Below are 42,845 nucleotides of genomic sequence, written 5' to 3'. Positions count from 1 at the left end.
GCCACGCCGCCTTCAGCCACCGTGTAATTTGGTTGGGCGAACTGGAAGATACTTGGAGCTGTCGGCGTCGGCGTCGGCGTCGGCGTCACATCAAGGCCTTGATATTGAATACTCCGCACTAGGTAGTCGGAACTATCGCTTTTGATGGAGGTGCTAGTGGCGTAGGCAGAGGTGGGGCTATCGTAGGGTTTGGCGGAGAACCGTAATTCGTCAAAAGCAACGCTAGTGGAATTTGCTTGTATCTGGAATGTGAAATTGCCATCGGGACTATCGCCAATGAAAGTCACTCCATCTGAAGAGACACCGATCGGTTTTGCATTGGCAGGAGCGTTGAGGCGAGCGATCGTAAAATTGCTGGCCGATACCGGCGCCCCATTATTAAAGAGTTTCAGCAAACCAACTTCATTGCCTTGATCGTTCACTGTAGTAGAACTTGATTTGGGAAGTAATCCACTGAGGCCGATCGTGGCGCTAGTAATGTCTTTGTTATCTGCCCATTTCACCTTCAGCACCTGAGATTTATCGGTGTTGGGGTCATAGTTGATTTCCGCCCGAAGTTTATTGACATCGGTAAACCAACCAGGATAATCAGATGGGACACCAATACCACCGGGACCGCCGTAGCTCAACCAGCTTTTAGGGTTTTCGTTCGTTGCTAAGGTGAGGTTGCTGATGGGAGTAGGGTTAGTGTAGTTCGTTTCCGCGCCATCAAAAGCTATCCCAGACAGTTGGATGCCTTGATTCTGGGCGGCAGTAGGCCATTGTGTAATTAGGTCACTGACATTGCTGTAATTAGTGGTTGTACCCAAAGAACCAGTGATTGAAGTAGCCATAGCTTCTGTGTTAATGATGAGTAATTAAGGATTAAAAGTGACTGAAAACCAGAGGTTGGGCTTTCTTGTAGCGATCTGTCACTGCAAGAAAAATTTGCTCATACGTGTCGGTAAATCCAGTAAAAATGCTTGCCCAATAAGCATCTGAAGGCATTATTGCCCCCGATCGAATGTAGAGTGTAAATAATTACACCTACTTACACATATTTACATAGATAGGTCTAACTTTCATCATCAATAGGTTTTATCCGGAAAAATTGCGATCTTTTTTTCAGACCTATAAAAAGCGGGTTTTCCACATCTCTAGAGGAGAGCTTAAATCCCAGATTTCGGCCCCCCAAGAGGCAGCTTTCAGTGATTCAGCGGGCAAAAGTGAATCAGGAGAGACAATTATGAGTAAAAATACTTAGGATTTTATATGTCTAAGCATCACCCAGTTGGGAATTTCTGAAAATTGAGGTTCGGGCGTAAGTTAAATCTGATTCCATTAAAAATGCGATGGTAAAAAAACAAATTTATTGCTGATCCGTAATGTGATTGACGATCGCTAAAAGATGTCAAATGGGTTCTATACTACTGCCAGAGTGACAAAACAGGCTTAATCTGACTAAAGCAGGAATTATGCACTTATCCTCCTCTGATTTGTCAGCGGCAACTCTACAATAAACTCAGTTCCTTCGCCAACCTGACTGACGCAACTGATCTTGCCACCGTGAGCTTGAACAATTACCTGATAGCACACTGAAAGTCCCAAACCCGTGCCTTTCCCGACAGGTTTAGTAGTAAAAAACGGGTCAAAAATCTTGTCTTGAATTTCCGCAGGAATGCCCGTTCCCGTGTCGCGGACAGAGATTGTTACCCAGTCCGGCTCGCTTTGCCAAGTGCGGATGGTTAATTCCCCCGGTTTGTTCGTTGACTGAAGCGCATCTAAAGCATTGTCAATCAAATTATAAAATACTTGGTTGATTTGACTGGCATGACATTGGACGGGCGGCAAACTGCCGTATTGCTTGTCTATTTTGATATGGGTTTTTAGCTTATTTTGCAGCATCAAGAAACTGCTTTCTAAACCTTCATTCAAATCTACTGGTTTTAATTCAGCGTGGTCTAAACGAGAAAAATTTCGCAGCGTCATCACGATCGAGCGAATCCTCCCGCTTCCTTCCCGCATTGAATTGACCAGTTTACCAAAGTCTTCTCGAATGTAATCGAGTTCTAGTTCTTCATTGATTCTGACAATTGCCTCCGCTGCTTCCGGGCAGGCATTCCCGGCCAGTTCTAGAGCTTCGTTCAAGGCTTTAAAATATTCTTGAGCATGAAACAAGTTAGCGTGGATGAAATTGTTGGCGTTGTTAATTTCGTGAGCAATTCCCGCTACCATTTGCCCCAAACCTGACATTTTTTCGCTTTGAATCAATTGCTGTTGCGCCGATCGCAATTCTTCTAACGCAGCCTGCAATTGCTGGGTTTGAGCTTGAGATTTTACCGCAGCATCTTGGACTTGGCTGTAAAGTTCTGCTTGCTGAATGGCGATCGCCATTTGGTTGGCTATCTGGGATAGCAACTCCATTTCTTGTCGCTCCCAATTGCGGGTATCCCGGCACTCGTGAGCAATAAGCAAACCCCACAGCCTACCGGGAAATTTAGGATTATAGTTTCCGGCTGTTTCGGGGTAACTTTCTTCAGTTCTCGATGTAACAATCGGCACGATCAGATTAGCTTTTACCTGCAAACGGTCTAAGAAATCAACGTGACAAGGCTCTAAACCAGCATTGAAAATATCATTAATTGCTTTGACTCGTCCTTGCTGGTAAAGATCGGCGTAATCTCCCCGGAAACACTTATCCGCCCCCATGTCTCCTAAAATTGAAGGCCAAGGGATGACCATATCTTCAACAACAACTTTTCCTTGCCAGTTGTCTTGAAACTGATAGATGATTACTCGATCGCACTGCAACATTTGGCGGACTTCCCTCACCGCTGTTTGTAGGATAGTTTCCAGATCTAGGGTACTGCGAATTTGGTTGCCGATCAGCCGCAGCAGCGATTCTCGTTCGGCTTGGCGCCTGGTTTTGCTATAGAGTTTGGCTTGATTGATCGCGATCGCCAATTGCGATGCTACCCCTTCTAAAAGCTGCCGTTCCCAATCAGTCCATTCCCGTTCGCGATCGCACTGATGCAAGCCAATTATGCCATTCACTTGACCTTGATAGCGAGTAGCTACTGCCACCATTGACTTAATCTCCAAAGCTTCGGCAATTTTTCGGGTTTGTGGGTTTAATCCCGGAAAATCGAGAAACTTCGTCACTGCTAGCGACTCTTGCTGAGACACGACGGCAGCCAAATGCGGGTTGTCAGTCATCAGTACTTTCATACCAAGTTGAATCGGATAGTCGCCCGCGTTGTACTCTCCGCGCGTGACTAAAGTTTTTTCTGTATTTGATTCTTTGACTAAAATGCTCACGCGACTGCACTCTAACGCTTGCCCCAGCAATCGGCAGGCCGATGTCAAAATTTCTTCTATGTCAAGTGTACTGCGAATTTCGTTATTAATTTGGTTCAGCAAGTTTGATAACTGAACTTGCTGCTGCATCTGCACGATTAGGGCTTTTTGTTGGTCTACTTCCGGCAGCGAAAGACTTTCTTCCTGCCTCCAGTTTTCAGATTCAGGCAACCGCGAAGTTACTCTCTGCCAGGGGTTTTCGTGTTCTTGTATTTTTAAAGACATATTTACTCAGGAGTTGTACAGTATTTTGATTGAGTCGGGTTTGTTAAACCTCTGCTTACCCCGCCAACAGCCCCATCGCAGCTACCAGGACTTTTGGAATATCTTAAGACATTATAAAGGATGCAGCCTGAGCAAAGCAATTTTTTGCTTTACAAATATTTATATTTAGCAAGTATGCCCTCTGTGGCCCACAATACTAATTGGCGCGTGGCATGGAACTTGGTCAGATGTCAAATAGAGTTAACCGCCCGCTTAACCTAATAAAATTAATCTAAAATCTATCTTTAGTTCAATGTTTGCGCGCGCTCGATCAACATGGAAAACTCAATTCCCGACAATTTTCGTTCGCCACCAAGAACCGACAACCTTATATCTGGATTAATAGGTAAAGACCAGATTAAAATAGCTTTGGCGATCGGCAATTCCCGGCTGCACTGGGGATTATTTGTGGGCAAAACCCTGGAGAAAACATGGGATACAGAGCATCTCAATGCTGATACTGTTTCCCGGCTCTCCGAGCAGGAAAAGGCCGAATATTTGGTGCAAACAGTAATGAGGTCGATCGAGGAAGTATCTTCTCAAAATCTCCTTTCTCTTCCTGCTACTCCCGCTTTTTCTAGTCCTCACACACTTTCTTTAGTGCCGCTGCCTCTAATTGTGGCCTCAGTAGTTACCCAACAAACAGCAATTTGGCAGAGTTATCCTACTGTCCGAATTATTACTTTAGACCAGTTGCCGATCGGGGGACTCTATCCTACCCTGGGAATTGACAGAGCTTTGGCTGTACTGGGGGCTGGCAACCAATTCGGTTGGCCAGTTTTACTTATAGATGCTGGTACAGCTCTAACATTTACTGGGGCTGATGTCAATAGGTATTTAGTTGGGGGCGCAATCTTACCAGGTTTGGGTTTGCAGTTATCGTCGCTAAGTAAAAAAACCGCTGCATTACCTTTAATTAGTTTACCAAAAAATCTGCCGCACCGCTGGGCGAAAGATACTGCTGAGGCAATTCAAAGCGGAGTTGTGTATGCGACGGTGGCAGGAGTTAGGGATTTTATTGAAGATTGGCGGTGTTTGTTTCCTGATAGCAAAATTGCACTCACCGGGGGCGATCGCACTATGCTTTTAAAATACCTTACCGCAGCCTTTCCTGATACAGCTTCCGCAGTAATTGACGCACCCGAAGCTATTTTTTGGGGAATTACTCATGAGTTATGAGTCATAAGTTATGAGTCATTGTTAAGCGGGATGGGTAATGGCGAATTCTTCTTCCCTCTTGCCTCTTTCTTCCTTACCAATTCCCAATTCACTTAGCAAATTCCCGAATATACTTAGCAACAACATCGGGGACTTCCTGCGGCAAATTGCTTTCCCCCGGACTGACCAATTGCAGTTCAGCATTAGGAGCCAGAGCAGCATAGGATTGACACAGAGACGAAGCGGTGGCGGTATCTTCAGAACCGTGCAACAGCAAAACAGGCGCTTTCAGCAAAGGCAAATTCTCATCAACTAACTCCGCTGTAATTTCAGCCCGCCGCCGCCGGAACAGCAACTGCACGGCAACTCGCGACTGAATCAACTGCTGTCTGAACTTTAGCAGTCTGTCAATCTTGTTTTGAGTACCCAGCAACTTAGCAATTGGATAGATCGATCGCAGCCACCAAAAACCGAGGGGTGGTTGGCCGATCAGCCAGCTAGCCGTCTGCCACCGCCCCCGCCGGTTACCAACCTTGAGGCCTTCTGGGGCCAACAAAACCAAGCCCTGAACTCGATCGGGATATTTGATAGCGTAGCTGGTGGCCACCCAACCACCCAGAGAGTGAGCGATTAAATAAACCTCTCGCAGCTTCAAAGTATCGAGGTATTGAGCCAGACATTCTACTTCCAGGTCGATCGAATAATGAATTTTCGGACGTTCCGAGTCGCCAAACCCCAGCAAATCCGGTGCGAAGCAGTGGTAGTAGGGGCTCAAATGTTCGATCGTCCTCAGCCATTGACTGCTGTCGTGCCAAGAACCGTGCAAAAATACTAAATTCGGGCCTTGACCGACTTCGTGCCAAAAGATTTGCCCTACAGAGAGTTTGACCCGAGAATTGCGTAGCAGTGAGTACATCCGGTTAAATATTTAGTAATAAAAAGATGATTAATTTAATGTTCAGAGATTGTGAATAAAAGTAGGAAAACATTAAAAATTAATTCCACAGTCATCACAGACAATTTTTGACGGCGAGGTAATTTCCGACTTTTCTCAAATTTGGATGCCCCGCCGATTTACGCCAAAGTTGTCAGGCCTTGAAAATAGTCCTGTAAGTGCTGGTCGTTATCGTGGCTGAGCGCGCCCTCCGGCAGCGATGCGGGCAAAAAAGCCTCAACCTCGCTGACTTCAAGCGTATCCTGAACTTGCATATTGCCCTGCACCTCTGCAGCCACCACGATACAAATCGAGTGCAGGCGAGGGTCTCTATCGGCAGCCGAATAAACACCCACCAAGCGGCGGATTTTGACTAAATCGAGTCCTGTTTCCTCTGCTAATTCCCGCCGCACAGTTGTCGGAATATCCTCTCCCCAATCCACCATACCTCCCGGCAGTGCCCAGCGACCGTTGTCGCGGCGGCGAATTAACACAATTCGCCCGTCAGGCAATACGGGAATCACCGCAGTACCAGTGACAGGATGTCGAAAAATCAGTCCCAGCACAGTTTGTACAATTTGCCACAATCGACGCATAAACTCAAAAGCTTGTTTAGGAGATAATAACTTCAGGCCTCCTAGCTTGGAGCTCCGGAGTCTTAATTTTTAATTTTTCATTCACGCCAGAGCTCTGGCAAGTCTGCTAGGATCTCCGCCGCGTGAGTTTCTGGTTTGACTTTCCGATAAACCTTTTCAATCCTACCATCTGGGTCGATCGCGAAAGTCGATCGAGTAATTCCCATAAATTCTTTTCCCATAAACTTTTTGAGTCCGTAACAGCCGTAGGCGGTAGCGACTTCGGCGTTTGAGTCGCACAGCAAGGGAAAAGGCAGTTGATATTTAGCTGCAAACTTGGCGTGGGTCCCTGCCCCGTCTGTACTGACGCCGAGGACTGAAATATTGCGCGACTCGTACTCTAAGTAAATATCGCGAAAGCCACAAGCTTCTTTAGTACAGCCTGGGGTATTGTCCCGAGGATAAAAGTAAAGTACAACTCGCCGCCCTCGAAAATCTCCAAGGCTGACGACATTACCTTGCGCGTCGGGCAGGCTGAAGACAGGAGCTATGTCACCGGGATAAATGGTCATTTGTGGTATTTTGTCAAGAGTTTATAAAAATACTCGGCAAGAGCGAAAACCTTGCCTCCCATCGGGTTCGCATTCCCAGCGACTTGAATCCCGGTGTTCTTTTTTCTGGGTCTTGTACCGTGTGTGCTATGATCGTCATCGGTCTAAAATTGAGTATAACTAGCCAACGTAAAAACTTAACTGGATTAGTTGAGTGCGTAGTCACACCTAACGGTGTTGCGGTTTAGGAAAGCTAAATTTGAAGAAAACCTAACTACATAAAGAGAACTGATCGAGTACGGTAGGGCATACCGGAATTTACGCTTGGGGAGAAGACACCTATATTTTGGCGGGAGCAATCCTGTCGCCAGTAAGTGACTTCGCTGAACCAAGAATCTCAGTCACCAAGAGTGCACGGAGTGTCAACCTTAAGAATCCCTGGGCGTGAAAGCCCGGGGACTGTCAATGTTTATTAGTGAGGTCAGAATGGCTAAGCGCCGCAATCTCAAGAAAGAGAAGGCACAACGAAATCAAGCATACGCTCGCAAGTTTCGCAAGCGGAGAAATCAAGATATGTTCTCCAACAAGAGAAGACGATTTGACGGCGGCAACGGCGGTGGCATGGGCGCCATGAGCGGCGGCAGAGACAAAGACATGGCTGCTGCTGAAGATTAATTGCTGAGGCTATCTGCCGAACTTAGAACCAGAGTGGAAAACACGATCGTTCTTTCGTAGAGATAGCCAGCCGGAATTTGTCCAATAATTCAATGATGTTTAGGCGAGTCGATCGCGCGCAGCGATAAGTGATTTTCTCACTTGTTCAAACCCGGTACCCCCGTAACTATTGCGAGCCGCCACCACTTGCTGAGGTGCGATCGCGCTGTAAATGTCTGTCTCAAAGGCTGGGTGCAAGTCTTTCCACTCCTCAAGTGTCAAATCTTTGAGGAGTTTGCCCCCCGAAAGGCAAGTTTTGACGACTTTGCCGACAAGGTTGTAAGCTTCCCGGAAGGGAACGCCTTTGGCGGCCAAGTAGTCGGCTACGTCTGTAGCGTTAGAAAAGTCTTCCGTAACAGCAGCAGCGAGGCGATCGCCGTTAAACGCGATTCCTTCCCGCAGCAAAATCGTCATTGCTTCCAAGCAACCCTGTACCGTTGTTACGGTATCAAACAAAGCCTCTTTATCTTCTTGTAAATCTTTGTTGTAGGCCAAAGGAAGTCCCTTCACTACTACCAACAAGGCTTGCAAGTTACCGAACACCCGCCCCGCTTTGCCCCGCACCAACTCCGGCACGTCGGGATTTTTTTTCTGGGGCATGATACTAGAACCAGTAGCGCAGCTATCTTTGAGCGTAATAAATCCAAATTCGTGAGAAGACCACAAAATCATTTCTTCTGACAAGCGGCTCAGGTGTACCATAATCAAGCTGGCTGCTGCGAGAAATTCGATCGCAAAATCTCGATCGCTCACTCCATCTAAGCTATTAGCATAAACCTTGTCAAACAGCAATAGTTCTGCCGTATAATGTCGGTCGATCGGGAAAGTCGTCCCCGCCAGCGCGCCGCAACCCAAAGGCGAAACATTCACCCGCTTGCAGATATCGCCGAGACGTTCCCAATCGCGATCGGTCATTTCAAAATAAGCTAACAGGTAATGAGCCAAACTGATCGGCTGAGCGCGCTGCAAATGAGTGTAACCGGGAATTAAAGTTTCCACGTTACGATCGGCAAGATCGAGCAAAACCCCTTGAAATTCGCGCAATTGCTCGCGAATTTCTGCGATGCGATCGCGCAAATACAAGCGAGTATCAGTGCCGGCTTGATCGTTGCGCGATCGGGCCGTGTGCAACTTTTTCCCCGCATCCCCCACGATCTCCGTCAGTCGCTTCTCTACAGCGAAGTGAACGTCTTCTGCATCAACTCCCGGAACAAAAAGTCCTTGGCGGTATTCGCGGCGGATCTGTTCCAAACCATTGACTAACTGTTCCCCTTCTGCTGCGGAAATAATCCCCGTTTTTGCCAGCATTTTAGCGTGAGCGACAGAACCCGTCAAGTCGTACTCAATCAATTCAATATCGAAGCCAATACTAGCATTGAATCGGGCGATCGCCGGGTGCAGCGCCGATTCAAATCTTTGACTCCAAGTTTTTTGTTGTGTTGTCATTGCTCAAGCTAAAACTAGATTGTATCTCTCTTGCAGAAGTCTATAAAAACCGGTTTGTAGCAAAGACTTTAGTCTTTCATCCGGTTTGTAGTCAGCACTTTAGTCCTCCATTCCCAATTCGGCAATAAAAAACTCAATTTCTGACTACAAACTTTTTATACATCTTTTGACCCAAAAAAACTGAATTCTGGACTACAAAATTGGGAAACTTTTGCTGCATCCGAAAGAAGTGAATTTGTGGCTACAAAATTTTTAAATCTTACATCCCTTCCCGATAGCTTCTTCGACAATAACTCTAACGAAAAATCCCTTTAAAGAACCAGCCAACAAAAATACCTATAAAAAAAGCTCCTATTTGACCAGTGTCAACAAAATTCTTCCAAGCTTTTTGGAAATTAGTAAAAATGTCGTAACTTTGACCCAAAATTACCGTCGAATTCAAATGAGATTTCAAAACTAACACGTGAACGACATCGTTCCAATTAATCGAGCTGGTTAATCCAGCAGTAATTTCCGCGATTAAATTAACTATCATGGTGATTTTCTCCTCCTAAAGGTGTTACCCTAAGTACAACCAGTGTCATGTCATCTTCGTTGCGATTGCCGATGCCGATAAACTGATGTACGCGATCGAACAAATAATCCAAAATCTCTTCAGACTGCTGGTAATTTTGACAGGCCCACTGAAAAGCCGAGGTCAAGTTATCCTCGTCAAAGCGATCGCCCCTTTGATTAGCAGCATCGGTAAATCCGTCTGTGTAATAAATAATAGTATCTCCTGGCTGCAATTGCACTTGAGCTTCTTGATAATGCGAATCAGCATCCAGGCCAATTAACATTCCCTCCAAAGTATCGAGCTGAAGAATCGTATTAGTTGCAGCTTGCCACAGCAAAGGCGGGTGGTGAGCTGCATTGCTGTAAGACAAAACGCGAGTTTTCGGGTCATACTCCGAATAAAACAGAGTCACAAAACGGTGGGAATTTTCCAAATCCGCGTGCATAACCCGGTTTAAATGTTGCAAAATTCTCGACGGCGAGTGGCGGTTCAAAACCTCCGCCCGCAGCATACCCCGTGTCATCGTCATCAACAGGCCAGCCGGTACTCCTTTACCCATCACATCGCCGATCACAATGCTCCAGCGGCCCTTGTCGATTTTGGACTTGAGATTTTTAATTAGGGATGGGGGGTTTTCCCCCTCATTCTCCTTGCCGATCGGGTCATAGTCAGCGGGAATAAAATCATAATAATCTCCGCCGACTCTGCTAGCAGTTTGGCAGCGGGCGGCCACGTCAACACCGGGAATTTTCGGACAACTGCGGGGTTGCAGCCGCAATTGAATTTCCGCCCCGATTTCTAACTCTCTGTCTAAGCGGTCTTTTTCCGCCAACTTAACAGTAAGTTCGTCTTTGCAAATAGCCACGGCGGTTTGATCCGCCACCAACCGAACTAATTTCTGTCTGCTGGGAGTCCAGAGATATTGCGGATCGCTGCTAAAAACATAAAGGCGTCCGCGTTCCAAATTGTTGACTAAAATTGGCGCCCCAAACAAATGAACATCCGGGCCCAAATAACGACCGACTTGCAGGTCTAGACTAGAAGTTTGCCCAGAGGTTTCCGAAAACGATGCAGCATTCGCGCCCGCACCTGCTGTAGCTTGCCTGGTGGCTATTTCCAGCGCTTTTCGCATATCTTGGCACTGCCGTCCTTCCTGACAGTGCAACTGCTGGAACCTGACTTGACCGTTGGGTTTGAACAGCACTAAAGCTCCCCCGTCGGCGTCCGTAACGCGAGTCGCCACCAAAGGCACCAACTCTAAAAATTGGTTGAGATTGTTAAAACTTCGCAGGGCAAATCCCAGCGAACCCAACATATCTTGAACGTTGTGCTGATATCGGTGCAAACGCGCCACCAGTTCTTTGAGGGCAAATACTGGCGTCGCGTCGGTGGAATTGCGACCCGAAGGGCGGTCAGCAGGTTGAGGTGAGGGGCGAGGCAAAGGCACAGCAGTCATTTTAAATTTGTGATTTTCGATCTTAGAGGGAGGAGGAATGATTGAGGACTTAGGGGTCACTTGAACAGAAACCCGTTTTTTTTAGAACAAGTAGTTTGGTTTGAGCAAGTAGGTTAGGTACTGGGACATTCGTATCAACTTAACTCTGAAATTCTTAAGCAATCTCGTTTATAGCTGAGTCTAGAGTCCCCTAAATCCACGCCGCTTGCTTTACTGGGGGGGCCCCAAGACCGCAGCGGCTTCCCTTAAGAAGGGGGACTTTAACGATTTGCTGTCGCCCTTCTTAAGGGGAGGGCCAGGGGGATCGAGAAGACTGTGCAATCAGACAGCAGACTGATACTAAATTTGAGCTTAATTTGACACACTACTGGCGCTTTGAACCCAAACCAGCAAGAACAGGGGAAGGTATTGTTTCTAAGTATTTAGTTTTCACTCGCCACCCGTGGCGATCGGCGCAAGTCCTGCGATGGTAGTTTGAGGTTAATGATTTGAGATTTTGAACCTCTGTATCCGCCTCCAAAAATCGGGACGACCACAGATACCCGATCAATCTAAAATCTAAAATCTAAAATCTAAAATCGAGTAGGGCTTCCACAAATTCGTAACTAGAAAACGGGCGCAAGTCTTCGATGCTTTCCCCAACTCCAATAAAGCGGATTGGCAGACCAAGCTGCTGCACTACAGCTAGGGCAACACCACCTTTAGCAGAACCGTCGAGTTTTGTCAATACTACTCCGCTTAATTTTGCTGATTCTGCGAACACTTCTGCCTGTCGCAAACCATTTTGACCCAGTGTGGCATCCAAAACCAGTAGAGATTCTACGGTAGCGCCTGGGGCTTTCTTATCTACAATGCGACGGATTTTACTTAATTCGTCCATCAGATTTTTTTTGTTTTGCAGGCGGCCTGCGGTGTCTACGATCAGGAGTTCTGTGCCTCGGGCGCCCGCAGCGGCGATCGCATCAAACACGACAGCAGCCGGATCGGTATTTTTCCCCGGGTTGGCAATAATTTCGACCCCGCTGCGGGAACCCCAAACTTTCACCTGTTCGACGGCGGCGGCGCGGAAAGTGTCGGCGGCGGCAATTAGGGTTTTGTAGCCGGATTTTTGGGCAATATGGGCAAGTTTGCCGATCGTCGTTGTTTTGCCCGCACCGTTGACTCCTACGATTAACCAGATGTTAAAAGTGTCTTTTTCCGGGGCAAATGTCAGGCTGTAGGCGGGATTGCCGGCGGCGGTTTCGGCACAGGGAGCGTCGAGAATGTCGCGCAGGATGGTTTTCAGGTAGGCTAGAGCCTGTTCTGGCGGCAGCACTTCTTGTTTGAGCCTTTCTTGGAGGCGAGTGATAATGATGTCGGTGGCTGCGACTCCGACATCGGCTTGCAGTAGCAGAGTCTCAATTTCGGCTACCGCGTCTTGATTGAGCGGGCCTTGACCAACGATCGCCTTTAGTCGATTAATTAAGCTGCGACGAGTTCTTTCTAAGCCTTTCCGCAGTTTTTGCAGCCAAGTGATTTCTTCGACGGATACTTGTTCTGGCCGGCGGCCTTGACTGGCTAAGATTTCTGATGACCACAGGAACCCTTCGTCAAAGGCGAAACCGGGAATTTCTTCGATAATTGCCGCTCTCTCGGCGGCGGCTGCAATTACTTCTGGTTCTTCAAGGGCGGTTTCTTTGAGGCGTTCGATGCGCTCCATGCGATCGGCCTGAGCTCTGGCCCAAAACGGCAGGGCTTCGGCTGCTTCGCCCTCGGATGCGAGTGATTCGGTTTCTACAACCTCCCTTGCAGGTTCGGCAATTTCTATATTTTCTGCTGTAACTTCTAATTGTTGAGCAATAGGTGCAATGTCGATCGCCCCGGCTGTGGGTTGCAGAGTTTCTGCAATTTCTGCTGGCTTGGCTGCATCGAGTTCGATCGCCTCGGTTGCTTCAAGTGCCGCGGGTTCTGCAACTTCTGCAACAGTTGGTGCTGTGGGTGCTGGTTCAAGTTCGATCGGTTCCGTTGCTTCAATCGTCGCCGGTTCTGCAACTTCTGCAACTGTCGCGATTTCTGCTTCGGCTGCTGGAACATCGGGCGCTGCTGTCTCGGAAACTTCTGTTTCGGGTTTTTGCTGTTTTTGAATATTTTTGTAAGCAGCTTTTGCCCAATTGAGATAATCTTCGGCTACAGCAGGAGAGCCTTGCTCTGTTGCATCTGTTTGAGGCTCAACCGGTGCGGATTTTACCGACTCATCTTGCGGCTGTTCCGGGGTTGCCTCTGTTTCAGAAGATTTGCTTTCGCTGTACTGGCGACGAAACCAATTAAATACCATAGGAAATTGGGAATATAGTTATTAGTCCTTAGTTTAGAGCGGATTGCGAATTGCGGATTGCTCATGACTCTTGGTAAGGTGCACCGAAGAGCACCCTACAGACTCTTGACTGAGGACTAAGGACTACTGACTAACAACTTCTGCCTTGATTTTATCGACTACTCGGCGGAGGACTCCGTTGATGAAGCGATGTCCTTCGTCGCCGCTGTAGCGTTTTGCGAGTTGGACGGCTTCGTTGACGCTGACTTGTTCGGGTAAGGCGAGATATAGCATTTCGGCGATCGCGATTCTCATGATATCTCGATCGATCCGGGGCAACCGTTCTATTTGCCAGTCTACAAGGGCTTCCGAGAGCAATTCATCAATTTGAACACGGTTGGCGCTGACTTTCGTCAGGATTTGCAAAGCATAGGTGCGGACATCTTGCTGGTTGGCTAGCTGGATCAGTTCTGGAAACTCCATTGCTGAACCGAGACGGTTGATTGCGGTTTGGGTGAGTTCGACTGCTTCCCGCACCATTGCTCTAGCACTTTGTATATCGGCAGCGCGGATTTCGCTAGCAAGCAGTTTGTCGCTACTCCGCTGCACTTCGGATGCTGCTGCTTCTAGGGCTTCTTGAACTTCTGTTGTCAGGGTACGGATGGCGGCGAGAAGAACATCTTGCAGTTTTTTGGCTTCTAAGAGTTCTGGATTCGCCGGCAGTTGGCTGATCCCGAGGAGTGCGAGTTCGCGTGCTGTTTCGCGGGCTTTTTTCATATTTTTTAGATAGGAATTGGGACTTTAGGAATTTCGGAATTTTTGAGATTGCTAGGTGCTGGTTCAGAGCATAGACTTGGACTTTAGCAGAAAAACTCGCAAAAAACCCGCCCTGAGTCACGATTGTTTCTGGGTAGGTTTTGGACAGATATTATCTGTTATTGGGAAAGTAAAGTTTAGAATTTGAAGCCCGCTAAACTTTGCGAGCATCTGAGTTTTGCTTTTACAGGAGTGCGAGCGGGACGCCCGCTACATATATATATCGCGGGCGTCCCGATCGCACTCCTAAAAAACGCTTTTTACTCTCATTGAGATGCTCTCTAAACCTGACCTACAGATTGATGTCTTCGTTTACTCTTCTTCGACTGGGACAGCCTGGTATCTTGATTCGGATACCAAGGGTTCGAGTGTTTTGCCCTTGATTTTTTCGGGGGTTACTGGAACTGAGTTGCTGGGGTTGACGATGCCGCCAGAGATGATGACTTTAAAGGCATCTTCGATCGACATTGACAAATTGACTAAATCTGCCTCCGGGACTATAGCGTACCATCCGGTAGTGGGGTTCGGAGTGGTGGGGATGAAAATGCCGATCGGGGTTTCACCCGAAAGGTGAGGTGGGATATCGTTACTCTCGATCGTACCGGTCACAAATGCTAACGTCCAGATTCCCCGCCGGGGATATTCCACTAACACCACGCGGCGAAATTTGTCGTTTGAGTTGAGGATGGTTCCCAGCAGTTGTTTGAGGGTTTTGTACACCGAACCGGCTAGGGGAATTGCCTGCAACAGCCGTTCGCCAAAGTCTAGCAGCCACTTGCCGAAAATGTTGCGGGCCATTAAACCGATGACTAATATGCTCAGCAGGGGTACAGCCAGACCTACTAAAAGATTTAGCAGATTCACCAAAATCGGGTTGAGTCCGTCAAAAGGGTTGATCTGCTTGGGAATTTTGGTGAGAAAATTGATGACCCAATTGGCGACGGTAATTGTCAGCCAGATGGTGGTAGCTAAGGGTATCACTACCAATAGTCCTGCGATCAGGTCGTTTTTTAAGTCTTGTTTGATGCGTTGGAGCACGGCGGGTCAAATCTCCTCGTAACTGGTTGCCAATAACCTGAATAAAGCTGAGACTAAAGCAACTGCACGGGCTTTACTGGAAGTCACCATAGACGATCGTGTTCAATTCTGCTAAACCCTACCCTTTCTGAGGGGGAAGAGTTAGGGATCGCCGGTGCTGTACCTCTATTTTAAAGAATTATTGCAAGTTGGCGCTTGGTTTTAATATATGCAGGCTGTGCAGCAGCTCACCGTATTGTATATTTTAAGACACTTTGGGTCGGTTCAATCAATAAGCCGATCGCTCAGAGGCAGCCTGGGAGTGCAAGTTTAGCGAGTCCAGAGAAAATTTTCTGTTATTTGTATAGGAAATTAATTGGTCGATCGAGCTTTCTCAGATTTTCGGCTGGGTGGCACTTCGTTGTACCGAATTCAGGGGAATCTATGCAGGTTGAGTGCAGTGTCTATCCAAAAATATATCTTTGGATAGATGCACTATGACATTTATGGGTATAAGCTACTTTCTTCTTGAAGACCTACAGCGATCGACAAGGCAACAGTTGCCTACCCTGCAAGTGTTGCATCTTAGGCAAACCCGACAAAAAGTAAAGCAGACAGACCAGCAACTTTGACTTTTTTTGACACGATCGATCTATATTCAGGAAATAAGGGCAGAATTCAAGCGAATTCGAGTTTGAGAGCAGCGGCAAAGCAATATAGCATTAACTCGGGCATCACTACAAAAAAAAGAATCTGCCAAACGAGGTAGCAGTAGTTAGTAGCAAGCGAGATAAATTACTACATAGCTAGTTGTTTCTAGCCAGAAGCGCGGAACAATTGGTTCAACAGGGTATAGCTAAACTGCTGCATAGAAGCAAAACTCCAGCGGTGCCGATTCCTTGGAAGCAGACGAAACTTAAGGAAAAACAAGCGTACTAGCCAATTAAGTCAGAGCCGGGATTCACCTCGCGGCAAGCAGCAAGAGACTTGATTAGAAGTTAGGATTGAGATATGAATGCTCAACTAATGAAACCAATTGATTTTTACATTTTTTTATGCGATTCAAAATGCAATAATTTTTTGGGGTTCACTTAAAGCCGCAGCCTGATAAAATTTTCTATCCGATAATTAATATTTAAGTAAAAGGAATTTTTGTGAAAACGCTTAGTATCCTCTTAGTAGAAGACAGTCCCCTAGATGCCGAACTGATCGAGGCATATCTAAAGGATGGCGGGCTCGAATTTTCTCTGGTGTGTGTGGAAAATCGAGAAGACTTTGCCGCGGCGCTGGAAAAACAACGTTTTGACATTATTTTGGCAGATTATATGCTGCCTGGTTTTAACGGGATAGCTGCACTGGAAATCGCCCACACTAATTGTCCGGGAGTGCCGTTTATTTTTGTTTCGGCTACTTTGGGCGAGGAAGTGGCGATCGAAACTTTGAAAAGCGGCGCTACTGATTATGTTCTCAAACGCCGTTTGATACGCCTAGTGCCGTCGATTCAGCGGGCCCTGCGGGAAGTTCAAGAACGGAACGAGCGCAAGCAAGCCGAAGCACAGCAGCAGGAGAGCGAAGCTCGATTTCGGATTATGGCAGATACGGCGCCGGTGATGATTTGGATGTCGGACACTGACCAACTTGGCGATTACTTTAACAAAGTTTGGTTGGAGTTTACCGGTAGAACTTTGGCGCAAGAAATGGGCACGGGTTGGATGGAAAACTTGCACCCAGATGACTTGCCAGAATCTCTGGATATTTACCAAAAAGCCTTCAAAGCTGGCAGCGAGTACCGGCTCGAATGCCGCCTGAGACGCTATGACGGCGAATACCGCTGGGTTTTGGGTACAGGCGTACCCCGGTACAGGCCCGATCGCACTTTTGCAGGTTACATCGGTTCTTACATCGATATTAGCGAGCGAAAACAGGCAGAACAAGAACGCGCTGCTGCTTTGTCCCGCGAAAAAGCAGCGAGGTTGCAAGCAGAAGAAACTGCTAAAGCGCTGCAATTGGCAAACGATCAAATTACTAACATTCTCGAAAGCATTACGGATGCTTTTATCGCTGTTGACTTAAATTGGAACTATACCTATGTCAACCACCAAGCTATTGAGCTGTTAGGCAGACCAAAAGCCGAACTGATTGGTAAAAATTTTTGGGATATATTTCCCTGGGCGGTCGATTTACCGTTTTACAAAATGGCTACCAAAGCATTAGCAGAAAAAGTAACAAACGAGTATGAGGGATTCGTACCGTTATGGAATAAGTGGTTGAAGATGCGTTTTTATCCTTCCGATTCTGGTTTGTCGGCTTACATCCAAGACGTTACCGATCGCAAGCAAACAGAAGCTGCACTCCAAGCTAGCGAAGAAAAGCTGAGAATGTTAGCAGAAGCTAACTTAATAGGAATTATCTTCGGGGATGTAAACGGCGGTATCCTCGATGCCAACGATGAATTTTTGCGGATAGTTGGTTACACGCGGGAACACTTGCAGCGCGGGGAATTAAACTCGATAGACATCACGCCGCCGGAGTACCAGTCTCTCGACAAGAAAGGGATGGCAGAGGCACAAGCAACGGGGGCTTGCACTCCCTACGAAAAGGAATTCTGGAGGAGAGACGGCAGCCGGATTCCGGTGTTGATCGGATATGTTTTGCTGGCACAAAAGCGGCAAGAATCTGTGGCTTTTATTCTCGACTTGACGGTTGGCAAGCAGTTGGAAAGAGAACTGGAGGATCGAGCTCAGGAATTGGCGCGGGCGAACCGGATTAAAGACGAGTTTCTAGGAACTTTGTCCCACGAATTGCGGACGCCGCTGAATGCGATGCTGGGATGGGCGCAACTGCTGCGAAACCGCAAGTTTGACGAAAAAACGACTGTTCGGGCTCTGGAAACGATCGACCGCAATACACGCTCGCTGGCAACTCTGATCGAGGATTTGCTAGACGTGTCCCAGATTATTAGCGGGAAACTGTCGCTGAATTTGCGGTGGGTGGATGTGATTTCGACTGTTGAGGCTGCGATCGATACTCTCGCGCCCGCGATTGCCGCCAAAAATATTGAAATTGTGACGGATTTCGACCCAACTACCGGGCGGATTTTTGCCGATTCGGGCCGGTTGCAGCAGGTAGCCTGGAATTTGCTGTCGAATGCGATTAAGTTTACTCCCGATGGCGGACAGGTGAAGGTGGGGGTGCGAAAGATGCAGGGGACTTTGGCCCCTGAGGAATCCGCTTGCTGTAAAAAATTGTCGCCCGCTACTGTGGAAATAGAGGTTAGCGACACGGGAAAAGGGATTTCAGAAGAGTTTTTGCCGCACGTTTTCGAGCGGTTCAGCCAAGCTGACAGCTCTACAAGGCGATCGTACAACGGATTGGGTTTGGGTTTGGCTCTAGTGCGGCATTTTGTGGAAATGCACGGGGGGACGGTGCAAGCCGAATCCGCCGGGAAGGGAAAAGGCTCGAGGTTTTTAGTGAGATTGCCAATTCAACAGCTTCCTGGCGACAGCGGATTTTCTGTGGCGGGAATCGGGGAGTTGGCGATTCCTCCAAGCAAGGCGCGAGCCCCTGTAAAGGAGTCTTTTGTCAACAGCAATCTTTCTGGAGTGCGGGTATTGGTGGTCGATATCGACGCGGATTCCCTGGATTTTGCCTCTACCGTGCTCGAAGATTGCGGGGCCCAGGTGGAGACGGCTAGCTCTGGAAAGGGTGCGTTGGAGGCGATTGAAAGGCTGAATCCGGATGTGTTGGCGATCGATATCGGGATACAGGCGCTTGACGGAGAGGCTCTGCTGCAACAAGTGCGATCGCGGATGGTGGACAGGGAAATTCCGGCGTTGGCGTTCACGGTGGTTGGTAAGGTAGAGGAACGCATACGGGCACTGCAGCAAGGTTTTCAAATTTACGTGCCCAAGCCGATCGAGCCTGCTGAGTTGGTGGCGGTGGTGGCAAGTTTGGTGGGGCGATCGAACGATTTTAGATTTTAGATTTTAGATTGACTCCGCGAGGACGGAAATCCTAACTACAAACCAATTTTCTTGCATTCGAGCGATCGGATAATAGTTCTTAGGACTAAGCCCAACTGGTAGATTAAACAAAAATATCTAGTTGCGGTTGTGCGCTCTTAGCTGAGGAAAGAGCGTACAGGCGCAACTACATACTTAAAATTTAAGCTTTATTTGTGACAGTTGCCCTTAGTCCTAATCCTGCCGAAAAACTTTTTTTATTATGAATTAGACTTAGAAATAATTTGTCAAGTCCCAAAAGTTATATATTTAATTGGGATCACAGTGTGTAGTTTTTGATACTGACAACAGTTTCTAAAAAGAATGCAACTGTAGAAAAGTTCCAAACCCTGATAATTATCAGTAGTCCGACTTTTAAAATCTAAAATCTAGAATCTAAAATCTAAAATCTAAAATTGTATGAGATTCAGGGACGATGGCCCTTAACAGTCTCTCCTCAAATATCAAGTTCAGCAATTAGCTGCTTAATTAAGCATGAATTTTAGTTACAGTTAACCTAATTTGTCATACCCCAAAAGTTATAAATTTAATTTAAGTCAAAGTTTTTAGCTTTCGATCGGAGGCGCAGGGACGATCGCCCCTAACACTATTTCCTTAAATATCAAGTTCAGCAACGAGATGCTTCATTAGAGAAATATTCAGCCGGCATAAATGCTTCTAACACTCCTCTATTGCCCGCCGTGCAAGGATTTTTGGGTTCTTGGATGTGGACTGGTCGCCCGCTTCCCACTAGCGACGGCTAGATACCAATTGCACCCGGCCGGCATCCATTTCATCCATTAATAACTCTAAAGCCTCATAATCAATATCCGAGATGTATCCCAAACGGGTGAGCTCGTAGTTGATTTCGTTTTCAATGTCAGGCGTCAACTGCTTAATGTAGAGGGCTTTTTCTACAAGTTGACGGATAGCATGAGTTGCTTGCATAGTAAGTCGGAGAACTCCGTACAGTTTAATTTTCCTCTGAAGTGTCGAGCAAACAGGTGATCTAGATCAGAACTAACCAGTGATTTTAATTACATTGTTCAGTTTTATTGAACAGCTAGGGCAAAGTCGATCGCAATTTTTACAGTTACCAAGACTTGCGCCTGCTGGCATAAATAAAAAATAGTATAGTAGCTTACGTTTCCTAGCCAAATCTTACGCAAAAATTCATAAAAAAGAGTCAATAAATAAAGATTACGTAAAATTACTGAAAACAACTGGTCGGTTTGCCTCAGATTAAGTTAGGCTCAGAGTAATCAAGTAGGTTTAGGCTTACATCCGTCCAGCACAGTAGTTGAAAATACGTAGCAATCATAGGTTTGACATATGCAGACACTTCTTGCCCATAAACAACCAATTACGGTGATTCGACCCCTAGACTACCTGAATGCAGCCACCTGCGGAGAATTCGGACGGCAACTAACGACAGCAATTTCAGCCCCCGGAGTGGTAGCGGTACTCGTAGATTTGGGCGCAGTAACATTTATTGACAGTGCCGGTTTGATGGCATTGGTTTCAGGCCTCAAGCAGGCGAAAAAAATGGGCCGCAGCTTTAGTCTGTGCTCGGTATCCCCCGGGATTAGGATGGTTCTGGAACTCAGCCAACTCGATCGAGTTTTTGAAATATTTGAAAATGTCGATAGCTTTGATGCCGAAAACTCCTGCGTAAAACAACACTGATAGAGCCTCCTAGGCCAGGAGAACAGGCAACAAAACACAGCACATTCGGTTAAATGCCCGAAAAGACAGACGACTGTCGTTGGCGTGTTGGCAGATTTTAAGGTAGGCTGCTTAAGAGTCGCAAATATTTAGCGAGTCGAGCCGTGGCAGTAAAAGTCGAAGAATTACTTACAGCAGACATTAATCAGCCTGCTCGTTATCTGGGAAACGAATTGGGAGCTACGCACAAGCCTTGGGACGAGGCGTTGGTGCGCTGGGTTCTCACTTACCCAGAAGTTTATGAAGTTGGTGCTTCCAATCTGGGGCACATCATCCTTTACAACATTTTGAACGCAGGGCCAAGACAGTTGTGCGATCGGGCTTATTTGCCCGCCCCTGACTTGGCAGCAAAACTGCGATCGACCAAAACTCCGCTGTTTGCCGTAGAATCGAGGCGATCGCTCACAGAATTTGATATTCTGGGCTTCAGCCTCAGCTACGAACTCGGAGCCACAAACATTCTGGAAATGCTGGATTTAGCCGGCATTCCCCTAACTTGGCAAGAAAGAGCGACAAATTGCCAAAACGGTCAAATGCCGCTGATTTTTGCTGGCGGGCAAACGGCAACTTCCAATCCTGAACCCTACGCTGACTTTTTTGACTTCATCGCTTTGGGAGATGGAGAAGAATTGCTGCCAGAAATTGGCTTGATTTTGGCAGAAGGCAAAACAAATAATTTGAGCCGAGAAGCATTGCTGCTGGATTTAGCGCAAATTCCCGGCGTCTACGTCCCGCAATTCTACGATATGGCGGCCGACGGTTCTGTTCATCCCAACCGCCCCCAAGTTCCAGAACGAATTCTGCGCCGCGTGGCAACTCCCATACCAGCTTATTCGATCGGCCTGGTTCCCTACGTCCAGACAGTACACGACAGACTGACAGTAGAAATCCGCCGGGGATGCACCCGCGGGTGTCGCTTCTGTCAGCCGGGAATGCTGACTCGCCCCGCGCGCGATGTCGAACCGCAACAAGTCGTAGAGGCGATCGAACAGGGGATGCAAGCCACCGGGCACAGCGAGTTTTCCCTGCTTTCCCTCAGTTGTTCCGACTATCTGGCACTCCCAGCAGTCGGGATGGAAATCAAAAATCGCCTGAAAGATAAAAATATTTCTCTGTCTCTACCCAGCCAGCGGGTTGACCGATTTGACGATAATATTGCCGACATTCTCGGCGGTACGCGACAAGGCGGTTTGACTTTTGCGCCGGAAGCTGGTACTCAGCGGATGCGCGACATCGTTAACAAAGGTTTGACCAACGAAGAATTGCTTCGGGGTGTCAAAACTGCGGTCGATCGCGGCTGGGATAAAATCAAGCTGTATTTTATGATCGGTTTGCCCGGAGAAACCGATGAAGATGTTGTGGGCATCGCCGAAACAGTCCGCTGGCTGCACAGGGAATGCAGGCTCGATGGCCGCCGGGGACTGAATTTTAACTTGACAATTTCTAATTTTACGCCTAAGCCTCACACTCCTTTTCAGTGGCACTCGGTTTCTACTGCTGAGTTTTCCCGCAAGCAAAAACTCCTGAAGGGAGAATTTCGGGGGATGCGGGGCGTCAAGGTGAATTACACTGATGTGCGGATTTCGGCAATGGAGGATTTTGTCGGACGGGGCGATCGACGTTTGGCTGCTGTAGTCCGCCGCGCTTGGGAACTTGGCGCGGGTATGGATGCGTGGTGGGAAAGCTTGGATCAGGCTTACAAAGCTTGGACTCAGGCGATCGATGAGTCGGGCCTTACCTGGAAATACCGCCAAGTCGAAAGCGGCGAGTGGAATCTTTTTGAGAAGGAAGAGGAGAAGGAAGAAGGAAGTTCGGCAACGGATTCTGTAACGGATGTAACGGATGTAACGGATGTAACGGATGTCAGTCCGATGGAAGTCGGAAGAAGGGAGAAGGAAGAAGGAAGAGGGAAGAAGGAAGAAGGAAGAGAAATTAAGGAAGATTTTTTCACTTCTGGCCCTCTCCCACTCTCCCCCTCTCCCAGTCTCCCCCTTTCTCTCGATCAACCTTTACCTTGGGATCACTTAGATACGGGGATCGACAAAAACTGGCTGAAAATTGACTTGCAAAAGGCTTTAGAAGCAGCGACGGTTCCTGACTGTTCCTTTGAAGGGTGTTCGCGCTGCGGGGTTTGCGGCACCGATTTCGGACACAATGTGGTTGTGGATGCACTGCCAATTCCTGAGTTTGCTGGGGAGTTTGTGCCGAATACGGAGCGGAAACAGCGTTTGCGGGTTTGGTTCGGGAAGGTGGGCGATATGGCTTTGGTTGGTCATTTGGATTTGATCCGCTTGTTCGATCGAGTAGTCCGCAGAGCCGATTTGCCGATTTCGTTTACCGGCGGGTTTCACCCAAACCCTCGGATTTCTCTGGCAAATGCTCTGCCTCTGGGTGTTACCAGCACTGGGGAAATTGCCGACTTTGAGCTCACTGAGCCGATCGATATTGAGAGTTTTCGGGAAAAGTTGGCCGCTAAGCTGCCGGAAAATATTCCGATTTACAAGGTTGAGTCGATCGATCTCAAGGCTCCTTCTGCTAACCAGTTGTTAGAAGCAGCGGAGTACGTAATTACTGTGGCCTCCGCAGGCTCGTTGACAGAAAATGGTGAATTAGACCGGGAAAATGCTGCTCCTGTCTCCGTGGCTCCTGATGCCAACTGGGAAGCTTGGGTCAAGGCGATCGTCGAAACCGAGGCTTTTTGGCGGGTGCATACTACTAAGTCGGGAAAGACGCAGAATGTCAATTTGCGCGAAAGGCTGCACAAACTAGAACTTGTAGAGCAGAAACCAGACAGCAGCACAAGAGCCTCTGGTGCTACATCCGAAGGTAGAGCCGTCTTGCGCTTTATCGGGAGTTGTCGCAGCGACGGCAACTTGCTAAAGCCCGAACATATTGTTTTCATGCTCGAACAAGTCAGCCAGCAGGAAATTCAGCTTCTGCAGGTTGAGCGTAGTCAGCTAATCCTGGGTTATGGTTAAGATAGGGAAGCCGTGGTGGAATATTTCACCTTCGGCTCTCGATCGGGATGTGTCGTTTCACGCTATAATCGCTTGTTATGGAAGCCGCGGCGGCTCGAGCGCTTTAGTCGCTCGCCGCCCTCGTCAACCAGCAACGCGGGCTGGGTGCAAATTGCTTCTGTTCAAGACTTCAAGCCTTTTTGTTGTACATTCACGGGCTAAATCTAGCGCCAAACCCGCAGGAGCGGGGTCTGAACCAAATTTAGCGATTAATTTCGATCGATCGACTGGTTGTCGGTGGTCGGCTTATTCAAAAATCTCACGGTTCAAACCGCAGAGCGGGTATTCAACAATAGATGTTTTTGACGGGTCAAAAAACGGAGATAAGTCCCCGACTTAAGTCGTGGAGAACCAAAAGTTTGAGATTTTAGATTAAAGTTCCAGCTCCCAGATTCATCTGTGGAGTAAATCTAAAATCTCAAACCTAAAATCTAAAATCGACTGACCCGTCAAAAAACGGAGATAAGCCCCCGACTTAAGTCGTGCAGAACCAAAAATTTTAGATTTTATACTTTAGTTCAATCTCCCAGATTCATCTGTGGAGTAAATCTAAAATCTAAAATCTAAAATTTAACATCTAAAATCGACTAACCCGTCAAAAAACGGAAATAAGCCCCCGACTTAATTCGTGCAGAACCAAAAATTTTAGATTTTAGACTCTAGTTCAATCTCCGAGATTCCTCTGTAGAGTAAATCTAAAATCTAAAATTTAAAATCTAAAATCGACTGACCCGTCAAAAAACGGAGATAAGCCCCCGACTTAATTCGTGGAGAACCAAAATTTTAGATTTTAGACTAAATTTCAATCTCCGAGATTCATCTGTGGAGTAAATCTAAAATCTAAAATCTAAAATCTAAAATCGACTGACGAGGTTTTAGGCTTGGCAGGGGCGGAGGTTGCAGTCGAATGCCAAGCTGGGGTATGTTGAGTGCGATGGCACAAGAATTCAACAAAAGTCTAGGCGCTTTCACTCCTACCTACTTTCGCTCAAAACCAGCCCTCTACCACCACGCAAGCGGAGTTATCAGTTCGTAGTGTTAAGTTGTGTGTTAAGAAATTGGTACGGTGTCAATGAATTTATTCGCTGAGTTCAAAGGAAGAGTTGTAAGTGTTGAATTTTGAGTATTGATTTCGCAATTCTCAACTCAAATCTCAATATTGCTAACTCGATAAAAGCCTCCTTATTTCAATCTCTCAGATTTATCTGCTGAGCATAACTCATAACTCTGTAAGGGCGGGTTTAACTACTTTATCTGTAACAGTTAACAGTGAACAGTCAACAGTTAACAGTGAACGGTCAACAGTTAAATTTTCTTCCACCCTGCACCAACTCACAGCTAATAACTCTTCAAGCCACTACTAATTACAGTGAAAGTCAGAGGCACTATGAGTGCGTAAGTGTCTCTAACTTGCTGCCAGTTTTGTGAGGAAATTGAATGACAAAGCAGATAGTTATAGCAGAGCAGCATCGCATTGCTGCCGTCTTTTCAGAAGATCAAATCCAAGAACTTGTGGTAGCCACAGGCAGCCACCAAGTCAGTGACATTTACTTGGGAATTGTTGAAAATGTACTCCCTGGGATAGATGCGGCATTCGTCAATATTGGCGATCCAGAACGTAACGGGTTTATGCACGTCACAGACCTCGGCCCGCTGCGCCTTAAACGCTCGGCAGGAGCAATTACAGAACTCCTGACCCCCCAGCAGAAAGTGGTGGTACAGGTAATGAAAGAACCGACGGGCAGCAAAGGCCCCCGGCTGACAGGCAACATTACCCTGCCTGGCCGCTATTTGGTACTGATGCCCTACGGCAGGGGAGTCAATCTCTCGCGGCGGATCAAGTCGGAAGCGGAGCGCAACCGCCTCAGAGCCCTGGCTATTTTGGTGAAACCGGCCGGGATGGGGCTGCTGGTACGCACTGAAGCTGAAGGGATGACGGAAGAAGCGATCATGGAAGATTTGGAAGTCCTCCAAAAACAGTGGGAAGCCGTTCAACTCGAAGGCGGTACTTCGCGGGCGCCGGCACTGCTCAACCGGGATGACGATTTTATCCAGCGGGTGCTGCGAGATATGTTCAGCGGTGACGTGAATCGGATTGTGGTGGACTCGCAAAATGGAATTAAGCGGGTGAAGCAGCAGTTGATGAGCTGGAACGGCGGTAAACTTCCTGCGGGAGTTTTGATCGACCACCACCGAGAGCGCGCCTCGATTTTAGAATTTTTCCGGGTTAACGCTGCGATTCGAGAAGCCCTCAGACCAAGGGTGGATTTGCCTTCGGGCGGTTATGTGATTATCGAACCGACTGAGGCGCTGACGGTGATCGATGTCAACTCTGGCTCGTTTACTCGATCGGCGACGGCTCGGGAAACGGTACTCTGGACAAATTGCGAAGCAGCAACGGAAATTGCTAGACAACTGCGGTTACGCAATATTGCCGGGGTGATTATTGTTGACTTTATTGACATGGAATCCCGCCGCGATCAGTTGCAGGTGCTGGAACATTTCAATAAAGCTCTCAAAGCTGACAAAGCTCGGCCGCAAATCGCTCAACTGTCGGAATTGGGGCTGGTAGAACTGACCCGCAAGCGCCAAGGTCAAAATATTTACGAGTTGTTCGGCCACAGTTGTCCGACTTGCAGCGGATTGGGTCATCTGGTGCAACTCCCCGGAGAAGAAGACTTCGCCGCAGCGGTGCGGGAATCGGCCGATCGCACTGTTGCTACCTCGAACCGCGTTTTGTTGAATTTGCCAGAAGGATTGGAACGCCGCAGCTTGACGCCTGTGGCGGCTGCAACTCCTGCCCCGGTACGGGAAGAACGCCCCCCCGAACCTGCTCGGGCTGCTTGGGAACCTCAAAGCGAAAGTGTGGATTTTGAGACCGGCAGCAACGCCTCGCCTTTGGACTTGCTCAACCATCCCAGCTATCAGGATTTGGGGAACGGAACCAGACGCCGCCGCCGCCGCCGGATTGGCGAAGAGCCTTTTGCTCTCCCGGCTGAGGAGGAACCGGTACGCAGCAAGTTGCGGCTGCCGAATACTTCGAGCGCACCTGTGGCGGATACGCGCTCTGAGTATCTGGCACCCCCCGGCATCCGGGCCGCGTCGGAGGGCTTCGGGCTGGTGAATATGGCAACTGTTGGCAGGCGCGAGGACTTCGATCGCGTGCGTCCGGCTAAGTCGGAGTTGATGAAGCCGATGGTGGAGCCTCCAGAGGTGATTTCGGTGGAAATGACGCCAGAGGAGCAGGATGTTTATGCTCTGATGGGGGTTTCTCCTTTGGTGCTTACCGATCGCAGCGTGAAAAATCCTAAGAATGCGATCGTTTCGGTAACTCTCCCCGGAGTGGCCCCGAACAAGCCGCCTTTCGAGCAGCTCGAATTTGAATTTGAAGCGGCGGCGCCTGCAGAGAATGTTGAGGAACGGGATTATTATCCAGAAAGATCGGTAGTTGAGCCTGTTTTTTCTGAGGATGATGATGATGATGAGGCCCAAATTTATGGCGAGAGTTTGATCGACGAAACTGATGATTTTGATCGGATTGAGGAACCCAGCGATGTGATGGGCGAACTCAATGAGCCGATCGAATCCCATGAGCCGATCGAATCCCATGAGCCGATCGAATTCAATGAGCCGATCGAATCTTATGAGCCGATCGAATCCCATGAGCCGATCGAATCCCATGAGCCGATCGAACCCAGCCAACCCAGCGAACCCAGCGAACCGGAGGAGCCTGCTATCAACCGCCGCCGCCGCCGCCGCTCGTCAGCCGTTGTGGATGAGTGATATGAAGTCCGAGGGAAGAGGGAAGAAGTCAGAGGGAAGAGGGAAAAAGGAAGAAGTAGAAATTTTTACTCTCTTCCCATCTTTCCATCTTCCCCTTTCCCCCTCTCCCTCGAACACTCTAGTAATTGCAGGTGTGGATGAAGTCGGACGAGGCGCTTTGTTCGGGCCGGTGGTGGCTGCAGCCTGCATTTTGCCCGACGAAGTTCTCGATGAATTAGCAAGTTGCGGGGTGCGCGACAGCAAGCAGTTGAGTGCCGCAGCCCGGAGTCGGTTAGCCGTAAAAATCCGGGCTGTGGCGGTTGACTGTCAAATTGGTGTGGCTTCGGTGCGAGAGATCGATCGCCTCAATATTTTGCAGGCTTCGTTGTTGGCGATGAAACGGGCGATTTTGAAGTTGAAGGTGACGCCGGATTTGTGTTTGGTTGATGGGAATCAAAGGATTCCCAATTTGGCGATCGAGCAAGAGACGATGATTAAGGGTGATGCGCGATCGATTCAGATTGCTGCTGCTAGTATTGTGGCGAAAGTTTGGCGCGATGAATTAATCCTGCGTTTAGCTGTTAAGTATCCTGAATATGACTTGACAAACAACAAAGGATATGGTACTGCTAAACATAAATTGGGGTTGGAACGTTACGGGCGATCGGCTTTTCACCGACAATCTTTTAGTCCCTGTCGAAGATAGCTAGTTGTAGTCAATAATACAAGTCAGGTTAAATAGACATAATTCCGCTGGAAAAAAGCGACTGTTCAAGAGGGTGCAGGTTACCATACCTTACATAAAAATTAACATTCTCAAAATCACCCAAAATGTTAAAAATTGAAGGCTACGAGATTCTAGATCGAATTTACGAAAGCCAAAATTCAACGGTTTATCGAGGCATTCGCGAACAGGACAATCAACTTGTTATCTTCAAAATGCTCGAGCAAGATTATCCAGATCCTGCTGAACTTACCCGCTACAAGCAGGAATACGAAATTACTTGCAATCTCCAAAATCTAGAAGGATTCCTCAAAGTTTATAGCCTACATGAGTATAAAAGAACCCTAGTCATTATCTTTGAAGATTATGGAGGCACTTCTTTAGAAATGTTGAAGGATAACCCTGTAGAAACGCCAAATATTTCATCTTTACAGCACTTCCTCCCCATCGCTATTCAAACAGCAGAGATTTTGGCTCAAATTCATGGTGCCAAAATTATCCACAAAGACATTAACCCCGCCAATATCCTGCTCAATCCAGAAACCGGGCAAGTCAAAATTATCGATTTTGGCATTGCTACCGTCTTCACCCGCGAAAATCCTACCCTAAAAAATCCCAATATTTTAGAAGGTACATTAGCCTATATTTCTCCAGAACAAACTGGAAGGATGAACCGTTCTCTCGATTATCGAACCGACTTTTACTCTTTGGGCGTTACCTTCTACGAACTCCTCACCGGACAAGTTCCATTTGCCGCTGACGATGCTTTGGAGTTGGTACATTGCCACATCGCAAAACAACCAGTACCGCCGCATCAGATTAATCCAGAAATTCCCCCAATTATTTCTGATATCGCACTCAAACTGATGGCAAAAACAGCCGAGGATCGATATCAAAGTGCCTGCGGAATCAAAGCAGATTTAGAAAAATGTTTGAACCAGTTACAGACAAAGGGCAAAATAGAATCGTTCCCCCTTGGCAGTCAAGATATTTGCGACAAGTTCCAAATTCCCCAGAAACTTTACGGACGTGAGGCAGAAGTTGCAGATTTACTAGCAGCCTTCGATCGAGTTAGCAAAACCGAAAATAATCAGCAATCCCGTAAAGAATTAATGCTGGTTGCTGGTTATTCTGGCATCGGCAAGTCAGCACTGGTATCCGAAGTTTATAAACCGATAACCAAGGCTAGAGGCTATTTTATCGCTGGAAAGTTCGACCAATTTCAGCGCAATATTCCTTACTCTGCTCTTGTCAGTGCTTTCTCGGGATTAGTGCGACAATTATTGACCGAAAGCGAAGAACAGCTTAATCAATGGCGAGAAAAATTATTAGATGCTTTTGGTGCTAACGGTCAAATCATTATTGATGTAATTCCCGAAGTTGCATTGATTGTGGGCCAACAGCCGGCATTGCCGGAATTAGGCGCAATTGAATCGCAAAATCGCTTTAATCTTATCTGTGGCAATTTCATTCGGGTATTTTGCTCAAAAAAGCATCCTTTAGTCATTTTTCTGGACGATTTGCAGTGGGCAGATACTGCCACCCTCAAATTAATCCAACTGATGATGGCGGATGCAGATACCCAATATCTATTTTTGATTGGAGCTTATCGAGACAACGAAGTCAATTCCACCCATCCCTTGATGGTGACTCTGGAAGCAATCCGCTCCGCTCAAGTATCTGTCGTCAACCAGATTACCCTTGTACCTTTAGCGCAAAAACATATCAATGAATTGATTGCTGATACGTTACAATGCGATGGTTCTTCGGTTCGCTCTTTAGCAGAATTAATCCTAAAAAAAACCCGGGGTAATCCTTTTTTTGTGAGTGAGTTGTTAAAAACGTTATATGCTGAAAACCTGCTAAGCTTCGATTTTATCGCTCGCACTTGGCACTGGGATATGGTTCAGATTGAGGCGAGGGCAATTACTGACAATGTGGTAGAATTAATGATTGCCAAACTCAATAAACTGCCGTCAACCGCTCAGGAGGTATTGCGTTTTGCAGCTTGTATAGGTGCAGAGTTTGACTTAAGCACTCTATCAATTATTTGCGAGCGATCGCCCGCTGAAATTTTCTCCGCTCTGAAAGAGGCGATTCAGTCTGAGTTGATTTTTACTTTCTCAGAATTAGATACTCAACTGTTAATTCAACACTATAAATTTGGACACGATCGCATCCAACAAGCAACTTATTCTTTGATTGACGAGTCAGAAAAACAAGCCATCCATTTACAAATTGGTCGCCTGTTGCTCAAGAATAGTTCGCCCGAAACACGATCGAAAAAAATATTTGAAATTGTCGATCATCTCAATCTTGGGATAGGGGCAAGCACGGCAGTACAGCCCCTACTAACCCATCAACAAGAGCGAAACGAAATTGCCCAACTAAATTTGATAGCCGGCCAGAAAGCCAAAGCAGCGACGGCTTACACTGCGGCGGTTCAATATTTGAACACAGGGTTAAGCCTCTTAACCGAAGAAAGTTGGCAAACGCAGTATGACTTAACCCTCAATCTCTATCAAGAAACTGTAGAGGCTCAATATTTAAACACCAAATTTCACCCGGCAGAAACATTAGCTGAAGTTATATTGGAACGAGCAATAAATCAGCTAGACAGGGTAAAAGCTTACGAACTTAAAGTGCAAATTTATACCGCTCAAAATCAGCCACTTAAAGCAATAGAAACGGGTTTAGAAGCATTGAAATTACTGGAAATTTCTCTGTCGAGAGCGGAAGATAGTAACGTAGAGCTGCCAACACTGATGGACTTAGAAAGCTTCCCGCAAATGACTGACCCTGCTCAACTAGCAGCCATGCGGATTTTAATGTCTATTTCTCCCTCAGCTTTATTTGCGAAACCCGGAGTTTTAGTGTTAATTATGTTGACAATGGTTAACCTGACTATTCAAAAAGGTTATTCAGCCTTGGCTGCTTATGCTTATGTTGGGTATGCTGTTATCTGTTCGGGAAAAGGCAACATAGAAACTGGATATCACGCCGGGAAATTGGCACTGAAGCTAGTAAATATATATCATGCTACAGAACTAAAAGCGAAAGTTTATAACTTATTTTGTTCTTTCGTTAAACACTGGAAAGACCCCGAAAAAAGCAGTCTTTCTCTGCTCCTAGAGGGAAGTAAAAGCGGACTGGACACAGGAGACAATGAGTACGGCTGTTATTGTATTAAAGCTTATTGTATCACCCTATTTTTGACGGGGGAAGGACTAGAATCTGTCGCCTCAAAAATGCAGCAATCCTGCGAACAATTATGGAAGCTTAAACAGGAATATGCTCTCTACCAGACTAATATCTGGCGGCAAGTTACCTTAAATCTTTTGGAAACAACTGCCACCCCATCTCGTTTGCTCGGCGAAAGCTTTAACGAGGAGGAAATAATTCCCCGTTTGCTAGCCACGAATAACCGCACTTTGCTTTGTCTGGTTTACCTCGCCAAACTAAATCTTTCTTACTTATTCAAAGACTGTGCCGGGGCCGTAAAAAATGCGATCGCAGCCGCAGAATACATAGATTCTCTCATGGGATTTATGTATGTTGCTGTGCATAACTTCTACTATTCTCTTGCCCTGCTCGCTCAGTATTCTCCCCAATTCATGGAAAACTTGGAGCGAGTCGAATTAAACCAGGAGCAAATGAAGCAATGGGCAGAGCTTGCCCCGTTCAATTTCCAGCATAAATACGACCTAGTAGAAGCAGAAACAGCGCGAGTATTGGGAGATAATTGGCAAGCAGCAAAACTTTACGACCGAGCGATTAAAGGAGCAAGAGACAGCGGATATATTCAATATGAAGCTTTAGCCTATGAGCTAGCAGCAGAATTTTATCTGGCAAGCGGTATGGAGGAGATTGCCCAAACCTATCTCAAAGGAGCACACTACGGCTATACTCGCTGGCAAGCTAGGGCAAAAGTTGAGGATTTAGAAGCAAGATATCCACAATTACAGGCTAAATCTGCGGGAACTATTGGTAAAAACACAGGCACGAGCATCGCCACTTCTCAGACTACTACAGGAGCGGGTACAGCTTTAGATTTAGCGACAGTTATCAAAGCCTCTCAAGCCATTGCTGGTGAAATTGTGCTAGAGAAATTACTCCGAAACTTGATGAAAATTATGATTGAGAATGCTGGCGCACAGGTGGGCTACTTGTTGTTGGAATCTCATGGTAAACTACTGATTGAAGCATCCGGTGCAGTTGATTGCGACAGCATCAATTTATTGCAGTCAATCCCATTAGAAAGCAGTAACTTACTGTCACTATCAGTGATAAATTATGTAAGTCGGACTCACAAAGATGTTGTTTTAAATGATGCTAATCGTGAAGGTAAATTTACTAAGGACACTTATATAAAGGCACATAAAACTAAATCAATCCTCTGCGTTCCTCTGCTCAAACAAAATCAGCTTATTTCAATAATATACTTAGAAAATAACCTGGTAACAGGTGCATTTACTCCCGACAGAGTAGCCCTGTTAAAAGTCTTGTCGTCACAAGCTGCCATCTCGATCGAAAATGCCCAACTCTATACCAACTTAGAAGCAAAAGTAGAAGAACGCACTCAAGAATTATCACAAGTTTTAAGCAATCTCGAAGCCACCCAAGAAGGATTGATTCAATCAGAAAAAATGGCAGCTTTAGGACAACTGGTAGCCGGAGTGGCCCACGAAGTTAACACTCCCCTGGGTGCAATTCGCTCCTCGGCAGGAAATGTTTCTAAGTTCTTGAATCAAACTTTAGAACAGTTGCCCGCACTTTTTCAATCTCTCTCCCCAGAAGAAGCACAGAATTTCTTGAGTTTACTTCAGCGTTCCCTCCAACAAGAAGCAAGCTTATCAACAAAAGAAGAACGCAAATTAAAGAGAGCTTTGAGAACCCAACTGCAAGAATTAGAGATTGATAGTGCCGATACCGTAGCCGATCGCCTAGTGATCATGGGGGTTTATAATGAAATAGATGCCTTTGTCCCGTTGTTGCAAAGATGCGATAGTTTACATCTCTTAGAAATCGCCTACAAACTTTCCGAATTAAAAAGAGGCATCGCTACTATCAACACAGCCACAGACAGAGCATCAAAAGTAGTTTTTGCCTTAAAAACTTATGCCCGCTACGAACAGTCGGGCGAAAAAACAGCAGCCAGTATTACAGGAGGTATTGAAACAATCTTAACCCTGTATCAAAATCTCCTAAAACAGGGAGTGGAGGTCATCAAAAACTATGCCGAAATCCCGCCGATACTGTGCTATCCAGACGAACTTAATCAAGTTTGGACGAATTTAATTCACAATGCTTTGCAAGCAATGGATTATCGAGGCACGCTAACAATTGAGTTAACGACTGAAGATGACCAGGCTAAGATTAGCATTAGCGACAGCGGTCACGGGATACCAGAAGAGATAAAAGCGAAAATATTTGACCCGTTTTTTACTACTAAATTGGCAGGAGAAGGCAGCGGATTGGGACTCGATATTGTCAAGAAGATTGTTGAGAAACATCAGGGAAAAATTGAAGTAGAATCAATTCCAGGCAAAACTACATTTAATGTTTTTCTGCCAATGAGCGCTGTATAAGCAGGTCAAGGAACTCGCAAACTATATAAGGTAGTAAGCCGATCGGATTTTGCTTGGTTGCGCCTAAGCTGCAATCTACCCCATTGATAGGATTTCAAAAATTAAAGCGTTTTGAGGCCCATAACTCCGATCGAACCGGAAACGGATGTAAAACAGCAGTACGATGGGCTATGCTCAGCTAAGCTACTACCCATATAAGTTTCTTCGTTTCGGCGACTGGGGGGAGGGGGAGAGGATGGGGCGAGCAGTTGACTTGTGACCCCGCCCAAAAACGGATACAAGCCCCGACAGGATTCGTGGAGAGGCAAAAATTTTAGACCCTTGTTCAAGCTCCCAGATTCATCTGTGGAGTCAATCTAAAATCCTTCGACTGAGCGCTCACGCCGAAGTCTCAAATCTCAAATTTAAAATAGACTGACATCTTCAGATAAGATGGGGTCTACTAATATACTTTACTACTTTGACTACTTTGACTACTTTTGCTACTAATAACAATTAAAAAGGAGAAAAAATAGATGTCGAAACCAGTTATTTTGTGCGTTGACGATGAGAGAATGGTATTAGACAGTCTCAGGACGCAGCTAGCAGCAGAATTTGGGAATGCCTACACCTACGAAGGAGCAGAAGATGCTGAGGAGGCTTTAGAGGTAATCAGCGAACTCTATGACGAAAAAATCACCCTTATTCTGATTATCTGTGATTGGTTAATGCCCGGTATTAAGGGAGATGAGTTGCTGATTCGCATTCACCAAAACTACCCCCATGTTATAAAAATTATGCTGACAGGTCAAGCCGATGAAGTAGCAATTGACCGAGCGAAAAAACAGGCTAACCTCCATTCTTGCTTATCTAAACCTTGGTTAGAATCCGAGTTGCTGGAAACTATTAAATCTGGTTTATCTAAACTATGAGTCAACAGGTAATTATCTGTGTCGATGATGAGAAAACTGTACTCAGGAGCCTCAAAGCAGAACTGCAAGAGGCTGTTGGCAATGATTATATAATCGAAATTGCTGAAGGTGGGCAAGAGGCATTAGAGCTAATTGAAGAATTGCTAGAGGATGGGGATGAAATTCCTTTAATTATTTCCGACCACATTATGCCTGACATGAAGGGAGACGAGCTGTTGAAACAGGCTCATATAATTTCGCCTAAAACTATAAAAATTATGCTGACGGGGCAAGCAGATATTGAGGCGATAACCAATGCTATCAACTCTGCAAACCTATATCGTTATATTACCAAACCTTGGCAAGCTGAAGATTTGAAATTGACGGTTAGAGAAGCGCTAAATAGTTATCTTCAAGATAAACAACTGGCACAACAAAACGCCCGACTTCAGCAAATGAATCAGGAGTTAGCCGAGTTAAACAGCCAGCAAACGGCACTGATTGCCAAACTCCATGAAAGCGAAAATCGCTTGACACAGTTTTTGGAAGCAATGCCGATTGGTGTAGGTGTGCTGGATGCGGACGGCCAACCTTACTACGTCAATCGGAAAGCAAAAGAGATATTTGGTAAAGGAGTTGTGCCGGAGACGAGTTCCGAGCAATTGTCAGAGGTTTATCAACTCTATCAAGCAGGCACAAATCAAAATTATCCTACGGAAAATTTGCCCAGCGTGCGCGCGTTGAAGGGAGAAAGTGCTACGGCTGACGATGCAGAAGTTCATCAAGGCGACAAGATTATTCCCCTAGAAATCTTCGCTACTCCAATCTACGATCAACAAGGAAATATTGTTTATGCTATCACCACTCTTCAAGATATCACGGAACGCCAAGAAGCTGAGGCAGAACGCCAAAAGTTCATCGAGGATCTCTTTGAGGTCAATTGCAATTTGGAACTTTCACTGGATGCAGAATTAGAAATTGCGGAGGCGACAAGTCGCTTTGTACCCAAAGAGTTGTTAGCTTTTTTGGGATGTGACAGTATTGTTGATATTAAATTGGGAGAAGCGGTGGAGTTGGAAATGTCGGTTTTGTTTTCTGACATCCGCGATTTCACTACTCTCTCGGAACAAATGACACCGACAGAAAATTTCAAATTTATAAATTCTTATCTGAGTCGAATGGAACCGCTGATTTTGGAAAATCAGGGGTTTATTGATAAATATATTGGCGATGCAATTATGGCTTTGTTTAGCGAGGGGGCGGATGATGCTGTGAAAGCGGGAATTGCGATGCTGCATACTCTTGTTGAATACAATCGAGATCGCGCTTCTGTGGGTTATGTGCCCGTTGAGATTGGGGTGGGAATCAATACTGGTTCTTTGATTCTGGGTATAGTGGGCGGAAAAAGCCGGATGGACGGTACTGTGATTAGCGATGCGGTTAATTTGGCTTCTCGGATTGAAAGTTTGACGAAAAATTATGGGGTATCGCTGTTAATTACTCAGCAGACTTTCGATCGCTTGAGAAATCCGGGTGATTATGCAATTCGGGTAATTGATAAAGTTCAGGTTAAGGGTAAGTCTGAATGGGTGACTGTTTATGAAGTTTTTGATGCGGATTTGCCGGAAGTTAAAGCGGGGAAGTTAGCGACTTTGCAAGTGTTTATTGAGGCTTTGTCTTTGTACAATATGAACAGTTTTAGGGAAGCTTCGGCACTTTTTGCGGATTGTTTGCGCCAAAATCCGGGGGATAATGTGGCTCGAATTTATTTGGAAAGGTGTAATTAAGGAAGAAGGAAGTTTGGCAACGGATTCGCAAGGGCGGATGTAACTGATGGAAGGAAGTTTGGCAACGGATTCGCAAGGGCGGATGTAACTGATGGCAGCAAGAAGCAATAAAAGCTAGGGTTTCAGCAATACAGAACTTATGCAAAATTTCTATATGTAGGGCTCCATGCACACCGCACCTTACCGCTTTAGTCCGATCGAGTTTTATGAGAACTTTAGTCCTCACTACAAACCGCGACTCGTTATCGGAAATGCGATCGCCCCGATCGCACTTTAGGATTGTTCGATCGGTTGTTCGATCGGTTGTTCGATCGGCAATTCTATGATAAACTCTGCTCCGTGGCCGAGTGCAGACACGCAGCTAAGTGTGCCACCGTGTTCTTGGATAACTTTGTAGGAAATTGACAGGCCTAAACCGGTGCCTTTGTCGGCGGGTTTGGTGGTAAAAAAAGCCTCGAATAACTGCTGGGAAACTTCTTCTGGCATACCGGGGCCGTTGTCAGAAATCCTAATTACAGCATTGGAGTTTTGGACTTCTGTCCTAATTTTAATCTTGCTGCGGTTAGGTTTGACTTCGCCAACTGAATGCCCTTCGTTGTATTCCTCGATCGCGTCGATCGCATTTCCGATCAAATTCATAAATACCTGATTGATTTTCCCAGCATAACACTCAACCAAAGGCAAATTTCCATAGTCCTTAATTACCGCAATTTCGGGATAGTTGCCTCTGGCTTTCAGGCGGCTTTGCAGAATCAGCAACGTTCCTTCAATCCCTTCGTGCAGGTTAACTTTGCTCATTTGAGAATCGTCTTTGCGGGAGAAATTTCTGAGCGATCGCACAATTTCCCGAATGCGATCGGCCCCAACCTGCATCGAAGACATCGCTTTCGGCAAATCTTCTAGCAGAAACTCTAGCTCGATATCCTTAATTTTATCTTGAATTGCGGCCGGCGGCTGCGGGCAGTGCTGCTGGTACATATCGAGCAAAGTCAGCAAATCTTCCGTGTAGTGGCCGACGTGAACGAGATTGCCGCAGACGCTGCTAACGGGATTGTTAATTTCGTGAGCAACACCAGCTACCATTTGACCGAGAGTAGACATTTTTTCAGTATGTATTAATAAGGCTTGAGTTTGCTGCAACTCGTGCAAAGTATTTTCGAGCTGAATTTTTTGTTGGGTTAACTCTGTTTGCGATCGCCGCAAAGCTTCTTCACTGCGTTTCTGCTCAGAAATATCAGTAATTAAGCCTTCCAAAGCTATCAACTCTCCCGAGTCGGAAAACACTCCCAAACCTTGCTCCCAAACCCATTTTAATTCCCCATTTTTAGAAGTAATTCGGTAATTTAGCTGATAGGGTCGATTTTCTTGCAACGCAACTTGTACGGCATTCCACAAAATATCGCGATCGTCCGGGTGAGTCAATTCCGATAGAGAAACTTCCCTAGTGCCGATAAATTCTTCAGGAGAATAGCCTGCTAACTGATAGCAACCTTCGCTGACAAACTCCATACTGCGATCGGCATCGTTGCGAAAACGGTAGGCCATTCCCGGCAAATTGCTCATCAGCGTCGCCAACGCCCGCTGGCTTTCCCGTAGGGCTTCTTCGGCGTGTTTGCGATCGGTAATATCCGTCATCACCGCTAGCATACAGAGTTCGCCGTCCAAATTAATCAACTCTGCAGACAGCAAACACACCACCACCGATCCAGACTTCATGCGAAACTCGCATTCCTGATTGCGAACCACACCTTGTTCGTGCAAACGTTGCCTAAAATTAAGTCGGTCTTGAGGCCTTACCCAAATATTTAACCCCGGTACTGTATTGCAAGTCGTTTCTTCTAAAGCGTAACCAGTCATCGACAAAAAACTATCATTAACTTCAATAAAACGACCCTCTGAAAAAGTAGTAATAATCATCGAATCGGGACTTGAGCGAAAAGCCTTAGAAAACTTTTCTTCCGACAATCTCAACTTTTTAATAGCCTCTTCCAACTGACTTGTCCGCTCTTTAACCCGGCATTCCAATACCTCGTTAGCCTGCTTCAGGGCCTCCTCAGCCTGCACCCGATAAGTGATATCGCGCACCACGCCTTGCAGCCCCATTTTGCCGCCAATATCCATAGAAGTTAGCAGCACTTCCGCCGGAAACTCATAACCGTCCAAACGGCAGTGCCGCCAGTCAAAACGGCAATTTCCCGATCGCACAGCCGTATTAACTCGCTCTTTATAAAGACTCAGAGAATCTTGTCCGTCCGGTTGCAGCGGCGGGCTGAAATCCGAAAGATGCTTGCCGCAAAACTCCGATAGAGTGCTGCAGCCAAATAACTCTAAAGTTGCCGGATTGCAATCCAAAAAACCCTCTTCATCTAGCAGCATTACCGCATCAGTCGTCGATTCGTACAAAGTGCGAAACTTTTTTTCCGACGCCTGCAAAGAAGCAATCAACTGCATCTTTTCCTCAGCCGCCCGCTTTTGCTCAGTAATATCCTGCATTACTTGAGAAAAACCCTGCAACTTTCCCCTTTCATCGCGCAAAGGAGTAACAATAATATTCGCCCAAAATCGCGATCCGTCTTTGCGAAGTCGCCAGCCTTCATTTTCGTATCGACCTTCTGCCACTGCCCTGATTAATTTTTCTCGGGGCTTGCCAATTTCAAGATCTTCTTTCGTGAAAAAACACTCGGAATTATTGCCGACTATTTCATGCGCTCTGTATCCAAAAATGCGTTCGGCACCCGAATTCCAGCTAGCTACATACCCAGCCGGATCTAACATAAATATAGCATAATCCTTAACCCCTTCAATTATTAAGCGCAGGCGTTCTTCGCTTTCTCGAAGTGCAGATTCTGCTTGCTTGCGCTGGGTGATATCTTCTACAAAACCTTCGTAGTAGAGCAATTTACCCGCTTCATCGCAGACAGCCCGCGCATTTTCCGCGATCCAAATTATTGTTCCGTCTCGGCGATAAATCTGCGACTCAAAATCCGATACGATGCCCTGTTCTTGCAAAGCAGAAACAAACTGATCGCGCCGATCGGGGTTGACGTAAAGTTGATCGCTGATATCAGTCAGACAGCCCATCAATTCTGCGGCGGAATTATATCCGTAGATGCGAGCCAAAGCTGGATTAGCGCTGATGTAGCGACCGTCTTGGGTTGTTTGAAAAATGCCCGACACAGCATTTTCAAACATACTATAATATTTTGCTTCCATTTGGTGCAGTGCCTCCGCGACATTCAGGCATTCTATCGTTTTATTTCCTAGTTTTTGATTTCCCACTTGTGAATACCCTGCTCTTGTGTATGAGTTGAATATTTTTGGTCTACCGCCTGCTAAATTTGAGCCGTTAGTTAGGCTGAAAGATGGTGTGTCGCAGCCGGAGACGAGTGTGTTTATTCATCTGTCCTACCGGGCTGTTAGTTATTAGTGGTTGCTGCAGAAAGTTTAGTTGATCGGGTATTTATTTGAGGCTTGACTGGCTGTCACGCTCGCAGTGGCACATCGCTCTGCCTGCGGTGCAGGTGTTCTAGCAAAACCCGTTTTTTGAAATCTCCCTGAATATATTAGCCGTTGAATACCCTGAAATAAGTTAGTAGCAAGGATGTTGTTACAAGAATAAAAGGCAGCGACTTCTACAACCGCAAGACTCTATTTTTAGGATTTGGGTGAGAGAATGATCGACTCTTAGCCGAGGCAACTAACCCGCCTGCAAGAGCTAAACGCTCGCTGTCCTTGCTGTCAGTCGATTGGAGATTTGAGATTTTAGATTAAATAATTGACTCCACAGATGAATCTGGGGCTCTCCTAAAATCTAAAATTTTTTGCTCTCCACAACTCCTGTCGGAAACTTTTATCGGTCTTTGGGTGCTCTGAGATACTGTTAAGTATTATTGCTGATAGATAATACAGCAGACTGCTGGCAGTTGTACGATCTGGGGTTTGTATGTAAAGTTGGCACAACAATAGGGTAATTGTTGTATCAAAAAATTCATATTCTGCTGCTGCGGGCGGAAAAATTCTGTAGCGGTGCTGGCATTTGGGCAAAAATCTGGGCCCGATCGCGCAAAATGTGGTCGGCAAGTCTGGTAAAATCCCGATCGATTCTCGGTTGGGCCGCAAAGCTCGATCGAGCTAAATTTGACTAGAAACTAATAAATGACAGATTATCCTCTCCTAGCAACGCCAGAGTCATCCCCTGCTTCAACCCAGACGGCGGATTCTCCTGTGTGGCCAGCCCTCCTGCAACAACTATTAGACAGACAATCTCTCTCACGCGCCCAAGCAGCCGACTTGATGCAGGGATGGCTAGCAGAAGCTATTCCCCCCGTCCTCTCAGGAGCAATTTTAGCGGCCATCCAAGCCAAAGGCATCTCTGCCCAAGAATTGGTAGGAATGGCTCAGGTATTGGGTTCTCAGTCGCTTGCAGGTGAGTCGGAGAGCGTTTTCAATTCCCAATCTCCAATCTCCAATCTCAAATTAATTGATACTTGTGGCACCGGCGGCGACGGCGCATCCACGTTTAACATTTCCACTGCTGTCGCTTTTGTGGCCGCCGCCGGCAAAGTTCGAGTCGCCAAACACGGAAATCGCTCCGCATCAAGCAAAGTGGGTTCTGCTGACGTGTTGGAAGCACTCGGAGTCAACCTCAACGCCGATGCAGCGAAGGTAAAAGCTGCGGTAGACGAAGTAGGCATCACCTTTTTATTTGCGCCTGGGTGGCATCCCGCACTTAAGGCTGTAGCGTCGCTCCGGCGCACTTTGAAGGTACGGACTGTTTTTAACCTTTTAGGGCCCCTTGTCAATCCTATGCGCCCTACAGGGCAGGTAATTGGGGTGTTCGATCCTAGTCTGGTATCAACTATTGCCCAAGCTTTGGGCGAGTTGGGGACTGAGTTAGCTGTAGTCGCTCACGGCAGAGAAAAATTGGACGAGGCGGGGTTGGGAGATGTGACTGATTTGGCCGTTTTGTCGGATGGCAAAGTGGAACTGACTACTTTAGACCCCCAAAAGGTAGGATTGACACCAAGTGCGATCGGCTCGTTAAAAGGCGGAAATGTTGAGGAAAACGCCGAGATTTTGCAGAAGGTTTTGCAAGGCAAAGGTACGCCCGCACAAATGGATGTTGTAGCTTTGAATGCGTCTTTGGCTTTTCAGGTGGGAGGTGCAATTCCTATGGGTTCCCACGCAGCAGGAGTTTCTATGGCTAAGGACATTTTATTGAGCGGCGAATCTTGGTTGAAGTTGCAGCAGTTGATTGAGTTTTTGAAATGAAGGAAGAGGGAAGTTCGGCAACGGATTTTGCCACGGATGTAACGGATGTAACGGAAGGAAGAAGGATGAAGGAAGAAGGAATTTTTTGTTTTAACTAACCAACAATAAAAATTCTTTACTTCTCAATTTTTCTTTACTTCTTCCCTCTTCCTTCTTCGTTGTTTTTAAGAGCGCGATCGAAATTCAATGACATCTTGCTTAATAGTCACATCTTTATTACCAAAAAAGTCGTGACCCAATAGTCCGATATCTAGCGACGGCGAGACGGCGACAACTACATTGTTAACTGCCAGGCCCCCAGCTTCCATAGAAGTCAAACGACCGAGGGGAAAAGTAGCCACTCCGTTCGGAGTTTGTGCTTGCACTGTTCCTTGGAGAACAACGCCCAAGGCTTTAGCCATTGCTGGTGTAATTACTGTGCCACTAGCTCCAGAATCTACCATCATCTCGAACTTTTGTTTGCCGTTAAACGTGACTTCTATGACCGGGATATTAGCCTCTCGGCGTTTGATTTTTGCCTGAAACACTCCCGACTTTGCCGCCGCCGAAGTGGTGGGCGTCAATTCTTTGGGGAGAAAACCGCAGACTGATTGGCTGAGGTTGAGGGTTCGGCCTGACGAGCTCCGCATGAAGCATCCCTCACTTTCTTGAGCCACTGCTCGCGAGGAGTTGGCAACAGTCGCTACTAAAATTGAACTGCTCAGAGAAATAACTGTTGTTACAACCAGTAACGGTTTGCACCGTTTTTGAGAGTTCAGTAGATGCTTGTATAAGTTTGAGAGTAAAGGCAAGGGAGATTTACTAGCCATAGTTTCGTTAAACGCTGTAGCTCGATCGTAACAGCGACAACTGCCTTTTGGTATAGATTTAGACTTTCGGCCCTCATAACTGTAGTTTAGACTAACTAAAGATGAGAACGGTGGCCCAAGAAAAACTAGAGCCACCGTTAAGGAGAGAATGAGGG

At 46.6% G+C, this 42,845-nt stretch carries 26 protein-coding genes; 12 read left to right on the top strand and 14 right to left on the bottom strand.

The features are described from left to right. Together QUA71_RS23060 and QUA71_RS23055 are read right to left on the bottom strand one after the other, a co-directional pair. Positions 1-833: hypothetical protein (locus QUA71_RS23060; protein WP_333288588.1), on the bottom strand; the 833-nt coding region annotated here is incomplete at its 3' end. A 619-nt stretch (positions 834-1,452) separates the two neighbouring features. Then, a complete protein-coding gene (locus tag QUA71_RS23055; protein ID WP_333288586.1) occupies positions 1,453-3,561 on the bottom strand; it encodes a GAF domain-containing protein in 2,109 nt (702 codons plus the stop codon). Between the two features lie 315 nt (positions 3,562-3,876). Between QUA71_RS23055 and QUA71_RS23050 the strand changes: the two genes are divergently transcribed. After that, complete coding sequence (locus tag QUA71_RS23050; RefSeq protein ID WP_333288584.1) at positions 3,877-4,779, top strand: pantothenate kinase; 903 nt, start codon at positions 3,877-3,879, stop codon at positions 4,777-4,779. Between the two features lie 88 nt (positions 4,780-4,867). Here the strand turns inward: QUA71_RS23050 and QUA71_RS23045 are convergent, their stop codons facing one another. The 3 genes from QUA71_RS23045 to bcp form a co-directional block, all read right to left on the bottom strand. Then, positions 4,868-5,674: an alpha/beta hydrolase gene (locus QUA71_RS23045; RefSeq protein WP_333288581.1), complete on the bottom strand. Its 807-nt coding sequence runs from the start codon at positions 5,672-5,674 to the stop codon at positions 4,868-4,870. Positions 5,675-5,832: 158 nt separating this feature from the next. Then, positions 5,833-6,288: an NUDIX hydrolase gene (locus tag QUA71_RS23040; protein ID WP_333094826.1), complete on the bottom strand. Its 456-nt coding sequence runs from the start codon at positions 6,286-6,288 to the stop codon at positions 5,833-5,835. A gap of 77 nt (positions 6,289-6,365) precedes the next feature. After that, positions 6,366-6,839 (bottom strand): thioredoxin-dependent thiol peroxidase, encoded by a 474-nt coding sequence (gene bcp, locus QUA71_RS23035; RefSeq protein ID WP_333288579.1) that lies wholly within the window; start codon positions 6,837-6,839, stop codon positions 6,366-6,368. Positions 6,840-7,304: 465 nt separating this feature from the next. Here bcp and QUA71_RS23030 point away from each other — a divergent pair, with 465 nt between their 5' ends. After that, positions 7,305-7,493: a hypothetical protein gene (locus QUA71_RS23030; protein ID WP_006632360.1), complete on the top strand. Its 189-nt coding sequence runs from the start codon at positions 7,305-7,307 to the stop codon at positions 7,491-7,493. A gap of 99 nt (positions 7,494-7,592) precedes the next feature. Here QUA71_RS23030 and argH read toward each other — a convergent pair whose 3' ends face one another. The 6 genes from argH to QUA71_RS23000 all read right to left on the bottom strand — a co-directional run bounded on the left by argH (position 7,593) and on the right by QUA71_RS23000 (position 15,137). Further along, positions 7,593-8,978: an argininosuccinate lyase gene (argH, locus tag QUA71_RS23025; RefSeq protein WP_333288577.1), complete on the bottom strand. Its 1,386-nt coding sequence runs from the start codon at positions 8,976-8,978 to the stop codon at positions 7,593-7,595. Positions 8,979-9,273: 295 nt separating this feature from the next. Continuing rightward, on the bottom strand, positions 9,274-9,513 hold the full coding sequence (locus QUA71_RS23020) for a hypothetical protein (RefSeq protein ID WP_333288575.1): 240 nt from the start codon (positions 9,511-9,513) through the stop codon (positions 9,274-9,276). Continuing rightward, positions 9,503-10,990 (bottom strand): PP2C family protein-serine/threonine phosphatase, encoded by a 1,488-nt coding sequence (locus tag QUA71_RS23015; RefSeq protein WP_333288573.1) that lies wholly within the window; start codon positions 10,988-10,990, stop codon positions 9,503-9,505. The genes QUA71_RS23020 and QUA71_RS23015 overlap by 11 nt, the downstream gene beginning before the upstream one ends. Positions 10,991-11,555: 565 nt before the next feature. Beyond that, positions 11,556-13,304 carry a signal recognition particle-docking protein FtsY gene (ftsY, locus tag QUA71_RS23010; protein WP_333288571.1) on the bottom strand — a complete coding sequence of 583 codons (1,749 nt, stop codon included), beginning with the start codon at positions 13,302-13,304 and terminating at the stop codon, positions 11,556-11,558. 123 nt (positions 13,305-13,427) lie between these two features. Then, the gene (gene nusB, locus QUA71_RS23005; protein WP_333288569.1) at positions 13,428-14,060 is read right to left on the bottom strand and encodes a transcription antitermination factor NusB; all 633 of its coding nucleotides are present in this window, start codon (positions 14,058-14,060) and stop codon (positions 13,428-13,430) included. 351 nt (positions 14,061-14,411) lie between these two features. Beyond that, positions 14,412-15,137, bottom strand: coding sequence for a DUF502 domain-containing protein (locus QUA71_RS23000; RefSeq protein ID WP_333217617.1), 726 nt, complete (start codon positions 15,135-15,137; stop codon positions 14,412-14,414). A gap of 1,133 nt (positions 15,138-16,270) precedes the next feature. Between QUA71_RS23000 and QUA71_RS22995 the strand changes: the two genes are divergently transcribed. Beyond that, positions 16,271-19,099, top strand: a complete 2,829-nt coding sequence (locus QUA71_RS22995; protein ID WP_333288567.1) for a PAS domain S-box protein — start codon at positions 16,271-16,273, stop codon at positions 19,097-19,099. Positions 19,100-19,867: 768 nt separating this feature from the next. Here the strand turns inward: QUA71_RS22995 and QUA71_RS22990 are convergent. Then, on the bottom strand, positions 19,868-20,065 hold the full coding sequence (locus QUA71_RS22990) for a hypothetical protein (RefSeq protein WP_015176637.1): 198 nt from the start codon (positions 20,063-20,065) through the stop codon (positions 19,868-19,870). Positions 20,066-20,449: 384 nt separating this feature from the next. Here QUA71_RS22990 and QUA71_RS22985 point away from each other — a divergent pair, with 384 nt between their 5' ends. The 7 genes from QUA71_RS22985 to QUA71_RS22955 all read left to right on the top strand — a co-directional run bounded on the left by QUA71_RS22985 (position 20,450) and on the right by QUA71_RS22955 (position 36,610). Next, on the top strand, positions 20,450-20,803 hold the full coding sequence (locus QUA71_RS22985) for an STAS domain-containing protein (RefSeq protein WP_333288564.1): 354 nt from the start codon (positions 20,450-20,452) through the stop codon (positions 20,801-20,803). Positions 20,804-20,946: 143 nt separating this feature from the next. Beyond that, positions 20,947-23,820, top strand: a complete 2,874-nt coding sequence (locus tag QUA71_RS22980; RefSeq protein ID WP_333288562.1) for a TIGR03960 family B12-binding radical SAM protein — start codon at positions 20,947-20,949, stop codon at positions 23,818-23,820. Positions 23,821-25,296: 1,476 nt separating this feature from the next. Further along, on the top strand, positions 25,297-27,642 hold the full coding sequence (locus QUA71_RS22975) for an Rne/Rng family ribonuclease (protein WP_333288560.1): 2,346 nt from the start codon (positions 25,297-25,299) through the stop codon (positions 27,640-27,642). A 1-nt stretch (position 27,643) separates the two neighbouring features. After that, on the top strand, positions 27,644-28,327 hold the full coding sequence (locus tag QUA71_RS22970) for a ribonuclease HII (RefSeq protein WP_190738785.1): 684 nt from the start codon (positions 27,644-27,646) through the stop codon (positions 28,325-28,327). A 125-nt stretch (positions 28,328-28,452) separates the two neighbouring features. Beyond that, positions 28,453-33,933, top strand: a complete 5,481-nt coding sequence (locus QUA71_RS22965; protein WP_333288558.1) for an AAA family ATPase — start codon at positions 28,453-28,455, stop codon at positions 33,931-33,933. 515 nt (positions 33,934-34,448) lie between these two features. After that, positions 34,449-34,844 carry a response regulator gene (locus QUA71_RS22960; RefSeq protein WP_333288557.1) on the top strand — a complete coding sequence of 132 codons (396 nt, stop codon included), beginning with the start codon at positions 34,449-34,451 and terminating at the stop codon, positions 34,842-34,844. Beyond that, positions 34,841-36,610 carry an adenylate/guanylate cyclase domain-containing protein gene (locus QUA71_RS22955; protein ID WP_333288555.1) on the top strand — a complete coding sequence of 590 codons (1,770 nt, stop codon included), beginning with the start codon at positions 34,841-34,843 and terminating at the stop codon, positions 36,608-36,610. Before QUA71_RS22960 ends, QUA71_RS22955 begins: the two co-directional genes overlap by 4 nt. Positions 36,611-36,883: 273 nt before the next feature. Here QUA71_RS22955 and QUA71_RS22950 read toward each other — a convergent pair whose 3' ends face one another. Next, on the bottom strand, positions 36,884-39,889 hold the full coding sequence (locus tag QUA71_RS22950) for a PAS domain S-box protein (RefSeq protein ID WP_333288553.1): 3,006 nt from the start codon (positions 39,887-39,889) through the stop codon (positions 36,884-36,886). 692 nt (positions 39,890-40,581) lie between these two features. Between QUA71_RS22950 and QUA71_RS22945 the strand changes: the two genes are divergently transcribed. Further along, complete coding sequence (locus QUA71_RS22945; RefSeq protein ID WP_333288551.1) at positions 40,582-40,755, top strand: hypothetical protein; 174 nt, start codon at positions 40,582-40,584, stop codon at positions 40,753-40,755. Between the two features lie 10 nt (positions 40,756-40,765). Further along, positions 40,766-41,881, top strand: coding sequence for an anthranilate phosphoribosyltransferase (trpD, locus tag QUA71_RS22940; RefSeq protein ID WP_333288549.1), 1,116 nt, complete (start codon positions 40,766-40,768; stop codon positions 41,879-41,881). Between the two features lie 164 nt (positions 41,882-42,045). Here the strand turns inward: trpD and QUA71_RS22935 are convergent. After that, positions 42,046-42,845, bottom strand: an 800-nt coding sequence (locus QUA71_RS22935; protein WP_333288547.1) for a retropepsin-like aspartic protease, incomplete at its 5' end; no start/stop codon positions are given.

Origin of the sequence: Microcoleus sp. MON1_C5, from assembly GCF_036701875.1 — a bacterium.
Taxonomy (GTDB): Bacteria; Cyanobacteriota; Cyanobacteriia; order Cyanobacteriales; family Microcoleaceae; genus Microcoleus.
This window is presented reverse-complemented; position numbering and strand designations above follow the sequence as displayed.

What these genes read in the sequence shown, in the direction of transcription:
- QUA71_RS23055 (WP_333288586.1), bottom strand. Translation starts at nt 3,561, where the DNA reads ATGTCTTTAAAAATACAAGAACACGAAAACCCCTGGCAGAGAGTAACT.
- QUA71_RS23050 (WP_333288584.1), top strand. Translation starts at nt 3,877, where the DNA reads ATGGAAAACTCAATTCCCGACAATTTTCGTTCGCCACCAAGAACCGAC.
- QUA71_RS23045 (WP_333288581.1), bottom strand. Translation starts at nt 5,674, where the DNA reads ATGTACTCACTGCTACGCAATTCTCGGGTCAAACTCTCTGTAGGGCAA.
- QUA71_RS23040 (WP_333094826.1), bottom strand. Translation starts at nt 6,288, where the DNA reads ATGCGTCGATTGTGGCAAATTGTACAAACTGTGCTGGGACTGATTTTT.
- bcp (WP_333288579.1), bottom strand. Translation starts at nt 6,839, where the DNA reads ATGACCATTTATCCCGGTGACATAGCTCCTGTCTTCAGCCTGCCCGAC.
- QUA71_RS23030 (WP_006632360.1), top strand. Translation starts at nt 7,305, where the DNA reads ATGGCTAAGCGCCGCAATCTCAAGAAAGAGAAGGCACAACGAAATCAA.
- argH (WP_333288577.1), bottom strand. Translation starts at nt 8,978, where the DNA reads ATGACAACACAACAAAAAACTTGGAGTCAAAGATTTGAATCGGCGCTG.
- QUA71_RS23020 (WP_333288575.1), bottom strand. Translation starts at nt 9,513, where the DNA reads ATGATAGTTAATTTAATCGCGGAAATTACTGCTGGATTAACCAGCTCG.
- QUA71_RS23015 (WP_333288573.1), bottom strand. Translation starts at nt 10,990, where the DNA reads ATGACTGCTGTGCCTTTGCCTCGCCCCTCACCTCAACCTGCTGACCGC.
- ftsY (WP_333288571.1), bottom strand. Translation starts at nt 13,304, where the DNA reads ATGGTATTTAATTGGTTTCGTCGCCAGTACAGCGAAAGCAAATCTTCT.
- nusB (WP_333288569.1), bottom strand. Translation starts at nt 14,060, where the DNA reads ATGAAAAAAGCCCGCGAAACAGCACGCGAACTCGCACTCCTCGGGATC.
- QUA71_RS22990 (WP_015176637.1), bottom strand. Translation starts at nt 20,065, where the DNA reads ATGCAAGCAACTCATGCTATCCGTCAACTTGTAGAAAAAGCCCTCTAC.
- QUA71_RS22985 (WP_333288564.1), top strand. Translation starts at nt 20,450, where the DNA reads ATGCAGACACTTCTTGCCCATAAACAACCAATTACGGTGATTCGACCC.
- QUA71_RS22975 (WP_333288560.1), top strand. Translation starts at nt 25,297, where the DNA reads ATGACAAAGCAGATAGTTATAGCAGAGCAGCATCGCATTGCTGCCGTC.
- QUA71_RS22970 (WP_190738785.1), top strand. Translation starts at nt 27,644, where the DNA reads ATGAAGTCCGAGGGAAGAGGGAAGAAGTCAGAGGGAAGAGGGAAAAAG.
- QUA71_RS22965 (WP_333288558.1), top strand. Translation starts at nt 28,453, where the DNA reads ATGTTAAAAATTGAAGGCTACGAGATTCTAGATCGAATTTACGAAAGC.
- QUA71_RS22960 (WP_333288557.1), top strand. Translation starts at nt 34,449, where the DNA reads ATGTCGAAACCAGTTATTTTGTGCGTTGACGATGAGAGAATGGTATTA.
- QUA71_RS22955 (WP_333288555.1), top strand. Translation starts at nt 34,841, where the DNA reads ATGAGTCAACAGGTAATTATCTGTGTCGATGATGAGAAAACTGTACTC.
- trpD (WP_333288549.1), top strand. Translation starts at nt 40,766, where the DNA reads ATGACAGATTATCCTCTCCTAGCAACGCCAGAGTCATCCCCTGCTTCA.